Source organism: Pseudomonas sp. LS1212 (assembly GCF_024741815.1).
Taxonomy (GTDB): domain Bacteria; phylum Pseudomonadota; class Gammaproteobacteria; order Pseudomonadales; family Pseudomonadaceae; genus Aquipseudomonas.
The window spans coordinates 4,044,375-4,102,045 of sequence record NZ_CP102951.1; the positions used below are offsets into that span (position 1 = coordinate 4,044,375).

A 57,671-nucleotide genomic window follows, 5' to 3' on the forward strand; every position below is an offset into this window, starting at 1 on the left:
TGTACTCTTTGCTGAAAATGTCGCCGTCCACCGCTTCCACCGAAATACGCACGGTGTTGCCGAGGTTGGCCAGATCATTGCGGTGTTCGAGCATTTTCTGGATGAAGGGGTGCTCGAGCGGGATCATCTTTTCGAAACTGGTCGAAGGGCGGATCAGCGTGGCCTGGTAGAACAGGAAGGTGCTGACCAACAGGCAGATGAAAATGACTGCCGGGCGGTTGTTGAAGATCAGGCGCTCAAGAAGGGTCGCCTTGTCCTGGTGCTGGTTATTCATTGGAAACTGCTCCCGCCCTGTCATTGCTGGCTCCTCTCGGCACCGGAGGACTCTGCGATACGCACGCCTCCTTGACCGACCAGGATCAACTCGTCACCGTCTTTTGCCGCAACCCCGGCCAGCGAAATGCGGTCCGCGCGGTTGAATATGCGAAAGCTGCGGCCATCGTCGCTGCTGCGCAGCACGCTGCCGCCGTTGCCGACCAGCACCAACGAACCGTCCTTGAGTAGCGTAGCCCCGGACAGGCCGAATTCGAGCGGGCCACGGGCCCCCTTCAGCTCTACCTTGTCCCAGGTGCCGCCAAAGTCGCTGGAGCGATACAGGTTGCCGCGCAGGCCGAAGGCCAGAAGCGAGGCAGGTTCAGCCGTACCGATCACGCCAAACAGCGAGCCCTCGTAGGGCCCCTCGACGCGTTCCCAGGTCTGGCCCCAATCGGCGGAGCGGAACATGCTGCCCTGCTCGCCGACGATGAACAGGCCGGCATCCTTCACCGCAGCAATGCCGTTGAAGTGATATTGGTCTTCGTTGTCGATGCGGTCGCTGACATCCTCCCAATGCTTGCCGCCATCGGTGGTTTCCAGCAACGCGCCATAGGCGCCCACGGCAAAGCCGTTGTCGCGGTTCTGGAACCAGACATCGAGCAGGGGTGATTCGCGCTTGAGGTCTTCGAATTGCCTGGTCCAGGTGGCGCCGGCATCGGTGCTGACAAGAACTTGCGCGTCGTGCCCGACCGCCCAGCCATGGCTGGCATCGACGAAGTACACCGCAGTGAGCAATTGCCGGGTCGGCACCTTGGCCTGGGTCCAGGTAGTGCCCTGGTCGTCGGAGTAGAGAATGTGGCCTCGGTCGCCGACCGCAACCAGCCGCGCACCCGCTTGCGCCACATCGAGCATCAACCCGCGTGCGGCCTTGGACGATTGAATGGAATAAACGGCATCAGCGCTTTGCGCTGCCTGTACCGGCATGGTTGCTGCGGTGGCCGAAAGCACACCGATCAGCGAGAACGCGGCAGTCAGCAAGGTGCCTCTGTGAAATGCCGATGGGCGCTTTGCCCCCATCCCCATTACGGGCCCAGTGCCAGCCATCACAGGCTCACTCATAGACTTTTCCCCGATTATTGTTATTGGGTCTAGCCGCAGGTTGCGCCTGGATTGCTCCGTCTTCCGCCTGCTTTGGCTGGAAGCGGCAATCTAGAGCCCCTCGGTAATTACCCCAATCCTATCGGGCTTTGGAATTGGAAAACAACGAATACGACGTTATGTTTTGTTAAGACCGGATAGTGGCCTTTTGCCGAAGAGCGCTGGGGAGCCCCTGCGGGGCTCCAGCGCAGCCTGCGAAAGCAGGCGCAAGATCTCAAGATCACCGGGGGGTGTTGCGACCCCAGGTCAAGCGAGACTCTTGCTCACCACCTCGAACACATCGCTGGACAGCTCGCCAGAAGCCAGGATGCGTTCCAGTTCACCCCTCATCAGTGCCTGGCGTGCGCTGTCGTATTTGCGCCAGCGGGTCAACGGCGCCAGTTGCCGCGAGGCAATCTGCGGGTTGAACGCATTCAGCTCGATGACCAGGTCTGCCAGGAAACGGTAGCCCGAACCGTCGGCGGCATGGAAGTTGATCAAGTTCTGCCCGGCAAAGGCACCGATCAAGGCGCGGACCTTGTTCGGATTCTTCAGGTTGAACGCTGGGTGCTTCATCAATTCCTGAACCCGCTGCAGGCCTCCCGGCAAGGTGCTGGCCGCCTGCACGCTGAACCATTGATCCATGACCAGCGGGTTGTCCTGGAAATGATCGGCGAAGCTCGCCAGAGACCTGGCCTTCTCGTCCTCGAAGGGCGAGTTGACCAACACCGCCAGCGCCGTCAGGCGTTCGGTCATGTTGTCACAGGCGTCGAACTGCTCCAGGGTCGCAGGCAGCACCTGCGGCTTGACGCTGAGCATCAGGTAGGACAGCACAATGTTCTGCAGGCTGCGACGGGCGAAATGCTCGGCCTCGGCCACATACTCGGTCTGCTTCGAGACTTCGCGGTTGGTCTGGTAGCGCTTCCACAGTGCGTCGAACAGCGAATCGGCCAGTTGCCTGCGAGCAAACTCGCGGGCAGCGTGAATCGCGTCGACATCGACCACTTCGCTGATTTCGGTAAGGTAGGCTTCGCTCGGCAGCGAAAGCATCTCGGCGACCATGGCCTGGTCCAGCGTTTCATTGCCCAATACGCTGGCCAACGCCTTGACCAGACGCTGGTCGAGAACCAGTTCGGCGCCCTGCTGATATTGCCCGATCAGCTCCTGAAGGACCTGCACAGACAGTTGCTGACCCGCCTCCCAGCGATTGAAGCCATCGCTGTCATGCTGCATCAGGAACATCAACTGGTCGCGATCGTACGGAAAACTCAGCTTGACCGGCGCACTGAAGCCACGCAGCAGCGAAGGCAACGGCTTTTCGGCGATATCGACGAAGGTGAAGGTTTGCTCGGCTTCGCTCACCGAAAGCACCCGGGTGGTGCCCGCCGCGGCGGCTTCGCCGGCCAGGCGCAGGGCCAGTTCGTTGCCCTGGCTGTCGAGCAGGCCCAGCTCCACCGGGATCACGAACGGCTTTTTCTCGACCTTGTCCGGGGTGGCCGGGTAGCTCTGGCGGAAGGTCAGGCTGTAGGTTTTTACCGCGTCGTCATAATGCTCGCTGACCGCCAGGCGCGGTGTGCCGGCCTGGCTGTACCAGCGCTTGAACTGAGTCAGGTCGACGCCATTGGCATCTTCCATGGCCTTGATGAAGTCATCGCAGGTCACGGCCTGGCCGTCGTGGCGTTCAAAGTACAGGTCGCTGCCTTTGCGGAAGCCCTCGGCGCCGAGCAAGGTGCGGATCATGCGCACCACTTCCGAACCCTTCTCGTACACGGTCAGGGTGTAGAAGTTTGAAATTTCGATAAAGCTGTCCGGGCGCACCGCGTGGGCCATGGGCCCGGCATCTTCGGCGAACTGGTGGGTACGCAGATAGGCCACGTCTTCGATGCGCTTGACCGTGCGCGAGTTCACGTCGGCGGAGAACTCGGCGTCGCGAAACACCGTGAAGCCTTCCTTGAGCGAGAGCTGGAACCAGTCGCGGCAGGTCACGCGGTTGCCCGACCAGTTGTGGAAATACTCGTGGGCAACCACCGCCTCGACGCGTTGGTGCGCGGCATCGGTAGCGGTCTCGGCGCGGGCCAGCACACAGCTGGAGTTGAAAATGTTGAGCCCCTTGTTCTCCATGGCGCCCATGTTGAAGTCATTGACCGCGACGATCATGAAGATGTCCAGGTCGTATTCGCGGCCATAGACTTCTTCGTCCCAGCGCATGGACTTCTTCAGGCTGTTCATGGCGTGCTGGCACTTGTCGATGTTTTCCGGCTCGACATAAATGCGCAGGGCCACGTTGCGCCGGGACATCGTGGTGAAGGTATCTTCCACGCACCACAGGTCGCCGGCGACCAGGGCGAACAGGTAGGCCGGCTTCATGAACGGGTCTTCCCAGGTCGCCCAGTGCCGGCCGCCTTCGTCCGGACCGCTGGCAATCGGGTTGCCGTTGGAGAGCAGCACCGGGTAGCTGCTCTTGTCCGCGCTGAGGGTGGTGGTGAAGCGGCTCATCACATCGGGGCGATCGAGGTAATAGGTGATCTTGCGAAAACCTTCGGCTTCGCACTGGGTGCAGAACATACCGCTGGACTTGTACAGGCCTTCGAGCGCGGTGTTGGTTTCCGGGTGAATACGCACGCTGCTGTCGACGGTGAACTGCGCAGCCCTGGGCTGCACGGTCAGGTGATCATCGGACAGTTGATAGTCGCCAGCCTCGAGAAGTTGGTCATCGAGCGCGAGCGAAAGCAGCTCCAGCTGTTGCCCGTCGAGTACCAGCGGCGGCAGCCCCGGGCCCCGCACCGGGTTGCGGCGCATGACCAGTTGCGCATGGACCAGGGTATGGTCATCGAACAATTCGAAGGTCAGGTGCGTCTCGTCGATCAGGTACTCGGGCGCCTGATAGTCCTTGAGGTAAATCACTTGCGGCTGTTCTGTACGCATGCTGAAGTCCTTCTACTGATGCACGGCGAGCTGGTAGGCCGTGTACTTGCGAATATTGATCACACCGGTGTCGAAGATCAGGTACTGGCCCTTGATCCCCAACAAGGTGCCCTCGGCCACCGGGTTCTTGTCCAGGTTGAAACTGACGATCTTGCTCGGATACGCCTCGACCGGATAACGGATCTCGATCGGCTCGACGTCATGCAGTGGTTGAATCGCCTGCAGGCCAAAACGCGCCTGCAGCTCGCTCAGGCCTTCGGCGCAGGTCGAGAACAGCTGTTCACGCACCGCTGGCAGGTCCACCGCTTCGGCATCGCCCTTGAGCAATGCGCGCCAGTTGGTGCGATCGGCAACCTGGGACCGAAACAGGTCTTCGACCAGCCCCGACTGCTGACGGGTTGCCACCCGCATGATCGGCAAGGCCTGGCTGGCGCCCTGGTCGAGCCAGCGGGTCGGCAACTGCGTGGCGCGGGTGATGCCTACCTTGATTCCCGACGAGTTGGCCAGGTACACCACATGGTCGGTCATGCAGAACTGCTCGCCCCATGCCGGATCGCGACAGGTGCCGGCGTCGTAGTGACACTTTTCCGGGCTCATGATGCAGACATCGCACTGGGCCAGCCTGGTCATGCATGGGTAGCAGTAGCCCTGGCTGAAACTGGTCTTGGTCTTGCGCCCGCAGTGGATGCAGTGAATCGCCCCCAGGTATTCCAGGCGCAGGGTCTTGCCGATCAGCGGATTGACCGGCACCTCGCTGTCGCCCAGGCGAAATGCGTACTGCACCACCGGCGTCTCGAGGCGAGCCGACATTTTACTGATGGAACCGCGGCCAATCTCGATCAATGGACGGCATCCGACTTGAACAGAATGTTCGGGATCGGTGCCGACTTGGAGCTGCACTCCTGCGGGCCCATGTAACCGGTGCGCTGATCCTCGGGCAGGTTCTGGATCTCCCAGGCGATCACTGCCTGCAGCGACAACTCGCGCTGTTCGGCGGTGAGCTTGCGGCCATCGGACCATTTGCCGATTTCTACCGCCAGCTTCAGGCTTGCGTAGATATCAGGGGTGATGTTTTCGATCATTTCAGCAAAAGAGGACATAACTTCTCCAAATTAGGCGGTCAGTTTACGCCGCGCCAGTGCCCCACCCAAGAGGCCTGTCACACAACCGACCAACAACCCGCCGACATGCGCGGCGTTGGCGATTGCACCAAAGCCCAGCATGCTGACCAGACCGGACATGCACAGCACCAACCAGACCAGCATCATCACCAGTACCCCGCGCGGCATCTGGTAAACCGGATTGGGCGCCAGCCACTGATAGATCCAGATATGCCCGAGCAGGCCGTAAAGCACGCCGGACAGACCGCCGAACAGGCTCGGCCCGCCGAACAGGTACTGGGCGCAATTGGATACCAGGCTGAACAGCAGGCTCAGGCCGAGCATCGACCAGAGCCCCTGACGCAACTCGATGCGCCGTCCCAGCTCCCAGTACCACATGGCATTCATGGCCAGGTGGAGGATGCCGAAGTGCACCAGCATCGGTGACACCAGCCGCCACCATTGGCCGGCAGCCAGGCTCTCGGCCAGCGGGGTGAAATAGACGTAGTCACCCTGCACGCGGAAATCGAGGAAGGTCAGCCAGCGCAAGGTCTCGAAGTTGCTGCCAAGCCAGGTCAGCCCTGCTACCAACAGGCAGAGCAAGAGCACGCCCGCGGTGATCGGGCTGTTGCGCAATTGCGAAACGAAGCCGGGACGGCTGCGCTGCTCGCTTGGGGTCAGTTCCGCCAGTTCGTTGCCGGTATCACCCTGTGGATAACGTTCATAGAGCTGACGGACGTCTTCGGCCAATCGTTCATCGGGTACCCAGAGCACCTGGTCACCGCCCTCCTCGCTGACCCGGTGTGGCACCTGCAGCGTTCGCAACAGGGTGACGAAGCCGCTCAGGTCGATGCTCAAGGGCAGGCGAAGCACTGCAACCGGACTCATTTCAGCACCTGCGGGCGCTCGACATCGACCCAGACGAACTTGCTCGGATCGATCTGCGTTTCATCATCAAGCCGATAGGCGACCAGTTTTCCGTAAAGCACCGCACTGTAATCCAGGCAGGCCAGGTTGGGCCGGATCGGTGCCGGCTTGCCGCTGCGCCAGTAATGGCCGACGAACAGCATCGGCTCGTCGACGCCATAGCGCAGCAGCGCGTTTTTCTGGCTGGTGCTCAACGGCGTGCTGGCCACGCGCTCGGGCAAGGCATCAGGCTGGAACACGATATCTCCATAGGTTTGCGGGTCTTCTTCCCAGAACTTGGTGCGGAAGAAAGCGCGGGTCAGGCCATCGCCGCCGGTCAACGTCAGGCCATCAGGCAGGCGCATGTCGGTACCCCGCAACAGCCGGTCGAATACCGTGCAGGCAAAACTGCCCGGTATGGCAGCGGCCTGCAGGAAGTGCTCGTCGAAGCAGCCGTTGGGATGATGCGCACGCAGTTGCCCGATCAGGCTGGCATCCCAGCAGGCATGCACCAGGCGGAAGCGACCGGCATCGAGGAACAGCGGCAGCTCGTAAAACCATCCGAGAAAGTCATTCCAGTCGCCTGGATGCTGGGCGAACTGGGTCAGTGTTGCCTCGATCAGGCGAGCATGCCGCGGCGTGTGCTCGCGCACATATTGCTTGCCGCTTTCAGGGGGCGCCGGAGTGCTCCAGCCCAGGGCATTGAATTCATGATTGCCCATGATGCAACGGGCCTGGCCGGCCTCGACCATGTCATGGACGATATGCAGGGCTTCGCGAATCCGTGGGCCGCGATCGATGATATCGCCCAGAAACAGCGCCATGCGCTGCGGGTGGCGCCAGACGCCGCCCAGCCTGCGATAACCGAGCATGTCGAGCAAGTGCTCAAGGGTATGAGCGCAACCATGCACGTCACCGATCAGGTCGTAGCTACGCGCGGGATCGAGCATCAGTCGCCTCCACCACCCAGCCGGCTGCCCCAGCCGAGTTTGGTGCGGCAGACCTCATAGTAATTGTGGTCCAGCGGATGAATCAGGCGCAGCTTCTGCGACTTTTTGGCGATCGTGATGGTGTCGCCCGGCGCACAGGTGAAATGGTTCTGGCCATCGCAGGAAACCTGCGGATAGATCTGCATGTCCTTGGCGACGACGATCTTCAGTTCGCTGTTGCCGTCGACCACGATCGGCCGGCCGGACAAGGTATGCGGGTACATCGGCACAATTACGATGGCATCGAGCTTGGGATGCATGATCGGCCCGCCGGCCGATAGCGCATAGGCGGTGGAACCGGTCGGCGTGGCGACGATCAGGCCGTCGGCCTTCTGGCTGCAGACGAACTGGCCGTCGATGTACAGCTCGAATTCGATCATCCGCGTCGACTTGCCGGGGTGCAGCACCACATCGTTGAGCGCATCGCCCTGGCCGATGGCCTCGCCGTGGCGGCGCACTTCTGCCTGGAGCAGGAAGCGGTTTTCCACCAGGTAATGGCCGTCGAGCACCTCGGCGACCTTGACCTCCAATTCGTCGGGACGAATATCGGTCAGGAAGCCCAGGCTGCCCCGGTTGATGCCCAGCACCGGGGTATTGTGCCTGGCCAGTGCGCGGGCAGCACCGAGCAGGCTGCCGTCGCCGCCGACGACGATGACCATGTCGCAAACCTCGCCGAGCATTTTCCGTGAAGAGGTCTGCAGGCCGTGTCCGGGCAGGACTTCGGCAATGGTGTCTTCGAGGATCACGTGCAGGTGCCGTTCCAGCAGGAACCTTTTCAGACGGCGAATGGTGTCGAGCACCTGAGAGCTGCCGAGACGACCAATGATACCGATATTGCGAAATTGCTCCATAGGGCTCCTGCTGGGGTCTGGAACGGTCGAAAAGGCGAGGTGGACGAGGCGCTGGGACCGATACCAGCCAAAGAAGTCAATTATGGGCGAAACCGCCGGGTAGCGGCAAACTCGGGACAAAATGCTGATTGCCCCGGCGCAAGGGGCTATGCTCGCAGGATGAGCCCGTTCCCAAGCCTTGCCGACCTGCCCCGCCAACTCCGCCAACCCCAGGTGCGCGACCTGGCGTGGGTGATTCTTGCCCCGCCAATGCTCAGCGTTACCCCCTGGGCCCAGCGCCATCCCCTGAGCGGCAGCGACTGGGTCGAGAAACCGGCGCTGCTGGCGCAGTGGCTGTTACAACTGGATCAGGACAGCAGTGACTTGCAGAGCTGGCTGTCACAAGGCGCGACCCGGCGCCTGGGTCTGTATTACGAACGGCTATGGCAATTCGCCCTGAAACAGGCGCCGGGAGTGGAACTGATCGCCGCCAACCTGCCGATCCGCAAGGAAGGGCATACCCTCGGCGAACTGGACATCCTGCTGCGCGACCGCGACGGCGTGCATCACCTGGAGCTGGCGATCAAGCTCTACCTGGGGCCCCAGAACGGCGACGGCCTGGACCCGGCGCACTGGCTCGGCCCCGGCTGCCACGACCGGCTGGACCGAAAGCTGGCGCACCTTGCCGAGCATCAACTGCCGATTTCGGGCCGAACCGAAAGCCGCGAGGTGTTGGCGGCACTGGACATCGGCCAGCTCAGCGCGCAGTTGTGGCTGGGCGGCTATCTGCTGTACCCCTGGCCGGGCCATGCCGATTCTCCCGAGGGCGCCAACCCGCACCATCTCAAGGGACGCTGGTTGCACCAGCGCGATTGGCCGGCCTTCAGCGCCCAAAGCCCGCCGGGGCGCTGGCAACCCCTGCCGCGGCATGCCTGGCTGGCGCCGGCGCACTACCCGCTGGAGCAGACCTGGACGCCGGAGCGCCTGCAGGACTGGCTGCAAGCCCTTGATCCCCAGGCACCCGCGCAATTGCTGGTGCGCTTGAGCGAAAACGCCGAGGGTGACTGGGAGGAAGCCGAGCGGTTATTCCTGGTCGCCGACCTGTGGCCGAACGTTCCCGGCACACTCTGAGCGAATCAGTACGGTCGCCGCTTTTCAACGCCCCATCAGCGCCCGACGACCCTGCAACCCGCCGGTGTGGATAAAAATCAATCGCGTACCCACCTTGAATGCCCCCGCCTCCACCCGCTCACGCAACGCCAACAATGCCTTGCCGGTATACAACGGCTCCAACGGTACCCCCGACTCCTCTTCACTGGCCTGGATAAACGCCAACAACGCCGCATCGACCTTGGCAAAGCCACCCCGGCTGGCATCGATCAACTCATAGGCGGCATTCCTCGAGGTCACCAGCGCCTCGACATTGCGTTCAACTCCATGATCAATCGGCACGGCCATGGCACCATAAACCCTGTGCGCGCCCTGCTCGGCCAGCACCAGCCCGGCCAGGGTCGTTCCGGTACCGGCTGCCAACCACCAACCGTCATATCCAACCCAGCCCAGCGTTGCCAATTGGTTGCGCACCTGCTCGACGATCAATGCGCAACCCCGGGCCCCTGACTCCCCGCCACCACCTTCAGGCACGCCGAGCCAGCCAGGGTATCGTTCGAGCCAGGGTTGCCAGAAGCCAGGTTGATGCCGCTCTCGGTAACCACCGTACCCGAGCCAGTGCAACTGCATGCCGAAGGCATGCAGGTCACGTACGGTCGGCGTGTCCTGGGCATGACCACGCAACAGGCCTGCGGTGGCGAAGCCAAAGCGCCGGCCTGCCGCCGCCAGGGCATGCAAATGATTTGAATGAGCGCCACCGAGGCTGATGATGCCGCCGGCGCCAGTGCGCTGGGCAACTCGCAGGTGTTCGAGGAGTTTGAACCACTTGTTGCCGCTGATCAGTGGATCGATTTCATCCAGGCGCAGCACCGCCACTTCGACGCCGGCCCGCTCCAGCCAGCTCAACGAGAGTCGCTGCAAGGGGGCGCATGGAAGACAGTCAAAAGACGCGATCAGTGAGAAAGACATTGGAACAGGGGCTTTGCGCGAACAGGGAGACGCAGTCTAACAGTGCAGCGACGCCCGGATGCAGGCGCCGCCACACATTGCCTCTTACAGCTGCGCGGCCAGGCGCGAGCCCTGGTTGATGGCGCGCTTGGCATCCAGTTCGGCCGCGACATCCGCACCGCCGATCAGATGAACCGACTGGCCGGCCGCCAGCAAGCCATCCTGCAATTCACGCAGCGGGTCCTGGCCTGCGCAGATGATGATGTTATCCACAGGCAGAACCTGCGGCTCGCCTTCGCCAATGCGGATATGAAGCCCGCTATCGTCGATTTTCAGGTACTCGACACTGTTGAGCATCTGCACGCGCTTGTTCTTCAGGCCCGCACGGTGAATCCAGCCAGTCGTCTTGCCCAGGCCATCGCCAACCTTGGACTTCTTGCGTTGCAGCAGGAACACCTGCCGCGCCGGGGCGTGGGGCTCTGGCGTAACGCCAGCGACACCGCCGCGCGCCTCCAATCGAGTATCGATGCCCCACTCCTTCCAGAACGCCTCGCGGTCCTGGCTGGCCGCCACGCCCTGATGCACGAGGAACTCGGAGACGTCGAAACCGATCCCGCCGGCGCCGATCACGGCCACCTTCTGCCCGACCGATTTGCGCTCCAGCAGTACATCGAGGTAGCCCAGCACCTTGTCATGCTCGATGCCGGGAATGGCTGGCAGGCGCGGGGCTATGCCGGTGGCCAGGATGATTTCGTCATAGCCACCCTTGACCAGATGTTCGACGTCCACGCGTGTGTTCAGGCACAGCTCGACGTTGCTGGTCTGCAGCTTGCGCTTGAAGTAGCGCAGGGTCTCGTAGAACTCTTCCTTGCCCGGCACGCGCTTGGCCACGTTGAACTGGCCGCCGATCTCGCTGGCGGAATCGAACAGGGTTACCTCGTGGCCGCGTTCAGCCGCCACCGTGGCCGCCGAGAGCCCGGCAGGGCCGGCACCGACCACGGCGATCTTCTTGATCTGCTGCACCGGCAGGTAGTTGAGCTCGGTTTCATGGCACGCACGCGGGTTGACCAGGCAGGTGGTCAGCTTGCCGCCGAAGGTATGGTCCAGGCAGGCCTGGTTGCAGCCGATGCAGGTGTTGATCTCATCGCCGCGCCCGGCGGCCGCCTTGTTGACGAACTCAGGGTCGGCCAGGAAAGGCCGCGCCATCGAGACCATGTCGGCGTCCCCTTCGGCCAGGATCTGCTCGGCGACTTCCGGGGTGTTGATGCGGTTGGTGGTGATCAGCGGGATGTTCACCGAGCCGCGCAGCTTTGCCGTGACCTTGGCGAACGCAGCGCGCGGCACCTTGGTGGCGATGGTCGGAATCCGTGCCTCGTGCCAGCCGATGCCGGTGTTGATCAAGGTCGCGCCGGCCTGCTCCACGGCCTGGGCCAACAGCACGATCTCTTCCCAGGTGCTGCCACCCTCGACCAGGTCGAGCATGGACAGACGGAAGATGATGATGAAATTCGGCCCGACCGCCTCCCGCACCCGGCGCACGATCTCTACCGGCAGGCGCATGCGGTTTTCGTAGCTGCCACCCCAGCGGTCGGTGCGATGGTTGGTGTGCGCTGCGAGGAACTGGTTGATGAAGTAGCCTTCGGAACCCATGATCTCGACGCCGTCATATTCGGCGACCTGGGCCAGTACCGAACAATTGACGAAGTCCTGGATCTGCTTCTCGATGCCTTCCTCGTCCAGCTCCCTGGGCTTGAACGGGTTGATCGGCGCCTGAATGGCGCTCGGCGCGACCTGCTTGGGGCTATAGGCATAGCGACCGGCGTGGAGGATCTGCATGCAGATCTTGCCACCGGCCTCGTGCACGGCACGGGTGACGATGCTGTGTTTCTGCGCTTCTTCGGCCGTCGTCAGTTTGGCCGCGCCGGAATACACCCCGCCCTCTTCGTTGGGGCCGATGCCGCCGGTCACCATCAGGCCGACACCGCCACGGGCGCGTTCGGCGAAGTAGGCCGCCATACGTTCGAAACCACCGGGCTTTTCTTCAAGGCCCGTGTGCATGGAGCCCATCAGGGTACGGTTGCGCAGGGTAGTGAAGCCCAGGTCCAGCGGGGACAACAGGTGCGGGTAGTGAGCAGCGGCCATAACAGACTCCACAACAAGCATTATCACGGTATGCGGGCGCCTCGAATGCAGCGGCGGGGCCCGTCGGTTATCTGGAGCTGACATTAAAGAGCTATGCCAACACACTCAATGACCGAAAATGACAAGTTATTGATCCTGACGCGCAGCACGACTTGACCTTATCCTCGACCATCATGTTGCTAAACCCGCAGCCTATTCATCCAGCGTGCCGGCGGACCCCGTGCAGGACAGTTGCGCCGCCGCGGCATAGAGCAGATCGAGCAGCGGATTCAGATGCAGGCTCGCGGGCTTCTGCGCCGCAATCATCCGCAGCCGCGACATGCCAGGCGAACGATTGGGCGAATCAGCGCTGACCGTTTGCCACAGCATTTGCAGCGTGCTTTCGAGGAAACCGCGGTTGGCGTCCGCATCGATCAGCAATACCACCCGCGTCAACGGCACAGTGTTCAGCAACTGGCCGATCTCGTAACGGCAGCCCTGGTTAGTGGCTGAGAAACTGCGCAGATCCATCAGCACTACGTCGGCAGACGCTGCCAGGCGCTGCATGGCCGGCTGCCAAGTGTCTGCATGGCAGAAGAACTCATTGACCCGATGGCGGCCGTCCGAGTCCGCCCCGAGGGCACGGGCACGGAAGCGGCACTCCAGGTCGGCGGCGTCATGCACAAACTGGCGCGACAGCCGACCGCCGACGAAATCGAGAAACTCGTGCGGCTCCACCGTTGTGGTTGCCAGGTCCGGGCCAGCGATCAAGCTGATGTCGCCGCTGCGTAACCAGCGCTTGGCAAGCCCATCGAACAGCTGCTCGCTACGCGCGCCGAGCGCGAACACCCGCAACAGCAGCAGGGACGGCGGGTGCCCCGCCGCCTTGTCGAGCCGAGCGATGGCGAAGCCGATCCGTGTCACCGCCTTGTAGGCGGCAAAGGCGACCGGCCCGGTGAACACCCAGAGCCAACCCTCGAAGGACAGCGTGATCGACTGTACGACGCCGAACAGCAGCCACATCGCATCCAGTGTCAGCCCCTGATCGTTACTGCGCCGCGCCAGATGGCGGCGGCCAAGCCATTTCAACCAGAACCAGCCCAGCACCCCGGCGAGCACGGCGCCGAGTGCCATCGTGGCGAAGAACAAGCCATGCCCACCAAGGCCGACCCGCTGTCCGATGTCCACCAAGGTCCGCATCGCGGCCTCGCTGCTACCCAGCGCGGACACGGCCAGCTGCGAGCCGGTGACCGCAACGACCATGAAGGCCAGTACCAGTGGGCCGACCGCTCGAACCCGGCGATGCAGGAAGACGAGCAACAGAAGCGTCGCCGGCAAGTTGGTATAGAGCCAGAAGAACGCCAGCTGCCCCACCGCCAGCTCGGCATTGCGGTACAAGCCGTAGCTCACCACCGCCATCAGCATAACGAAATAGGCCACCGCCACCGCCATGCGCTGGCGACCGTTGACCGCCACCAGTAGGCCCACCGCCATCGCGACCGGCCAGACGTAACAGGATAGCAGCCAGAGGAAGCGCGCCAACACAAAGCCGTCGTTGCGGGTGAAGTACAACCAGGCGCCGCTGAGCACCAGTGCATAAACGAGGCCTGCAGCAACGTAGATGGCAGTGGCGATCCACAGGGATCGCCGCGCCTCACGCCGCGCGGCGGTAGCAGGCACGAAAGCGGGATCGACGAGCTCGATCTGCAGCGGGAACTGCGGCGGGCTCGCTGCAGCAGGTTGTGGCGGCCGCAATGTCTCATTCGCCGTCCTTGCCATTGAAGCGAGGATGGCGCGGCGATAGAGGGCAAGCAGAGCCAGCGATACCGGCGCAGTCAGGCCAGCACTGACCAGCACCAGGAAGGGCAACATGCCGGTGGTGATTAGCGTAGCCGGTGTAGACACGACTGAATCCCTCGGTTTCGGGCATTTCAGTATAGGCAAGCATCACAGTCATACCGGCCGGGCGCCTTCCCCTCTCCCCACGAGGTCGCTGGCGCAATACAGGCGTGCCTGCAGGCCCGACAGATGGCACTGTAAAGTTTCTTGCAAATGGGCTGCGGCCTGCTACGCCTTAATTGGACATACTGAACGGCGGATCGCCCTTGGGTGCGATGCGCTTTGCGGACTGACAGTACGCCTTCCTGCATCTCTTCTCTCGTGGAGTGCAGTCGATGACCCAAACGTTGTCAACAGCAGTGCTTCGGCGGCTTCTCGCCGTGTCTTATTGTCGGTCCGACCGCAAGGAGGTCGCCCAATGAAGCGTGCGCTGCTCGTTGCCATTCCCTTCGTGGTGTCTCTCCTCATTGCCATCCCGCTGACCGCGGACACGCCGTCGCCTGCGGTCGCGCAGGCGACGGCCGAAACACGCAGCGTGCACGCGCAGGATGCGCCCTATTTTGCGGCTTGCGCACGCGAAGGGCTCAACGAATCGGAATGCGCCGGCCGTCTGATCTGGTTCAAGGCCACGGCGGGCAACGACCGTTTTCATACCTCCGTCTTCCAGCAGCGCGTCGGCGTACTGATCGACTGGTACCGCGTACTGCGCAGCGACCAGCGCGGCGACCGCTTCCGCGCCTGGGGCATCATCAACGATCCGGACTGCTGCACGCCGGGCTCGCCGGACTGCCCGGCGAAGAGCCTGGATGAGACCTACGGCATGGACTGGTGCCCGGGCGACGAGCAGATGCTCGGCTACGTCGGACGCAGCGGCTATACCGATCCGGCCTGCGACTTCCGCGACGCGCTGCTGAAGGAAGGCGACGTGCATGGGCCAACCGACCAGCGCCAATCGGCCTGCGATCTGAAATTCGGCACCTCCACCGGCGCGCTCGGCATCCGCAAGTTTCCCAACCCGCGCTTCGACAAGGCGGTCTGGCAGCGGCTCAACGGCAACCCCGGCAGCTGGGAAGGCTACAACCGGCCGATTGCAGCCGCCGGCCCAGGCGAGGCGGCGCGCTCGCACCTGCAGGATGGCGCCATCGAGCCGCCCTTCCTCATAGGCACCGCCTGCGGCTCCTGCCACATCGCCTTCGATCCGCTCAATCCACCCGCCGACCCGGCGAACCCCAAGTGGGAAAACATCAAGGGCCTGATCGGTAACCAGTACTCCCGCATCTCCGAAATCATGGTCTCGGGCATGCCCTCAAACACGCTGGAATGGCAGATGTTCGCCCATGCGCGGCCCGGCTCCAGCGACACCTCGGCGATTCCGACCGACCAGCTGAACAATCCGGGCACGATCAATGCCCTGATCAACATCGCCAAACGGCCGACCTTCGCCGACGAGCAGGTGCTGAAATGGCGCAAGGTGGCCTCCTGCGTCGACGACCCGGACGAAACCCGCTGCTGGTGCGAACCGGGACGCGACGGCAAGTGCTGGCGCAAGTCGCTCGTGAAGGACACCGTGCACCACATTCTGAAGGGTGGCGAAGACTCGATCGGCGCGCTCGAGGCGATCCAGCGCGTGTATTTCAACATCGGCTCGTGCTCGGAACAGTGCTGGATGAACCACCTGTCCGACCTGCGCCAGATCGATCCTCAACAGCGCGGCTTCGGCCAGACACCGTTCAACATCGGCCAGTGCCGGCGCGACTGTCCCAATTTCCGCGCCATCGAGGACCGACTGCCGAACATCCTCGATTTCTTCATGTCGGCCGAAGCGCACGTCACCGATCTGCGTGCCGCGCGCGAAAACCAGCTGCGCGCCACGACACCGGACGCCCGCTATACCGAGCATGACCTGATTGACGCCCTTGAGCGCGAATTCGGCGACAACGCAGTGGCGCGTGGCAGCCAGATCTTCGCCAACACCTGCGCGCGCTGCCATTCCAGCCAGCCGGAAGCGGCGGCCGGGCAGTTCGCCAGCCTCGACTTCCACAAGATCGACCTCGGCAGCGGCATGCGCGAGGAATGGCTGGGCAACGACCGCAGCACCCCGGTCTCCGAAGTCGGCACCTTCCGTTGCCGCGCCCTGCACTCCAACCACATGGCCGGCCACATCTGGCAGGAATACGGCTCCGAGACCCTGCGCGCGCAGCCGCCCGACCCCAATGTCAGAGAACCCGGAGACGGCGGGCGCGGCCACTATCGCAGCATCTCGCTGCTCAACCTGTGGGCGCACGCCCCCTTCCTGCACAACAACGCGCTCGGCCCCGAGCTGTGCGGCAAGCCGCAGCACGCCGCGAACGACTTCTACGCGATGCGCCCGCGCTACGTGGACGGCAGCAGCGTGAAGCTTCTGCCCGCCGAGCAGCAACCGGCCTGCTTCGAATACGACCCCAGCGTCGAAGGCCGCTACCGGCTGTACAAGATGTCGATGCAGGAGCTGCTGAACCCGGCGCAGCGTATCCCGAAAGTAACCTTGCTGAGCGAGGATGTCACCCTGCGCATCGGCCCACGCCTGTGGGACGGCACCGCGAAGGAAAAGCTGCTCGGCTTCGAACTCACCATCCCGAGCGAAATCGACGGCCGCGGTGTCACCGCCGGCACCATTGGTAACTTCCAGCACAAGCGGTTCATCGTCGATCTGGTGCGCTCCAAGACCGCGCCGCAGGAGCTGGAGACGAGTCTGGCCCAGCGTTTCGGCGAGGACACCGGCGGCAAGGTGCTTGCCGACCTGAAGGCGATCACCGGCGAACTGGTCGGCAAGCCGAATGCGTTGGTGGCGGCACTGAAGGCGCGCGCCCATCTGATCAAGCAGATCTACAGCAGCTGCGCCGCCGAGATCGAAAACGAAGGTCACCGCTTCGGCGAGGATCTGTCCGAGGCCGACAAGAAGGCGCTGATCGCCTTTCTTGCCACCTTGTAAGTGCAAGGGGAGCCGCCATGAGGATCGCCACCTTCGCCATCTGTGCCGCCATCGCCCTCGGCGGATCCGGCTGCGGGTTCTTCAACCTCGACAAGAAGCCCCCAAACATCACCTTCGCCCCCTATGGCGAGGGCTATGCCGAGAAACCGGATTTCGCCCAGCTCGAATACCAGCACCCGCTGTCGCCGGAGGATCTCTACAAAATCACGCCGAAGAACCTGTCTTTCCTCGATCAGGAGCAGGTCGACCAGATCTATGCCCGGCTGTCAGCCGGGCCGATTCCGGACGGGCCTTTCGAAGGCGATCTGTTCTTTGCGCGCGGCAGCAGCGGCAAGCTGCGTCTGTCGGAAATCGCCGGCGGCGGGCTGCGGGGGCTGTTGGTGAATGTGGCTGGCCACAAGCTCGACCTGGTCGGTGAAACCCTGTGGAAGGGCAAGGTGTTCTATCGCGACGAGCGCCTGCTGCGCAATCGCATCGAGGATCTCGGTACGCTGAAAAAGCTCGGTCTGGTCGAGGAAAGCGCCGACCGACCGCTGCAGACCATCGAGGTTAACGGCAAGGATCAATGGCTGCTGTTCCCGGCCAAGCTGCACTGCGGACAAAGCCTGCTCGACAGCCGGCGCGAGTCGATCATCATCGACTACGCCTTCACCGACGAGCTGCCCGGCTACCGCCGTCTGCCGGACATGATGGCCGGGCGCGACGGCTTCGCAATCCGCGACGAGATCCGCATGGTGTACCCCGGTTTCTACCTCGGCCGCGCCTACATGGACCGCAGCTTCGTGGTGAATTTCGTGCTGTACAACGAGGAGATCGCCGAGCGCGGCCGCGGTGCCTTCATGGAAAGCGGCGAGGTACAGGAGGATTGCTGGACTGGCACGCAGGTCGCTCGCGCTCCGGGCGGCCAGTAACCCAAAGCGTCGTTCCCGCGAAATGAGAGAAGCAGCGAGTTTTGCGGCAGCCTTGATGGCTACGCCCAGGGCGCGTTTCAGCCGACTGCGACGAATCCAGGCCCGCCCCGGATCGACAGGAAGCAGCACTGGGCATGGTGGGAGCAGCGGAGGATGGTCCGAACGGCATGGCAGATGACGGCGCTGGCGCTGCTCGGTTGGCTGGCCACGCTGTCGGCCATGGCTGGCGAAACGCCGGCCGCCACGCCGCCGGCGGCGGTCGAAGCGCCGGGCGAACTCCTGCCGCTCGCCGGGCGCTCGCTGTTCGATATCCTGCTCGGTCCGCCCGGGCCGACGGGGGAGGCAGTGGTGCCCTTTCCGTTCGCGGCCCTGCTCGGGCGCATCCGTGCCGAGTTGGATGCGAACCAGGCTTCGGGAGGATTGACCGTGGTGCTGATTCCGCTTGGCCGATCGTTGCAGCGCCCCGCCGTAGCGGACACACAGGCGTTTCGTCAGCCGCGCGTAGTCGCCGCCGTCACGGGCGAGCCGCCGGCTGCTGCAGCGGCCGGCCACCTCTACCTCAAGGACCGCCTGTATATCGGCTACCACGAAGGCGCCGCTGCGCTAGAGGTGATCAGCTACAATGAAACCGCCGGCCGCTTCGAGTTCCAGGTCGTGCGCAACTACCGCGCTGACGCTCGCCCCACGCTGGGCTACGCAAACCGCGAGCTGTGCCTGGCCTGTCATCAGAATGCCGCGCCGATCTTCTCGCGCGCCTCCTGGGACGAAACCGCCGCCAGCCCGCCGGTGGCCGCGCGCCTCGCGGCCACCGGCCAACCCTACTACGGCATCGCCTGGCGCCACGGCGTGGACCTGCCGGATGCGATCGACGCCGCGACGGCTCGCGCCAACCAGTTCACCCTCGCCCAGCGCCTGTGGCGCGAGGGCTGTGCCGCGGCGACGCGTGCGGTGGCCATCGCCTGCCGCGCCGAGGCTCTACGCGTGGCGCTGCGCTACCGACTCGGCGGCGGCCGCGCGATGACGCTCGACACGCCGACCGCCCGGAGCGATCTGCTCGAACCCCTGCTGAGCCATTGGCGTGCACGCTGGCCGTCCGGCCTGCCCTTGCCCGACCCGCAACTGCCCAACCGTCAGCCGTTCTCCGCCATCGACCTCACCGGCGTCGTCACCGCTGCGCTACCGAGCGGCCTGGCCGCCCGCCGCATCGCCGACATCGGCGCCGCGTTCGACCCGTTGGCGCTGCGCCCGCCATTGGCAATCTGGCGCGGGCAAGATAGCGCCGACGTCGCCCGCTTCGTTCACGCCCTGTCGCTGTTCTTCTCGCAAACCGATATCCGCCTGCTGGACCGGCAACTCGCCGCCGCGCCCGCCGCATCGCTAAGCAGTGTCACCTTTATCTGTCGCGAACGCGTGGGCACTGCCCGGCTCGATTTCGACTGCGACGGTGCCGAGAGCAGCCGCCTGCTGGCACGGCTCAGCCTGCACGGTGGACTCATCGCCACAGGCAGCATCGACCGCCTGAGCCTGCCAGGTGCTGACCATAGCGGCCCGATCACACTTGACCACGGCACGCCCGGCGACGCCGCGGGCATCAGCTTCACCCTCGGCGAGCACGCCGGCGGTGTGCGCAGCGCCCGTGGCGAAAGCATCCGCAGGCTGTGGCTGACGCGCGGGCGCGGCGACACGCCGGCGACCGCCAGGCTTGAACTCGTGGCGGATCTCGCCCCGCTGGACGCCGCCATCGACGCGCTGGCGCAGACCACGCTGGCTGGTCACAGCGATGCCTTCGACGCTCGCGCGTTGCGCCGGGACGCGCTGCTGGCACCCATATTTGCCCGGCTCGGCGTTCCGCTACCGGTAGGCGAACGGCCCCCGCTGCCGCCGGCGCGGCTGGCCGATGACGCGTCCGTTCGCGACATGACGGCGGCAGCAGACCTGCTGCCTTTTGTCCAGCAGTGCGGTTTATGCCACGGCGCAGCGAGCAGATTTCCGCCGGGTTTCCTGCACGGCGACGACAGCCGTGTGCGCGCCAACCTGGCCGAATGCGCTGAACGCATCCTGTACCGCCTGCAGATGAACCGCCTGACGCCCGCCGCGCAGCTGAAAACGCCGATGCCGCCGCCGGCCGCCGCCCATGCTCCCGGCTTCGCCCAGTCCGCCGATCTGCCGGCGATGCTGAGCGCACTGGAAACCCTGACGCGCGCGCGCGGGGGCCTCGGCGGCGGCGCTGTGCTCAAGCGCCCCTACCCCAGCCTGGCACCTTGCGTCCCGCCCATTGACCCGGATCGAGGAGAACGCAGGTGACCGACCCATCCCGCCACCCGGCCCTGCTGCGCTGGTCAGGCCGAGCGCTCCTGCTGCTGCCCTGGATTCTACTCGTGCTCGGCGGCCTCTACGCCGTAGTGCGCTTCCTGCCTGATGCTCCGGTGCAGTACAGCGACCCGGTGGAGCACTTCAAATACGGCTCCACTGGCGGCGAGCGCGAATCCGGCTTTCCCTATTGGATCTGGCAGGCCCTGCCTCAGGTCTGCGCCGACGATCTGCCTGGCGGCTACGCCTCACTCGGCCTGATCTACGAACCCGGCCGCGACCTGCCGGTCGGCGTGTCGAAGCGACGCAATCTCGGGCTGGACCGCGTGTTCCTGAACTGCGCGGTGTGCCACACCAGCACGGTGCGCGATGCAGTCGACGCCGAACCGCGACTGATCGTCGGCATGCCAGCTCACCGCTTCGACATCCGCGCCTTCGAAACCTTCTTCTTCAACTGCGCCGCCGGGCCGAAGTTCTCCAGGGAATTCATCGTGCCGGAGATCGACCGCCTCGCCGGCGGCCTCAATCCTCTCGACCGCTACCTGGTCTATCCGGTGGCAATCGCGCTGATGCGCGAGCGCCTGCTGATGCTGCGCGGGCGCTTCGAGTTCGTCTTCGGCCAACCCGAATGGGGTCCGGGCCGGGTCGATACCTTCAACTCGGCGAAGGTGCTGTTCAACTTCCCGATGACGCAGTTGCCGCCGCAGGAACTGCTCGGTGCGTCCGACTTTCCGTCGATCTGGAACCAGCGCAAGCGCATGACGCGCGACGACGGCGAGCGCATGGCGCTGCACTGGGACGGCAACAACACCCATACTGAGGAACGCAACAAAAGCGCTGCCTTCGGCACAGGCACCACGCCGCCGACGATCGACCTCGCCGCCATCGGGCGGGTGGAAGACTGGCTGTTGGATCTGGCGCCGCCGCCCTACCCCTACCCGATCGACCATGCGCTGGCGGCACGCGGTGCGCCGCTCTACGCGCAGTACTGCGCCGGCTGCCACGGAGCTGGCGGGCAGGACTTCAAGGGCGCGAAGGTCGGCCACGTGACTGCGCTCGCACAGATCGGCACCGACCGCGCGCGGCTCGATTCCTACACCCGCGATCTTGCCGTCAACCAGGCCACGCTGTACGCCGGCTATCCGCACCGCTTCCGTTATTTCCGCAAGACCTGGGGCTACGCCAACATGCCGCTAGACGGCGTCTGGCTGCGCGCGCCCTACCTGCACAACGGCTCGGTGCCGACCCTGCGCGACCTGCTCGAGCCGTCTGCCGAGCGGCCGATCACCTTCACGCGTGGCAACAATGTGTACGAGCCGCAGCGGGTGGGCTTCGTCGCCGACCTTCCGGCGGCCGCCCCGTCGGCACGCGCGTTGGCCGATGGCCCACGCCTGCTCCTGTTCGACACCCGTCAACCCGGTAACAGCAATGCCGGCCACGAGGGACGGGACTACGGCACAGAACTGCCGGCGGCCGACAAGGACGCCCTGATCGAGCACCTGAAGACCTTCTGAGCGCATAGGAGAACGATCATGAAACCTGCCTTCCGTGCGCGTGACCCGGGCCGCCACGGCGGTCCCGACTTCGCGCGCAACCTCGGCCGCAGCCTGCTCGCCGCGCTCGTCGTGCTGCTGGTACTGGGTGCCGGCGGCGCGGCCTTCACCTGGTACAAGTTCTTCCGCGAGGAGCCGCAACCCGAATGGATCACCAAAGATCCGGACATGCGCTTCAAGTACGGCTCGATCGGCGCGGAGCGCGACGCCGGCATCCCCTACTGGATCTTCTACGTGCTGCCGCGCATGTTCCCCGACAAGCTGCCTGGCCCCGGCGGCTATGCGTCGTTCGGCGTGGTGTGGGAGGATGGCCAGGAATTGCCGGTGGGCTTCTCGAAGAAGGTGGTCGGTTTTCCGCGTGTCGCCAACAACTGCGCCGCCTGCCACACCGCCAGCTATCGGACTGATGCCGATTCCGCGCCGGTCTTCGTGCCAGCCGGGCCGAACCATACGCTGGACCTGTGGGCCTTCTTCCGCTTCCTGGTCGACTGCGCTAAGGACTCGCGCTTCAACGCCGACAACCTGATGGCCGAGATCCGCCTGGTCACCGATCTGTCCTTCATCGACCGCGCGATCTACCGCTTCCTGCTCATCCCGATCACGAAAAAGACCCTGCTTGAGCGTGAGGAGCAGTTCGCCTGGCTCTACCGCGAAGACTTTCCGCCCTGGGGGCGCGGGCGCGACGACGCCATGAACCTGACCAAGTACTTCATGATTCGCTGGCCAATGGACGACAGCCTCGGTCCCACCGACATGCCCTCGCTGTGGAACCTGAAGAAGTATCGGCCGGAACAGGGCATGCGCATGAACTTCGCCGGAGACAGCCACGATGCGTACTCGGTGATCATCGACTCGGCGCTGGGGCTGCTCGGCGCCGCACCGAAGGACAACGACGAGTTTCTCGCCCAGGTGCGCTGGCTGCAGGACTACGTCTCGAACAAGCCGGCACCGAAATATCCTTTCCCTGTGGACGCAGCGAAGGCCGGGCGCGGCAAGGCGGTGTTCGACAGCACCTGCGCCGCCTGCCACGCCTCGGCCCGTACCGGCACCGTAGTGCCGCTGGCAGAGGTCGGCACCAGCCGCGACCGCCTCGACACCTGGAGCGAGAAGGCCGCCATCGAAGCCAACAGGGTGGTGACGGAGATGGGCATCGAGCGCCCCGGCCTAGTCGAGGAGCCGCTGCGCGGTTACATCGCCGCTTTCCTTGACGGCATCTGGCTGCGCGCGCCCTACCTGCACAACGGCTCCGTGCCGACGCTGCGCGACCTGCTCGAGCCGCCGGCGCAACGCCCCGCCGTGTTCTGGCGCGGCTATGACGTCTACGATCCGATCCGCGCAGGCTTCGAAACCCAGAGCCCGGAAGCCAAACGCATCGGCACCCGCCACGAGGTCAGTGCGAAGGGCGGCGGCAACCAGGGCCACACGTTCGGCACCGAGCTTGCGGCGCAAGACAAGGACGCCCTGGTGGAATACCTGAAAACATTATAAGGCAGACGGGAGCAGCAGCATGACGAACACTTTGCGCAAAATCGCCGGCGGCCTGCTGATCGGCCTGCTCGCCATCAACGTTGCACTGGCCGAGACTTCGGACGGCCCCTCTATCCCGCCGAGCGGCGGTAGCGGTAGCGATGGAGGTGGTGGTGGTGGTGGTGGTGGTGGTGGTGGTGGTGGTGGTGGTGGCGGCGGTGGCGGCGGTGGCGTCGGCATCAGCATCGATATCAATTCGGCGATTGAATCGCTGGGTAAATTGCTGGGCAATCGCACCAAGCCCGAAGCGGTGGCGCTGGCTCGCGAGGGGCCACGGCTGCCCAAAGACTATGCCTTTGCCAGCCTCAGCTTTCCGGCCGTGCTGAAGGGCGGCTGGCCGGTGGTGGTGGTCTACGATATCGCCCCCGGTGCATTCGTCGAACTCGAATTCACTACCGACGGCGCCGGAGCGACGCGTTATCGGCTACCCCCTCCGTCGGCCGCAGGCAAAGCGCGCCAGCGGCTGCTGCTCACGCTGGAACTGCCGGGGCGCCTGGGCAAGGTGCTCACCGTCGGTACAGTGAGCGTGCGTGTCAGCGGAACAGGCGATGGCAGCGCGCCGGTGCTGCGGCTGTACGGGCTCGGCGCCGGACCGCTGGCGGTGGGCTCGGTGGCGATCGACGAAGTGGTGTTCGAGCCCGAGCGCCTGCGCCTGGCCGCCGGCGAGCGCGCTTACTACGGTTTCCATTCGAAATCGGACTTCAACAAGGCCAGCGTCGACATCGCCCGGCTCGATGGCCGCGACGGCGGCGCGCGTCTGGTGCACGTGCACAGCGAGCCGGTGCGGCAGTCGGTGGCGCGCAACGCCTGGGTGGGGCGCGAGCCGCCGCTGTACTGGAACGGACGGAATAAGGACGGCAAGGCTTCCAGCGGCGCGCATCTGCTGTACGTACGCGCCTGGGCGCCGGACCCGGGCGACTGGGTGATCGCATGGTCGCCGCGCGCGGTCGAAGTGCGACCCTGAATCGGCACGGAGGCTGAGGCGATGCGACAAGGGGAAGCGTCCACCTTGCGCGGCTCGGGCCCGTATCTGGTGCGGGCGGTGTGGATTGCGTTGATTCTCGCCGCGCTCGCGGGCCATGTCTGGTTGGCGCGTCTGCCATTTCCGCTCGATGTGGGCCGTGCGCCGCCGTTTGCCGCGGCCCCGGGCGAGCGCCTGGTGCTGATTGTCCCTTCCAGCGCGACGCCGCTGATCCGTTACGAGGGTCGGCCCGGCGAGGCGGTGGACGTACGCTTCGAGCGCGCCCGCCTGAAGCCGGAAACGCTGGCGCTGCTGCGCAGCGCCGGGCTCGATCCGCCCAGTGGTGAAGAAGCACTTGAGTGGCTGAGCGAAGATGCGGGCAACGCCCGCACCTTCCTGACGGTGAATCTGCTGCCGCCGGCGGCCGGCAAGGAAGCCCGCGTCGAGCTCTTCCAGCTGCCGGAGGCGGAGCGCGGGCGGCCGTACTTCGAACTGCGCGCACAAGGCGCCGACCTGTCGCTGACAATGGCGGCGCCCGACGCCGATCCCTTCGCCGCCGCAGCACCGATGCGTCACCTGACCGCTGGCGGACGCAGCTGGGCGCTGCCGGCGGCGCTGCCGCTCCACCTGCTGGTTACCGACGGCCAGAGTCTGCGCGTGCGAGTGGTGTCGCGCGCTGCTGCCGCGGCGTCGGCCAGCCCAGCGGGGCGCTTCGTGTTCGGTGCCGGTGATGGCAGCGGCGCACTCCCGCTGCGGGCGGCCGGCGTCAGTTCAGGCGGCGGCGCCAACGCCTCCCTGCGCCAGTTCGCCTGCTCTGCACCGCCACAAGGCCCCTACTGGCCCGGCGCCGGCCGGCTCGCAGAGGGCATCTGCGATCGCGGGCCGAGCGTGCCGGCGCTGACGGCGACGCAGCTCGAGGTTTCACCCGACGCACTGGCGATGACGCTGCGCGGCACGGCATGGATTGCGCGCGAAGGCGTTGAGATCAATGCGCCGCTCATCAACCGAGTGCGCGCCGAGCCGACGCTCGTCGCCGCCATCGTCGCGGCCGATCTGGCGCTGGCGCTGGGCGCCGGGCTGCCGCTGTACCGCGCCCTGCGCCGGCGCCGTGGCGAACACGCGCCCGGCATCTTCATCAGCTACCGCCGGGTGGACAGCATCGCCTACGCCCGCCTGATTGCCGACGGCCTGGCCGAGTACTTCGGCGCCGAGCGTGTGTTCATCGATCTTGAAGACATCCAGCCCGGCGAGCGCTTCCTGCAGCGCATCACCGACACCCTTGCCCGCTGCCGCGCGGTCGTCGTGCTGATCGGCCCCGGCTGGCTGACTGCCGCGCGCGACGGTCAGCGCCGCCTCGACGATCCGAAGGACATCGTCCGTCACGAAATCGTGCAGGCACTGACCCTGCAGCTCGACGTCGTACCGGTGCTGGTCGGCGGTACCACCCTGCCCCGCCCGCAGGATCTGCCCGCCGAGCTGGCCAGCCTGCTGGAACACAGCGCCCTGGAAATATCGGATGTGCGGCTGAAGGAGGACATCGCGTGCCTCGCAAAGGCGCTGCAGTCGATCGTCAACCCAGCGGAGCAGGACGAGGAATGACGGACAGGAACCGGTTCGCAGAGGTAAATCCTTTCGCTAACCCATTGATCTGGCGTAGCCTAAATCCAAATCCGCATGTAAGATCACGGCTCCATGCGCAGAATCCTGATTTCCCTCGTCGCGCTCCTGGCCATTGCTGCCCTGTGCAGTTATGCGCTGTGGACTGCGCATCGGCCCACCGGCCATTACCTGTCCGATCTGCGCATCCAGGTCGCCCTCGACGAAGGCGTACCCGCAGACCGGGGCAACCTGCTGGGCATCGAACCGGAACTGTTTCCCGGCGATTACCAGAGCCTGACGCGCTTGCATCGCAAACTCGCGGCCTACTTCGAACAAGCGCGCACCAAGGGCTTGCTCAACGCCAAGACCATCGTGGTACTTCCCGAGCACGTCGGCACCTGGCTGTGGGCCAGCGGCGAGAAAGATGAGCTGTACCGCGCCACGCAGCGCGAAGAGGCCATGCACTGGCTGGCCTTGAGCAACCCCGTGCAATTTCTCACCGCCCTGCTCGGTGCCAAGGGCGATGACCGCCTTGAGGATGCCCGCCTGCGCATGAAAGCCCGGCATATGGCCGAGGACTATCAACAGCTTTTCGGCGGGCTGGCCAAAGAGTTCGGGGTGACGCTGGTCGCCGGCACCATCGTCCTGCCCGAGCCGCGCCTGGACAACGGCACCCTGCGGGTCGGCGGCGGCGCGCTGTACAACAGCAGCGTGGTCTTCGGCAGCGACGGCACGCCACTCGGGCAGCCGCAACGCCAGCTTTATCCCGGCAAGAACGAGCGCCGCTATATCCACGCCAGCGGCGAGCCGATCCTGCAGGTGGTCGATACGCCAGCCGGGCGCCTGGGCGTGTTGATCGGCAGCGACAGCTGGCACCCCGCCAACTACCGCCAGCTCAACACCCAGGCCGCGCAATTGATTGCGGTCCCGGCGTTCGTCAGCGGCAAGGGGCTCTGGTCGCGGCCCTGGCGCGGTTATACCAGCCGCACGGCTCCCGCCCAGAGCCGCCTCAAGCCTGGCGAAGTCAGTGAAGGCGAAGCCTGGCATCGCCTGACCCTGACCGGCCAGCCCCCGGCCAGCACGGCCATCGCCGGCATGAGCGTGTTCATGCGCGGGCAATTCTGGGACCAGGCCAATGAAGGGCAAAGCTTCGGCAGCCGGCACGGGCTGACCAGCAGCGGCAACGACGGGCCCGGCGCGCGCCTGATCAACCTCTGGTTATAAGACATGAATCAGCCACGGGTGCGTCTGGGTGACTTGTCGGTAGGCTTTATCCAAAGCCTGGCGCAGGCTGTGCGCAACCTGGAACACGACCCTGGGGCGTTGCTGGAACAGTACGGCCTGGACTCGGCACGCCTGTCCGAGCCGGGCGCGCGCCTGTCGATACCGCGTTATATGCGCCTGGGGCATGCGGCGATCCAGCTGACCGACAACCCCGCACTGGGCCTGCACATGGGCCAGTGCAGCCGCCTGGGCGAGGCCGGCCTGGCCGGCGTCACTGCCGCCCAGGCACCCACCGTGCGCGAGGCGGCTCGGACGCTGATCCGTTTCGAACCCCTGTACGCCTCCAACTACCGCGGCCAATCGAGCTTTCACGAGGACAGCCAGGGTGCCTGGCTGCGCTTCTATTCGATCAGCCCGTATAACGCCTACAACCGCTTCGTGGTCGACTCGATACTTTCCGGCTGGCTGGCGCAATTGTCGAACCTGGCAGGCACCACACTACTGGCCGAACGGGTCGAGATCGAGTTCGAGGCACCGGTCTACGCCAGTCAGTATCAAGCCCTGAGCCACGCACCTATCGTCTTTGAGGCCCAAAGCAATCAGCTGCGCCTGAGCCATGCCAGCCTGAATCTGCGTAACCAAGCGCATTGCCCAAGTACCTGGCGGCACCTGCTGCAATTGTGTGAAAAGGAATTGGAGCAACTGACCCGGACCCGCAGCCTGCGTGAACGCATCACTCAGCTGCTGGGGCCGTTGCTCAATGGTGGGCGCGAGCCGGACCTGGAAGAAGTGGCGGCACGCCTGAAGCTGCCGACCTGGACCCTGCGACGCAAACTGGCCGATGAGGGCACGCAGTTTCGCGCCATTCTCAACGACACCCGCCGCGACCTGGCCATGGCCTATATCCGCGATACGGAACTGGTATTCGGCGAGATCGCTTACCTGCTCGGCTTCGCCTCGGCCGAAGCCTTTCAGCGTGCCTTCAAGCGCTGGAGCAATCAGACGCCCGGGGAATTTCGTCGCAGCCAGCGGCAGACGGCCCGAGTACCTACAGCTCGGTAGCGTCTTCGGCCGGCTCCGGCGGATCCAGCTCGAATGCCTGAAACTCGAGCAACTCTTCTTGATAATCGTCCATAACTTACCTCCAGGATCATGTTTGGATCGTTCACTCAAACGACCCTGGACATCACCCTAAAGCCTCCCCATGAAGCAAATATGACGGTGATGCCCTCCTGAAACTAAACGTAGCAGGCCCCGGCAGATTTATCACCCGGTGTACGCGTTACGGTTTCGTTTCGGTCACCGTCGGCGCCGACCCCGCGGGCGACTCGACCGGCACTTGCTCCACGGCCTCCGCTGCGGGTGCCTGGGGCGTGATTGGTTCCGCCTCTGGCACAGGCGCTACTGTCTGGGACATCGAGCCCGTATCGACAACAGGGGCGGCTTCAGGCGCAGGCGCAGGCTCTGAGACCGGCGCACTCTGCTCTGCGGGTGCAGGCGCTGGCGTCTCGGTCGCCGCTGGCGCCAGTGGCGCTGCGACAGGTGCAGCTGCAGTTTCAGGCATCCCCAGGTCACGCTTGGGTTTGTCGGGAATCTGCGCGGCCTTCTTCGCATCGGCAGGCAAGAAGCTCTCCACCAATGCGAAATAACGCTCGTAGAATTTTGACGAGATAACTGTTTCGCTGGCGACCTTGACCATCGAATCATCGGTCGAACCAATCGGCATCGACAGCGAGCCCAGTACACCGACACCGAGACTGGCCGAGTTATTCACCTTCTTGAGGGCATAACGGTCCTGCACGGCATTGGCGAACATGGTGGAATGCCCCTCGTCGCTGCCATCGGCAGCGCAGACCACGTTGAAGCTGATTTGCAGGTGTGACTCGCCGGTCTGCTGAAAGCTTTTGTGCCCGCTGACAATCTTTGCATCGCTGCTGGTGATGATGTAGCCCTGGCTGAGCAAGGCACGCCGTGCCGCTTCGCAGGACCTCGCCTCGCCGACCGGAAAGGTTCGCGAGAAGGTCCCCGAGTCATCGAAGTTTTCGTGCTCGTAGATGGCAGTTTTCTGCGAGGAGCAGCCTGAGGCTCCTGCCAGCACGAGTGCCAGCCCAAGCGCACCGAAGCCGATTGACTTAAACATTGCAAATCCTGAGGGAAACGGTCCGCACCAATTGTGCAACACATCGAAGGATCAAAGTGTGAAATCGTCTCAATTGCTTTACAACTGAGCCACACACCGATTGTGCAGGAAAAAGCGCCGCAGGGGCAAAAACAAAAAAAGCGACCCGAAGGTCGCTTTTTTTGTTGCCTCAAGGAGTTCAAGGGCCTTGAGGCTGATATGGCGCAGCGGACGGGACTCGAACCCGCGACCCCCGGCGTGACAGGCCGGTATTCTAACCGACTGAACTACCGCTGCGTATCGCTCGGACTTGCATCCGATTGAAACTGGGATCTGGCATGAAGATTCTAAACCTTCAAACCTCAAACCGGAGGTTAATCCGATCTGGAGAAAAATGGCGCAGCGGACGGGACTCGAACCCGCGACCCCCGGCGTGACAGGCCGGTATTCTAACCGACTGAACTACCGCTGCGCGACTGTGGACTTGCGTCCGGTTCCTCTCAATTGGCGCTCTCTTTCGAAAGTGCCTGGGTCAGGAACTTCTCAGGAAGTGGTGGGTGATGACGGGATCGAACCGCCGACCCTCTGCTTGTAAGGCAGATGCTCTCCCGGCTGAGCTAATCACCCTTTGCTTCGCTGAGGCCGCGAAATTTACGCAGGTATCAGACCTAAGTCAATAGCCCGTATGAAGTTTTTTTAAAAGCAGCTTCAAGCTATAAGTTTCAAGCTGCAAGCTAGAAGCTGATGATCAACTCCGTACCTCTTGCAGCTTGCAGCTTGCAGCTTGCAGCTCGATCACAACACGGCCAACCCACGAGCCAGGTCCGCCTGCAAGTCGGCAACGTCTTCCAGACCGACCGCCACCCGGATCAGGCTGTCACGAATCCCGGCCGCTTCACGCTCCTGCGGGGTGAGACGACCGTGGGAGGTGGTGCCCGGATGAGTAATGGTGGTCTTGCTGTCGCCCAGGTTGGCGGTGATCGAGATCAGCCGGGTAGCGTCGATGAAGCGCCAGGCGCCCTCCTTGCCTCCCTTGACTTCGAAACTCACCACCGCCCCGAAGCCACGCATCTGGCGCTTGGCCAGTTCGTGCTGCGGATGGCTCTGAAGCCCGGCGTAGTGGACCTTCTCGATGCCGTCCTGCTGCTCCAGCCATTCGGCCAGCAACTGGGCATTGGCACAATGGGCCCGCATGCGCAGGTTCAGGGTTTCCAGCCCCTTGAGAAAAATCCAGGCATTGAAGGGGCTGAGGGACGGCCCGGCGGTGCGCAGGAAACCGACCACTTCCTTCATTTGCTCGCTGCGACCGGCCACGACCCCGCCCATGCAGCGGCCCTGGCCGTCGATGAACTTGGTCGCCGAGTGCACGACGATGTCGGCACCGAGCTTGAGCGGCTGCTGCAAGGCCGGCGTACAGAAGCAGTTGTCGACGACCAGCAGTGCGCCCCTGGCATGCGCCACTTCAGCCAATGCGGCGATGTCCACCAGCTCGGCCAACGGATTGGACGGCGACTCGACAAACAACAAGCGGGTATTGGCCTTGATTGCCTTTTCCCAGCCCGACAGCTCTGCCAGCGGCACGTAGTCGACCTGAACGCCAAAGCGCTTGAAGTACTTCTCGAACAGGCTGATGGTCGAACCGAACACGCTTTGCGACACCAGCACATGGTCGCCGGCACTGCACAGGCTCATCACCGTGGACAGAATTGCCGACATGCCCGTGGAGGTCGCCACCGCCTGCTCGGCCCCTTCCAGGGCGGCAATGCGCTCTTCGAACGCGCGCACGGTCGGGTTGGTGTAGCGCGAATAGACGTTGCCCGGCACTTCGCCAGCAAACCGCGCGGCGGCATCGGCCGCCGTACGGAATACATAGCTGGAGGTGAAGAACAGCGGATCACCGTGTTCACCTTCCGGCGTGCGGTGCTGGCCGGCACGAACGGCGAGTGTGTCGAAAGCGACCCCTTCGAGGTCGCTGTCCAGTCGCCCGGCATCCCATTCCTGTGTCATGCCGCCTGCTCCTTTAGTTGTTGTACAAGTCGATGATTGCACTGACCGCCTGGGTCTTGACCTTGGAGGCGTCGTTGCGCGCCTGCTCGATCTTGTCCAGATACGCCTCGTCGACGTCGCCGGTCACGTACTTGCCGTCGAACACCGCGCAGTCGAAGTGTTCGATCTTGATCTTGCCACCGCCGACCGCCTCGATCAGGTCCGGCAGGTCCTGGTAGACCAGCCAGTCGGCACCGATCAGGTCGGCAACGTCCTGGGTGCTGCGGTTGTGGGCGATCAGTTCGTGAGCGCTCGGCATGTCGATGCCGTAGACGTTCGGGTAACGCACCGCCGGTGCGGCCGAGCAGAAGTAGACGTTCTTGGCGCCGGCTTCGCGGGCCATCTGGATGATCTGCTTGCAGGTGGTGCCACGCACGATGGAGTCATCCACCAGCATCACGTTCTTGCCGCGGAATTCCAGCTCGATCGCGTTGAGCTTCTGGCGTACCGATTTCTTGCGGGCAGCCTGGCCCGGCATGATGAAGGTCCGGCCAATGTAGCGGTTCTTGACGAAGCCTTCGCGGAACTTCACGCCAAGGTGATTGGCCAGCTCCAGTGCCGCGGTACGGCTGGTGTCGGGAATCGGGATGACCACATCGATGTCGTGATCCGGACGCTCGCGCAGGATCTTCTCGGCCAGCTTCTCGCCCATGCGCAGACGCGCCTTGTACACCGAGACGCCGTCGATGATCGAATCCGGACGCGCCAGGTAGACGTGTTCGAAGATGCAAGGCGTCATCTGTGGATTGGTCGCGCACTGACGGGTGTGCAGCTGGCCGTCTTCGGTGATGTAGACCGCTTCGCCCGGCGCCAGGTCGCGAATCAGGGTGAAGCCCAGTACGTCCAGCGAGACGCTTTCGGAGGCGATCATGTACTCGACGCCTTCGTCGGTATGACGCTGGCCGAACACGATCGGACGAATGGCGTTGGGGTCGCGGAAGCCGACGATACCGTAACCGGTGATCATCGCAACCACGGCGTAGCCACCACGGCAGCGGTTGTGCACGTCGGTGACGGCCGCGAAAACGTCTTCTTCGGTGGGCTGCAGCTTGCCGCGCACCGCCAGTTCATGGGCGAAAACGTTGAGCAATACTTCCGAGTCGGAGCTGGTGTTGACGTGGCGCAGGTCGGATTCGTAAATCTCCTTGGCCAGTTGCTCGACGTTGGTCAGGTTGCCGTTGTGCGCCAGGGTGATGCCATAAGGCGAGTTGACGTAGAACGGCTGGGCTTCGGCCGAAGTCGAGCTGCCCGCGGTTGGATAACGGACATGACCGATGCCCATGTGCCCGACCAGGCGCTGCATATGGCGCTGCTGGAACACGTCACGCACCAGGCCGTTGTCCTTGCGCAGGAATAACCGGCCATCATGGCTGGTCACAATACCGGCAGCGTCCTGGCCGCGGTGCTGGAGGACGGTTAGCGCGTCATACAGCGCCTGATTGACGTTCGACTTACCGACGATACCGACGATGCCACACATGCGACACAACCCCTACTTGATTAAATCTGTACTGAGCACCACTCAAGGCGTTTTGGGCCCAAGGAGGTGCTCTTTGAACGGAAGATCAGCCGGTGCGCTGATTCCGCTGGCGAGCCACTGACTGCTCAACCCCAAAATGAGGTTTTTCGACCAGTCTGCAACCAATAGAAATTGTGGCAGGAGCCTGGACTCCTGCCACCAAGGATCCTGTTGTACCGGCCCCAGGCTCAACAACCCGACGCCGACGACCACCAGCAAGGCGCCACGCGCCGCGCCAAAGGCCATGCCGAGGAATCGATCGGTCCCGGACAGGCCGGTGACGCGAATCAGTTCGCCGATAAGAAAATTGATCATCGCGCCGACCAGCAGCGTGGCGACGAACAGGATGGCACAGCCCGCGATCACGCGAGCCGACGGTGTTTCAATATAGCTTCCAAGGTATTGCGACAATGCGCCGCCGAACATCCAGGCGACCGCGCCGGCGACGATCCAGGTGATCAGCGACAAGGCTTCCTTGACGAAACCTCGACTCAAACTGATCAAAGCGGAAATGGCGATTATCGCGATGATCGCCCAGTCAACCCAGGTAAATGCCACAGTGCAGCCTACAGACGGATAAGGCGGCGCATTTTAGCAGAGCCCATGCCCGCCGGTAAGCAGCGATTGTCAGTACCGTTCGGTTTGTCCCGAACGGCTTCAGCCACGTTCAGGCTGAAAACGCACGACAAAGCCCTTGAGCTTCTGCTGACGGCCCAACAGATCACGCAGACGTTCGGCCTCGGCGCGCTCGATCAGCGGCCCGACGAACACGCGGTTCATGCCATCGGCGGAGCGAATATAGGCATTGTACCCCTGGCTGCGCAGGGTTTTCTGCAAGTTATCGGCGCTGGCACGATTGGACAGGCTGGCCAACTGCACCGACCAACTGACCGGCAGGCCATTGGCATCGACCCGTTTCAAAGCCTCTGGCTTGGCCGGTGCGGCCACCACTGCCTGCGCAGGCGCTGGCTTGGCTGCTGGCGCAGGTGCTGGTGCCGGAGTCGCCGGCTTGGTCGCCGCAACGGCTGGAGCGGCCTGCGCAGGCGCTGGCGCGGGAGTTGGCACAGTGGTCGGCGCCGGGGCGATTGGCATGCTCGGAGGCTGTTGCACCCCCTCGGCATCGGCCGTCGCCGGCTCGTCGGGCAGCACCTGGGGCTCAGGCACCTGTACCGGCTCCACCTGCAATTGTGGCATTACCGGTGTAGCCGGCACCGCTGGCGCCTCGACCTGAACCCGACGCAATTCGTCCTCACGGGAAAACAGCATCGGCAAGAAGATCACCGCCAGCGCGACCAGCACCAGCGCGCCCACCATGCGCTGCTTGACTACGTTATCCAGCAATGCCATTTGCCACATCCTCCTTGGCGTGACGGGCCAACCATTCCAGGGCCTCACCGACACAGTAAAATGATCCGAACAGCAGAATCTCATCCTCGGCCGTCGCCTTGGCACACTGCGCCTCAAGCGCAGCCTGCACACTGGCATAAGATGCCACCGATGCACCAAGATTCTCCAGAGCCACCTGCAATTGGGCGGACGGACGGGTACGCGGGGTCGGCAATGGCGCTACAGCCCAGTCCTGCACCTGTGCGCACAATGGCGCCAGCACGCCGTCCAGATCCTTGTCCGCCAACAGACCGAAGACGGCCAGGCGCCTGCCCTTCGGCGCGCGCAACGCCAGGCGCCGGGCCAGGTAATCGGCTGCATGGGGGTTGTGACCGACGTCGAGCAGCAGCGTCAGGGACTTGCCCTGCCAGGTGAAACTGCGTCGGTCGAGACGACCGACCACGCGCGTACCCTGCAATGCCGCAGCAATCTGGCCGGCATCCCATGGCAGATCCAGCAGCAAATAGGCCTGGAGCGCCAATGCCGCGTTCTCCATGGGCAGGTCCAGCAGCGGCAGGCCGGACAATTCGACGCTCTGGCCCTTGCCGTTCAGCCCACGCCAATGCCAGTCCCGGTCAGTGATGCCCAGATCATAGTCACGTCCACGCAGGAAAAACGGACAGGCAAGCTTTGCCGCCTGATCCAGCAGCGACTGCGGCGGATCGAGATCCCCGCACAGCGCCGGCCGCCCCGAACGGAAGATCCCGGCCTTTTCGAACGCAACCGAATCGCGGCTGTCGCCGAGCCAGTCGGAGTGATCGATACCGATGCTGGTCACCAGCGCCAGGTCGGCATCGATCAGATTGACCGCATCCAGCCGCCCGCCGAGACCGACTTCCAGCACCACGGCATCCAGGCCGGAACGCTGGAACAGCCAGAAAGCCGCCAGGGTGCCCATCTCGAAATAGGTCAGGGAGATTTCGCCACGCCCGGCCTCGACGGCTTCGAAAGCCTGGCAGAGCGCCTCATCGCTGGCTTCGGCACCCTCGATCTGCACCCGCTCGTTGTAACGCAGCAGGTGCGGCGAGCTGTAGACGCCGACTTTCAAGCCCTGAGCCCGCAACAAGGACGCGACGAAGGCGCACGTCGAGCCCTTGCCGTTGGTCCCGGTAACAGTCACCACCCGTGGCGCTGGCTTGCCCAGCCCAAGCCGGGTTGCCACCTCTTGCGAACGCTCCAGGCCCATGTCGATGGCCGAGGGGTGCAACTGCTCGAGATAGGCGAGCCAGTCGCCAAGGGTACGTTGCGTCATACCGTGGCAGGCGCCGGCGGAACCACCATCGGCTCGATCGGCGTGGCAACGAATTTCGGTGTCGGCAGCCCCATGAACTGGGCGAGCAGGCTAGCCAGGCGCGGGCGCAGCTCGTGACGCGCGATGATCAAGTCGATGGCACCGTGCTCGATCAGGAATTCGCTGCGCTGGAAGCCTTCGGGCAGCTTTTCGCGAACGGTCTGCTCGATCACGCGTGGGCCGGCGAAGCCGACCAGCGCCTTGGGTTCTGCGACAATCACGTCACCGAGCATCGCCAGGCTCGCGGAAACACCACCGTAGACCGGGTCGGTCAGCACGGAGATGAACGGCAGGCCTTCTTCGCGCAGACGTGCCAGCACCGCAGAAGTCTTGGCCATCTGCATCAGGGAGATCAATGCCTCCTGCATGCGCGCACCACCGGAGGCCGAGAAGCAGACCAGCGGGCAGCGGTTTTCCAGGGCGTAGTTGGCAGCGCGCACGAAACGCTCGCCGACGATAGCCCCCATCGACCCCCCCATGAAGGAGAATTCGAAGGCACAGGCTGCCACAGGCATGCCCAGCAGCTTACCGCTCATGGCGATCAGGGCATCCTTTTCACCGGTCTGCTTTTGCGCGCCGGTCAGGCGGTCCTTGTACTTCTTGCCATCGCGGAACTTGAGGCGGTCTACCGGCTCAAGCTCGGCACCCAGCTCGGCACGGCCGTCGGCATCGAGAAAGATGTCCAGGCGTGCACGCGCACCGATGCGCATGTGATGGTTGCACTTGGGGCAGACGTCCAGGGTCTTTTCCAGCTCCGGACGATAGAGTACGGCCTCACAGGACGGGCACTTGTGCCACAAGCCCTCGGGAACCGAGCTTTTCTTCACCTCGGAACGCATGATCGAAGGGATCAGTTTGTCTACCAACCAGTTGCTCATGCTTTCTTTCTCCAGTACCGGCGACCCGAACGCAACAGCGTTGCAAAGTCCCGCGTATGCCCTTGAGCCAAATTCATGTGTGAAGCGATGAGGTTGCAGCCCGGCGACCCGCGTACAGCGTATAACCGCCCTGACCCACACCCTCCTCAACCTTTTGAGTGACGGGCCTTGCGGCCGCCACTGATCAATTTCGACCGATCTTGCGACCTGGCCCGGCAGCATAGGGCTGCGGTGTTATGGACGGTGGCAGACTGCCAACCGTCACATCGGCGCATCAGTACATTTTCATGCCTTGCGCACCGCCTGCATGAATGCCTCGATTCGCCGGTGATCCTTGATGCCCTTGCTCTGCTCTACACCGCCGCTGACATCGACTGCGTAAGGACGAACCTGGGCGATGGCCTGCGCCACGTTGTCGGCCGACAGGCCACCGGCCAGGATGATCGGCTTGCTCAGCTTTGCCGGTATCAGCGACCAGTCAAAGGCCTCGCCGGTTCCGCCGGGCACGCCGGCAACGTAGGTATCGAGCAGAATGCCGCTGGCCTTGGCGTAGGCCTTGCAACTGGCCTCCAGGTCATCGCCCGGACGCACCCGCAGCGCCTTGATCCACGGGCGATGGTAACCGTCGCAGTCGGCCGGCGTTTCATCGCCATGGAACTGCAGCAGATCCAGTGGCACGGCTTCGAGAATCTCGTTCAGCTCGCAGCGGGTTGCGTTGACGAACAACCCGACCGTGGTGATGAACGGCGGCAACGCGGCAATGATCGCCCTCGCCTGCTCCACAGTCACGGCTCGCGGGCTTTTGGCATAGAACACCAGGCCAATCGCGTCGGCACCCGCCTCGACAGCGGCCAGCGCATCCTCTATGCGGGTAATCCCACAAATTTTGCTGCGAACGGCTGACATATGGTGTGAACCTCAAGAGGATCCGAAAGCCTCGGATGTTAGCAAATGAGTTGCGGGTCGTCAGCCGCCAGTGCATCAAAGCCGGTAAGGAAGTGTGGGCCGATGTAACGCTCGGGCAACGGGAACTCATCGCGGTACTCCACCTGGACCAGGTACAGCCCGAACGGATGAGCGGTCACCCCGCCGGTACGACGCACTCGGCTTTCAAGCACATCCCTGGCCCACTCCGGCGGACGCTCGCCGGCGCCGATGGTCATCAGCACGCCGGCGATGTTGCGCACCATATGATGCAGGAAGGCGTTGGCGCGGATATCCAGCACGATCATCTTGCCGTGCCGGGTCACACGCAGATGATGGACCTGCTTGATCGGTGACTTGGCCTGGCACTGCCCGGCACGGAAGGCACTGAAGTCATGGGTACCGACCAGGTAGGCGGCGGCGGCCGCCATGCGCTCGACATCCAGCGGCCTATGGTTCCAGGTGATTTCCTCACCCATATGGGCCGGACGGATCTGATCGTTGTAGATCACGTAGCGATAACGCCGGGCGATGGCCTTGAAGCGCGCGTGAAAGTTCGCGGGCATGACCCGCGCCCAACTGACACTGATGTCGTGGGGCAAATTGATATTGGCGCCCATCACCCAGGCTTTGAGGGTACGAACCGCCTGGGTATCGAAGTGCACCACCTGACCACAGGCATGAACACCGGCGTCGGTGCGACCGGCACACATCAAGGACACCGGTGAATCAGCCACTTTCGACAGGGCCTTTTCAAGGGTTTCCTGGACAGTCGGCACACCGGAGGCCTGACGCTGCCAGCCGCGGTAGCGCGAGCCCTTGTACTCCACACCCAGTGCGATTCTGAAAAAGCCGTCGACTGCCACTTCGGCAGCCGCGTTATCTATGATTTCCAAGGAGGTTACAGCCTGTCGGTTTGCGCAATGGCGGCATTATAACGACAACGGCAGCCACCAGGGCTGCCGTCGGGACCAGGGCGTGTCAGGCCAATCGCGAGATCATGTCCTTTGCTTCGCTGCGCTGGCCTGCATCACCTTCCTTGAGGACTTCGTCGAGAATATCGCGGGCCCCTTCGCTGTCGCCCATGTCGATATAGGCACGCGCCAGGTCAAGCTTGGTCGCGGCTTCATCGGTGCCCGAGAGGTAATCGAACTCAAGCTCATCATCGGTTGCGGCGGCATCTTCGGCCGTGAAGGTCGGCGTGGCCAGCGGTGGCTGTTCCAGATCCTGGGACAGCCGCTCGAGCTCGGCATTCACTTCGTCCAGCTCTGTAGAGAACGTGTCGGAGGGCGCTTCGGTACCTTCGTCCAGGGACAGCGACAAGTCGAAGTCTTCCGGCAACTGCAAGTCTTCGGCCGTCAGCGACTCGATCGCGTCATCTTCCAGGCTCAGCGAATCATCGAATGCAGCCAATTGCGCCTCGACATCCACCTCGTCGACCTCGGCAACAGCAGGCTGGTCATTGGGGATGTCCAGATCGAAATCCGCCAGATTGTCACTCGAGTCCTGGCTGACTTCGGACTGCTGTTGCAATACCGATTCGAAGCTCGGGTCTTCATCGGCAACCTTGGATGCATCGAGAATCGGATCGTCGAAATCGATCGTTTCCAGCTGCTCTTCGCGGGCACGTTCGGCCGGCGAAACCGCTTCGACGTCATCCAGGCTCAAATCGAAGGTCGAATCGAACTCGTCTTGCGCCGTATCACTGAGCAGCGGCTCATCGAGCAGTGGCTCATCGAGCAGTGGTTCATCGAGCAGCAGGTCCTTGACGTACTGCGCATCCTGTTCGGCGGCCAGCGCCGCCGCACTGATGCCGGCCGCCGCTACCGCCAACATGGCCGGGAAACGCCGCTTGAGTTCTTCGACATCCGCGTGATTCTTGCCGGTTGCGATCAGTTGGCGCTCCTGGCCGGTGAACGCATCGCGATCACCCTGGTGGGCATAGGCTTCCATCAGTTTCAGGCGCAGGTCACTGCGTTGCGGCTCTTTCGCGATCGCCGCCTCCAACAGCTCGGTGGCGTGGTTAAATCGACCATTGGCGATACTCTGGTCGGCTTCTGCCAACACAGCGTCGGTCACCACTGGGGCAATTGGCGTCGATGCAGGGGCCGGGGCGGGAGCAACGGGAGCAGATTCAGGAGACGGTGACAAGGCGACAAACACCGGCCCTGGCTCGGCGTCCGGCGCCCTGACTGGCGCTGCTTGCGCGGGCGCAGGACTCTCCGCCGCCGTTGCAGCCGCCGCCGAAGCCGCAACGAAAGCGGGCGCCAGCCTGACGTTCGGTGCTGGCACTTCCAGCCCTTCGAAGCTGCTTTGCGGCAGATCGAGGTCATTGCTCAATTCGGACTCTTCGGCCAGCGCACGCGCCATGCGCATGTGCTTCTCGGCTTCCTGCTGAGCCTTGCGCCGACGTGCCAGCAGCAACAGCAAGAGCGAGACCACCAGCGCACCACCGCCGACCAGCCCAAGTAGAGCCGGGCTGGCCAACAGATCGTTCAAGCCCTTGTTCGGTGCATCAGTGGTCGGCGCCTGTGCCTGAGCCGGCTCCTGGGCAGGCGCAGGCGTAGCGACGGCCGCATCGGGAGCCGGTGCAGCGGGGGTTTCGGCTGGAGCCGGAGCCACTTGCGTTTGCCCCGCCAACTCCGCCGAGAGTGACGCTGCAGCCGGAGTCTCGGCAGGCTGGCTGGTGTCCCCCGCAGCGCCCTGGGCTTCAAGCTTGGCCAATTGGTCACTCTTCAACTGGATCAGACGCTGAAGCTTGTCCATCTGGCTTTGCAGGTCGGTCATCCGGCTTGTCAACTCGGCATTGTCGCGCCGGGTCGAGTCGAGGCTTTCCTGGGTCACTGCCAATTTGTCGTTCAAGGCCTTGCTATCGGAGCCCGCGCCCTTGCCGGCCGACTTGCCATCGGCAGACACCAGGCTGAGCTTGTCCGTGCTTTGGACTTGTACCGGCGCCCCCTGATTGCCACTGCGACGGGTAGCGTCGATTTGCCGTGCCCGCGGCCCGAGGCGGCGGCCCTGGCGCCAGGCGGTATTCTGCTCGGCCACTTCGGCGATCGCCTGGGCCTGCGGCAGGCTGGCGACCTGCTGCTGATCGGGCAGGCGCAATACCTGCCCGGTCTTGAGAAGGTTGATATTGCCGTCGATGAAGGCATCAGGGTTGAGTGCCTGAATCGCCAGCATGGTCTGCTGAATCGATCCCCCCTGACGCGCCTTGGCGGCGATTTCCCAGAGGGTGTCACGCTTGCTGGTGGTGTATTGCGTCGGCGCAGTAACGGCAGGCGTGGCGCCATCGACGGCAGCCTCCTGCCCTTGCGGGGAGAATTTCGACGGATCGAGCAATACGCTGTAATCGCGCATCAGCCGACCGCTGGGCCACATCACCTGCACCAGGAACTTCACGAAAGGCTCGGGCAGCGGCTTGCTCGAGGTGATGCGCACGACACTCTTGCCGTTGGCATTGATCACCGGCGTGAACGTCAGGTCATCGAGAAACGCCTGACGATCCACGCCCGCCTTGGCGAACTCCTCGACCGGCGCCAGGCTGGGCACCACTTCAGCGACCGTGAGATCGCGAACATCGAGCAGTTCGATTTCAGCCACGAGCGGCTGGTTCAGAGTCGACTTCAGGGTCAATTCCCCGAGCCCAAGGGCATGCGCCATACCGGAGGACAGCGCCGACGCAGCGGCTATTGCTAACACCAGTTTGCGAACTTGAACCATGACCTAATCCTATGTGTGAACGTTCCTCGACAAGCGACGTCCAGCGAATATCTTTAAGCAAATTGTTGCCAAGTATCTTTTACAGAAGGTCTTTTATCAACAATTGCCCCAGCTGCACAGCATTGAGCGCCGCGCCTTTGCGCACGTTATCGGTGGTCAGCCACAGATTCAGTTGCTCAGGGTCATCGATTCCACCACGCACCCGGCCGACATATACCACGTCCTGGCCGACAGCATCGCCCACTGGCGTCGGGTAATCGCCGGCCTCGACCAGCTCGACACCCGCCGCGCCGTCAAGTGCAGCGTTGACCGCCGGCAGGTCGACCGGCGTAGCGCTGCGCACCGACACACTGAAGCTATCGCCAAAAAAGACCGGGACTTGAAGGCAGGTGACGGAAATCTTCAGCGAAGGCAGCCCGAGCAATTCGCGCAACTCCTGAACCAGGCGACGTTCCAGCAAGGCATGGCCCTGCTCGTCTGGCGTGCCGACCTGGGCCAACACATTGAACGCTACCTGGCGGTCGAAAAAGCGCGGCTCAAGCGGGCGCACATTGAGCAGCTCGGTTGTCTGACGCGCCAGTTCGCTGACCGCTTCGTGGCCCTGGGTGGACATTGCCAGGCAGGCGGTGACGTTGACGTGCTGCAGGTCGAGCAGCCCGCGCAACGGGGCCAGCGCCACCGCCAGCGCTACCGCCGACGCACTCGGGCTACTGACCTGGACCGGCGCGACCAGCGTCGCCAACACCTGGGCATTGGCCTCGGGCACGACCGCAGGCGCCTGCCCGGCCGGCAAACCGCCAGACAGGTCGATCAGCATGCAGCCGGCGGCGCTCGCGCGAGGGGCAAAACTGCGGGTTACTGCAGGCCCCGCGGCAAAGAACGCCAGTTTCACCAGGCTGAAATCGAACTGATCGACTTCACGCACCCGGACATTCTTGCCCCGAAACGGCACCGAATGCCCGGCCGATTCGCTGCTGGCCAGCAAATGCAGGGTGCCGACAGGGAAATCGCATTCTTCGAGGATCTGGACAAGGGTCTCGCCCACGGTACCGGTGGCGCCGATCACGGCGATATCGAAAGACTGGCTCATGCATAGACCTCAGGTAGAACGGGGGGAGCGGAACTTTACTCGGATTGGGGCCAGACCTGAAGCATTGTGGTGAGGCCTTCGCTGGCAAGCCAGCTCCCACAAGGGTTCAGCGCTCCGCATGCCAATTGTGTGAACACCACAAAATCTGTGGGAGCTGGCTTGCCAGCGATGAGGCCCTCATAGCAGAAACAAAAAACCCGCATCTCATGCAAGACGCGGGTTTTCAGTTCAAGCCCTCAAGCGATCAACGCTCGAGCAGAATCCGCAGCATGCGGCGCAGCGGCTCGGCCGCGCCCCACAACAGCTGGTCGCCCACGGTGAAGGCACCGAGGTATTGCGAGCCCATGTTCAGTTTGCGCAGACGGCCAACCGGGATATTCAACGTGCCGGTCACCTGAGTCGGGCTCAGCTCCTGCATGCTGATCTCGCGCTGGTTGGGCACCAGTTTCACCCAAGGGTTGTGCTGGCTGATCATGCCTTCGATATCGGCCAGCGGCACATCCTTGTTCAGCTTGATGGTCAGCGCCTGGCTGTGGCAACGCATGGCGCCGATGCGCACGCAGATGCCGTCGACCGGGATCGGGCTCTTGAAGCGACCCAGAATCTTGTTGGTCTCGGCTTGTGCCTTCCACTCTTCGCGGCTCTGGCCGTTCGGCAGTTCCTTGTCGATCCACGGGATCAGGCTGCCCGCCAGTGGCACGCCGAAGTTCTCGGTCGGGTAGGCTTCGCTGCGCATGGCTTCGGCCACTTTGCGGTCGATGTCGAGGATGGCGGCGGCCGGGTTGGCCAGCTCATCGGCAACGGCGGCATGGGTCGCGCCCATCTGCTTGATCAGTTCACGCATGTTCTGCGCACCGGCACCGGAGGCCGCCTGATAGGTCATGGCGCTCATCCACTCGACCAGACCGGCCTCGAACAAGCCGCCCAGGCCCATCAGCATCAAGCTGACGGTGCAGTTGCCGCCGATGTAGTTCCTGGTCCCGGCATCGAGCTGCTGGTCGATCACCTTGCGGTTGACCGGATCGAGCACGATGACCGCGTCGTCCTGCATGCGCAGGCTCGAGGCCGCGTCGATCCAGTAGCCCTGCCAGCCGGCTTCACGCAGTTTCGGGAAGACCTCGTTGGTGTAGTCGCCACCCTGGCAGGTCAGAATCACATCGAGGGTCTTGAGCTCTTCAATGCTGTAAGCATCCTTGAGCGGAGCAATATCCTTGCCCACTGCCGGACCCTGACCACCCACATTGGAGGTGGTGAAGAACACCGGCTCAATAAGATCGAAATCCTGCTCTTCCAGCATCCGCTGCATGAGCACGGAACCGACCATACCGCGCCAACCGATCAGACCTACACGTTTCATCGCAACTACACCTTTGACAAAAAAGTGGGCGCTGGCTCCAAAAGAAGACAGCGGGCCCGAGAGATTACAGATTCCGCAGTGCTGCGACTACCGCGTCGCCCATTTCCTGCGTACCCACCTTGGCACAACCAACCGACCAGATGTCGCCGGTGCGCAAACCTTGATCCAACACCAGGCTCACGGCTTTTTCAATGGCATCGGCCGCCGCGATCTGGTTGAAGCTGTAACGCAACATCATCGACACCGACAAAATGGTTGCCAGTGGGTTGGCAATGCCCTGGCCTGCGATGTCCGGTGCCGAGCCATGGCAAGGCTCGTACATGCCCTTGTTGTTGGCGTCCAGGGAAGCCGAAGGCAGCATGCCGATAGAACCGGTGAGCATGGAAGCCTCATCCGACAGAATGTCGCCAAACATGTTGTCCGTGACCATCACGTCGAACTGTTTGGGCGCACGCACCAGCTGCATCGCGGCATTATCGACGTACATGTGGCTCAGCTCGACGTCCGGATAGTCCTTGGCCACTTCCTCGACCACTTCACGCCACAGTTGGCTCGACGCCAGGACGTTGGCCTTGTCCACCGAACAGAGCCTCTTGCCACGCACGCGAGCCATGTCAAAGCCGACCCGGGCGATGCGGCGGATTTCGCTCTCGCTGTACGGCAGCGTGTCATAGGCCTGGCGCTCGCCGCCTTCGAGCTCGCGATTACCCCGCGGTGCACCGAAGTAGATGCCGCCGGTCAGCTCACGGACGATCAGGATGTCCAGGCCGGAAACGATCTCAGGCTTGAGCGACGAAGCGTCGGCCAGTTGCGGGTAGAGGATCGCCGGTCGCAGGTTGCCGAAAAGGCCCAGTTGCGAACGAATCTTCAGCAGGCCGCGCTCGGGGCGAATGTCACGCTCGAGCTTGTCCCACTTCGGCCCACCCACGGCGCCGAGCAGTACTGCATCGGCAACACGAGCGCGCGCGAGGGTTTCATCGGCCAGCGGCACGCCATGCTTGTCGATCGCCGCACCACCGATGACATCGTGCTCCAGGGCGAACCCGAGCTGGAACTTGTCGTTGGCCAGCTCCAGTACCTTGACCGCTTCGGCCATGATTTCCGGACCAATGCCATCACCTGGAAGAATCAGAATCTGCTTGCTCATGCTTTCCTCTATTCAATTGAAACGGCGCGCCGTGAGAGGCCGCCCGGTCAAGACTATCGCTGGGCCCAGAGCACCAGGACATCGGTACTGAAGGAGCCATCATCGCTGATTTCGTAATACTGACGCACTTCTGCGCCCATGGCTTGCTGCAAATTGAGGATGGCGGCGCGCATCACTTCAGGGGTGCGCATCCGTTCGACCCAGGAACTGTATTCCAGGCGCAGGCGCTGACGACTGTGGCTGCGGGTCTGCAGGCCGGCCTCGCTGACTTGGCGCAACCATTCGCCCGCCGAGTAATCGCGGACATGGCTGGTGTCGCGCAGCACTTCGACGCTTTGCAGGTAAGTGTCGAGCAATGGGCTGCCAGGGGACATCACATCGATGAACGCCGCTACGCCGCCAGGCTTGAGCACCCGCCGCACTTCGCGCAGGGCCAGGCCCAGGTCGCTCCAGTGGTGCGCCGAATAGCGACTGAAGACGAAATCGAATTCGCCGTCGGCGAATGGCAGACGCTCCGCCGCCCCCAGCTGGGTAACCACATTGCCCAGCCCGCGTTCGCTGGCGGCAGCCGCTACCACATCGAGCATTTGCTGCGACAGATCATAGGCCACCACCTCGGCGACCAATGGCGCCACATGGAAACTGACATGACCGGCGCCGCAGCCCAGGTCCAGCACCCGAGCGGCGCCCTGCCCGGCCAGCTCGGCCTGGAGCAAGGCGAATTCGGTGCCCTGTGCGTGAACTGCGCTGCTCAGGTAGGCGGCGGCCTGTTCGCCGAATTGGCGCTGAACGACATCGGTGTGGGCGGTGTTGCTGGTCATCTTGGTGTCCCTTTATTTTTTGGCTTGGCCTTGAGGGCCTCATCGCCGGCAAGCCGGCTCCCACAGAGGCCAGTGTTGCAGATTCCTCTGTGGGAGCTGGCTTGCCAGCGATGGCGTCAGCACGATCAACCACTAATCACGCGTCGCGAAACAACCACGGCTGACTGGCACGATGCTTGGCTTCGAATGCGGCGATCGCGTCACCGTCCTGCAAGGTCAAACCGATATCGTCCAGGCCGTTGAGCAGGCAGTGCTTGCGGAACGCGTCGATCTCGAAGCTCAGGACCTTGCCATCCGGGCGGGTCACCGTCTGCGCCGCCAGGTCGATGGTCAGCTGGTAGCCAGGGTCGGCTTCAACCTGCTTGAACAGTTCGTCGACTTCAGCAAAGCTCAAGATGATCGGCAGCAGGCCATTCTTGAAGCTGTTGTTGAAGAAAATATCGGCGTAGCTCGGTGCGATGATGCTGCGAAAGCCATACTCCTCGAGCGCCCATGGGGCGTGCTCGCGGCTCGAACCGCAACCGAAGTTTTCCCGCGCCAGCAACACGCTGGCCCCCTGGTAACGCTCTTCATTGAGCACGAAGTCCGGATTCAGCGGGCGCCTGGAGTTGTCCTGGTAGGGCTGGCCAACGTCCAGGTAACGCCATTCGTCGAACAGGTTGGGGCCGAAACCGGTACGCTTGATCGACTTGAGAAATTGCTTGGGAATGATCTGGTCGGTGTCCACGTTGGCACGATCCAACGGCGCGACAAGACCGGTATGCTGGGTAAAGGCTTTCATGCTGCGCTCCCTTGAATCAACTCGCGAACATCGACAAAACGACCCGTCACCGCCGCCGCGGCAGCCATGGCCGGGCTGACCAGGTGGGTGCGGCCACCGGCGCCCTGGCGACCCTCGAAGTTACGGTTGGAGGTCGAGGCACAGTGCTCGCCCGACTCCAGGCGGTCCGGGTTCATCGCCAGGCACATCGAGCAGCCAGGCTCACGCCACTCGAAACCGGCCTCGAGGAAAATCTTGTCCAGGCCTTCCTGTTCGGCTTGCGCCTTGACCAGGCCCGAGCCTGGCACGACGAGGGCCTGCTTGATGGTCGAAGCCACCTTGCGGCCCTTGGCAATAGCAGCAGCAGCGCGCAAGTCTTCAATCCGCGAGTTGGTGCACGAACCGATGAATACGCGGTCGAGCTGAATGTCGGTGATCGCCTGGTTGGCATGCAGGCCCATGTACTTCAGGGCGCGCTCGATGGAACCGCGCTTGACCAGATCAGCTTCCTGCGCGGGATCCGGCACGTTCTGATCAACGGCCAGGACCATTTCCGGGGAAGTGCCCCAGCTGACTTGCGGCTTGATCTGGCTGGCGTCGAGCTCGACCACGGTGTCGAACGTCGCATCGGCATCGGAAACCAGGTCTTTCCAGGCCTCGACGGCCATCTCCCACTCGGCGCCCTTGGGCGCGAACGGACGGCCCTTGACGTATTCGACGGTCTTTTCATCGGCAGCGACCAGGCCCACCCGCGCGCCGGCCTCGATGGCCATGTTGCAGATGGTCATGCGCCCTTCGACGGACAGGTCGCGGATCGCGCTACCGGCGAATTCGATGGCATGGCCGTTGCCGCCGGCAGTGCCGATCTTGCCGATCACAGCCAGGACGATGTCCTTGGCGGTTACGCCGAAGGGCAACTGGCCCTCCACGCGCACCAGCATGTTTTTCATTTTCTTGGCGACCAGGCACTGGGTGGCAAGCACGTGCTCGACCTCGGAAGTGCCGATCCCGTGCGCCAGGGCGCCGAAAGCGCCGTGGGTCGAGGTGTGCGAGTCACCGCAGACCACGGTCATGCCCGGCAAGGTCGCGCCCTGCTCCGGGCCAATGACGTGGACGATGCCCTGGCGCACGTCATTCATCTTGAACTCGGTGATGCCATACTCATCGCAGTTATCGTCCAGCGTCTGGACCTGCAGGCGCGACACCTGATCGACGATGGCGTCGATGCCACCCTTGCGTTCCGGGGTGGTGGGCACGTTGTGGTCGGGCGTTGCGATGTTGGCATCGATGCGCCAGGGCTTACGACCAGCCAGGCGCAGGCCTTCGAAGGCCTGCGGCGACGTCACTTCGTGAATGATGTGACGATCGATATAGATAAGCGCCGACCCATCGTCGCGCTGCTTGACCAAATGCGAATCCCAGAGCTTGTCGTAGAGCGTTTTGCCGGCCATCAGACTGTTCCTCATCAGCGTCTTTCTATGCCAATAACCCCTTGGCTTGTGCGGTCGATCCTAGGGGGTTACATTCAATAACTCAAATTCATAATTTTTATGCTTTGGATAACCAACAGGAATCCGAATCCATGGACCTCGCCAACCTCAATGCCTTTATTGCCATTGCCGAGACAGGCAGCTTCTCCGGGGCCGGCGAGCGCCTCCATTTGACCCAGCCTGCCATCAGCAAACGCATCGCCGGCCTGGAGCAACAACTCGACGTGCGCCTGTTCGACCGGCTGGGCCGCGAAGTCAGCCTGACCGAAGCCGGCCGGGCCCTGCTGCCCAGGGCCTATCAGATTATCAATGTACTGGATGACACCCGGAGGGCCCTGACCAATCTCAGCGGCGAAGTCAGCGGGCGGCTGACGCTGGCCACCAGCCACCATATCGGCCTGCACCGGTTGCCGCCGCTGTTGCGCGAATTCACCCGTCGCTATCCGGCCGTCGCCCTGGACATCCAGTTTCTCGACTCGGAAGTGGCCTATGAAGAAATCCTCCATGGCCGCGCCGAACTGGCCGTGATCACCCTCGCCCCCGACCCGCACGCGCTGATCAAGGCCGTACCCGTCTGGGAAGACCCCCTGGATTTCGTCGCCGCCCCCGAACACAGCCTGGCGTTGCAGGGCGCCGTGAGCCTGGCCGACATCGCTCATCATCCGGCCGTGTTTCCGGGTGGCAACACCTTCACCCACCATATCGTCCGGCGTCTGTTCGAGGCCCAGGGGCTGACGCCCAACATCGCCATGAGCACCAACTACCTGGAGACCATCAAGATGATGGTTTCCATCGGACTAGCCTGGAGTGTGCTACCACGTACTATGCTCGATGAACAGGTGGCACGCATTTCGTTGCCGGGCATTCAGCTCTCGCGCCAGCTAGGCTACATCCTGCACACCGAACGAACACTCTCCAATGCTGCGCGTGCTTTTATGTCATTGCTGGATATGCACAGAAACCTGTCCTGAAGCGACACCCTGAAACACCCGTATCGATCGATCGAAGGAAGTTGCATACGCCAAAGGTCTGGTATCCATGCCCAAATCAGCTAGACGCTTTCCGCACTTGCCGCGTATCCATGCGGCTGATCCTCAGGAGTCGGAGCAAACATGGGAGAGCGCTCCCCAATTGCTGGCCGCGCTGAATGGCGCGCACCTGGGCGCCTGGTTCTGGGACTTCGAGAGTGGACAGATCAGCTGGTCGCGGGCCACCCAGGCGCTGTTTGGCTATGACCCGCAGCAACCGCTGCCCAATGACATCGACTATATCGACCTGTTGCCGCTGGAGGATCGGGCCCGGACTATCCAGGCTTTTCACGCGGTGTTGTGTGGCGAGCCGGTAGAACAGGCCATGCGGCATCGGATCCGCTGGCCGGACGGCAGCCTTCATTGGCTGGAAATCAATGGCAGCCTGGTCAAAAGCAAGACCGGCGCCCCCCAGATGGTGGGTGTGATTCGTGAGATCACCCGCCAGCGCGAGCGGGAAACGGCCCTGATCAACTCCGAAAAGCGCTTCGCCACCCTGTTTCACCTGAGCCCCAATGTTGTCCTCCTGACCCGACGCGCCGACGGCCTGATCTACGAGGTCAACCAGCACTTCGAGAAGATCCTCGGCTGGGCCGGGCACCAGATCGTCAACAAGACCACGCTCGAGCTGGGCCTGTGGGTCAACCCGGAGCAGCGCCACCAGGTGCTGGAGGCGACCCGTGGCAATAGCGAACCGATCAACCTGGAAGTACAACTGCGTGCCAGCAGCGGCCAGATCCATGACGGCATACTCTGCGCCCAGAACATCGAAATGGAGGGTGTCGCCTACCTGTTGAGCACCTTTATCGACACCAGCGAGCACAAACGCGCCGAACAGGCGCTCAAGGACAGCCAGGAACGCCTCGACCTGGCGCTGGACTCGGCGCAGTTGGGCACCTGGGACTGGCATATTCCCAGCGGCATGCTCTATGGCTCGGCACGTGCAGCCCAGTTGCATGGCTTGGCGCCCATGCCCTTCCATGAATCCTTTGAAGCGTTCTTCGAGGGTGTGCCCGACGAGGAACGCAATACCATGCGCCAGGCCTACCGCAGCCTGCGCGAAGGCCCGGCCGGCAATTACCAGGTCACCTACCGCATTGCGCTGGAAAACGGCGCCTCACGCTACATCGAAAGCCGCGCCCGCCTGTATCGCGACGAACAGGGTAACCCACTGCGCATGGCCGGCACCCTGCTCGACATTACCGACCAGGTCGAGCGCGAACAACGCCTGACCAGCTCTGAAGAGAAATTTGCCAGCCTGTTCCAGGCCAGCCCCGACCCGATCTGCGTCACTCGCCAGGAAACCGGCCAGTTCATCGAAATAAACCCGGCTTTTACCCAGACCTTCGGCTGGACCGCCGAAGAAGTGATCAATCACAGTGCCGAGGAGATCGGCTTCTGGGCTGGCTCGGCCAAGCGCTTGCAACGGATCGAACAGGTGATCCGCGACCAGGCCTTGAACAACGTCGCCGTCACCGTCAACCACAAGAATGGCAATAGCCTCACCTGCGTGATCTCGAGACGGCTGATCACGGTCGAAAACCAGCCGTGCAGTGTCATTACCCTGCGCGACATCACCCAGCAACAGCGCGCCGAGGCAGCACTCAAGGCCAGCGAAGAGAAGTTCGCCAAGGCGTTTCACTCCAGCCCCGACGCCATCACCCTCACCGACCGCGAAACCGGCCGCTACCTGGAGGTCAACGACGGCTTCTGCCGCCTGACCGGCTACCGTGCCGATGAGGTCATCGGACGTACGGTCCACGAAATCGGCATCTGGGCCGACGAAAAGCAGCGCACCTTTCTCCTCCACGACCTGCAAGAAAATGGACGCGTTCACCACCGCGAAATGATCGGCCGCAACAAGCGAGGCGAGATCCTCACTGTCGAGGTTTCGGTAGAGCCGCTGACCGTCAACGAATCGCCCTGCCTGCTGATGACTGCCCGCGACGTCAGCCAACTGAAGAATGCCCAGGCGCAAATCCGCCACCTGGCCTATCACGACCCCCTGACCAACCTGCCCAACCGCGCATTGCTGATGGACCGGCTGAGCCAGCAGATCGCCCTTCTCAAGCGCCACAATCTGCGCGGCGCACTGTTGTTCCTCGACCTGGATCACTTCAAGCACATCAATGATTCGCTCGGCCACCCGGTGGGCGACACCGTGCTGAAGATCATCACCGCCCGTCTGGAAGCCAGCGTGCGCATGGAAGATACCGTCGCCCGCCTGGGGGGCGACGAATTCGTCGTGCTGCTCAGCGGCCTCGAAGGTTCGCGCAGCCAGGTGGCCCAGCAAGTGCGCACCCTGGCCGACACCTTGCGCGAATTGCTGGCCGAACCCATGTCGCTGGACGGTCAGCGGCTGCAGGTCACGCCCAGCATCGGCGTGGCGCTGATCCCCGACCACGGTTCGACACCGGCCGACCTGCTCAAGCGCGCCGATATCGCCCTCTACAAGGCCAAGGACTCGGGCCGCAACACCACGCAGATGTTCCATAGCACCATGCAGAAGGCCGCCAGCGAACGCCTGCAGATGGAGAGCGACCTGCGCCAGGCGATGACCCGCGGCGAATTGAACTTGCACTTCCAACCGCAGGTCGATGCCCGTGACAGCCGCATCGTCGGGGCCGAGGTACTGCTGCGCTGGTATCACCCGCAACTGGGCCAACAGGCCCCGGCGCAATTCATCCGGGTGCTGGAAGAAAGCGGCCTGATTCTGGAGGTTGGCTCCTGGATACTCGAAGAAGCGTGCGGCGCTTGTGCTCAGCTACTGAACGAGGGCCTGATCGACGCCAGCCATTTCAGCCTGTGCGTGAACATCAGCCCGCGCCAGTTCCGCCAGAATGACTTCGCCGAACGGGTCGAACGCAGCCTGAAGGCTTATCACCTGCCCTGCACCATACTCAGGCTGGAGATTACCGAGGGCATCGTGATCCAGAACCTGGATGACACGATCAACAAGATGCGCGCCCTGAAGAAGCTCGGCGTGAGCTTTGCCATGGACGATTTCGGCACCGGTTACTCATCGCTGACCTACCTCAAGCGCCTGCCAGTGGATGCACTCAAGATCGACCAGTCATTCATCCGCGACGCCACCCAGGACCCCAACGACGCCGAGATCGTTCGCGCGATCGTGGCCATGGCCCGCAGCCTGGACCTGGCGGTCATCGCCGAAGGTGTGGAACTGTCCGAGCAACTGGAGTTTCTCCAACAGCTTGGCTGCCACTTGTATCAGGGGTACCTGCACAGCCGCCCACTGCCATTGATCGAGTTCCGCAAGCTGCTGCTTGAACAGTAAAACCGAACCCATCTGAAAAAATCTTCAGGCAGCGATGCTTTGCTCAACCCCGATCAGCCGGCTGATCTGTGCGCAATCGCTCTCGCGGCGCAAGGCGGTGAACAACTCCACGGCCTCGGGGTAACTGCGCGTCAGCATGGCCACCCATTGCTTCAACCGACCCGGTGCGCTACGCGGGGTAAGTTTGCCGACGGCCTGGCACCAGAAGTCCTGGATCAGCGGCATCAGCTCGTCCCAGTGCATGGCCGGCAGCTCGATGCCCGCGCGCGCTGCAGCGATCTGCCGCGCCAGGTCGGGCCGCGAGACCAGCCCGCGGCCGAGCATGATGTCCTCCACGCCACTGACCTCGCGGCAGCGCCGCCAGTCTTCGACCGTCCAGACTTCACCATTGGCGAAAACCGGCACCTTGACCACTTCCTGCACCCGCGCCACCCACTCCCAATGGGCCGGCGGCTTGTAGCCATCGACCTTGGTCCGCGCATGGACGACGATCTGTTCGGCACCGCCTTCAGCCAGGGCGATGGCGCACTCCATGGCGCCGTCGGGGCTGTCGAAGCCCAGGCGCATCTTGGCCGTCACCGGAATTGCAGCCGGAACCGCCCGCCGCACATGGGCAAGAATGCTGTGCAGCAGCTCCGGCTCCTTGAGCAGCACGGCGCCACCGCGGGACTTGTTCACGGTTTTGGCCGGGCAACCGAAGTTCAGGTCGATCACTGGCGCACCCAGTTCGCAGGCCAATGCGGCGTTTTCGGCCAGGCACACGGGGTCGGACCCGAGCAACTGCACCCGCAACGGAACGCCCGCCGCAGTCGCAGCGCCCTGCTGCAGCTCCGGCGCCAGCTTGTGGAATTGGCTGGGCGGCAGCAGCATGTCATTCACCCGGATGAACTCGGTGACACACCAGTCGATACCGCCGACCTGGGTCAGCACGTCACGCAGGATGTTGTCGACCAACCCCTCCATCGGCGCCAGGGCAATTTGCATGGGAACGTCTCGAGCGTAAAAGGCGCGCAGTGTAGCAAAAACAGCGCACCAGGACTGGTGCGCCACTGCGACAGCCTGGCGGCAGCTGCTACAAAAGGGCGGCAGCTGCCGAAGGCTGCGTCCCGCCGAGGAGCGCGGCCCCATAGCCCTCGATAAACTCCGCCGGCATGCGCTTTGGCCGTCCGGTGGAGAGTTCGATGCAGACAAAGGTGGTTTGCGCGCGCAGCAGCGTGGTGCCGTCGCTCGGGCGCTTGAGTTGAAAGCGCCGGGTCATTTTCAGGCGCTGGTCCCAATCGACGATCCAGGTCGCCAATTGAAGCTCATCGCCCTCATAGGCACTGGCCAGGTAGTCGATCTCGTGGCGCACCACTGCCATCGCCCGGTCCAGGCGGCGGTACTCGGTCAGGTCCAGGCCCAGGCGCTGCGAATGCCGCCATGCACAGCGCTCGAGCCAGGTGACGTACACCGCGTTATTGGCATGCCCGAGCTCGTCGATATCCTCGGCACCCACACAAAGATCAATGATAAACGGCGTTGCCAGATCCCAACTCATGCCTGCTCCCAGTCACATTGATGCGGCCAGCCACATTGATTCGGCCAGGCGCCAGTGTAGCCGATGCTCAGGCCGATTGGCGCGCCTGGTGACCGCTTCGTTCGAGCAGGGCAAGCACAGCGTCGATCAAACGCGGATCGGCCAGCACCCGTCGATGCCCACCTTCGGGCAATACCAGCAGCCGGCTGTCGAACCAGGCTTCATGAATCACCTGAGCTTCACTGGCCGGCACCAGCGGATCATCTTCGGCATGCACGATCAGGCCGGGCATTTTCAACTGGTAGTGACTGACATCCAGCCGTGAAGCCTGCACACCCACATCACGTTCAACCTGGTGGATAAACGCCGCCCGCGCCCGCGGTGGCAGCCCGACCCGCCGGGCAAAGCCGCGCAGCACGCCAATGACCCGGGCGGGTGCGGCAATGCTCACCACCACCTCCGCACGCAGGCCCATTTGCGTGGCCAGCAATACGCTGGAGCCGCCCATGGAATGGCCGATCACGGCCCGCAAGGGTGGCAATTCGGCGGCAGCCTCCAGCAGCGCCCGAGCGAACAATCCCACATGGGCTTCACGACCTGGCGAGCGCCCGTGCCCCGGCCCATCGAGCGCAACGGCCGTGTAGCCGGCCGCCACCAGGGCATTGACCAGGCTGGCAAACTGGGTCGGCCGCCCTTCCCAGCCATGCATCAGCAGCACGGTCGGGCCTTGCCCCCAGCGCAGCGTCGAGAGCCCGAAACGCAAGGCGATGCGTTCGGCCTTGGCCAGCAGCGGCAACTCCCACTCTCGGGGTGGCAAGTTGCGCGGCCGCATGAACGCGAGTCGCATTTTACTGGCAACCATGTTCGGTGCCAGCCAGCCCAAGGTGCCATTGACGCCACGAATCCAGCTCATAGTGCTCATCGATTTTCTCCTCAGGGACATCGCTCGATCAGATAACTGCCGACTTGGCGGCACGCAGGACTCGATCAGACAAGGGGCAGGCGCCCAAGGCCCGCGCCAGGGCCAGGCCACCCACCATCAGCGCCAGGTCGGCGAGTACCTTGTCGGCCTCTTCGGGGCTGCTGGAAAGTTGCGCCGTCATCAGTTCCAGATGCTCGCCGAGCACCTGGCGAAAAGCCTCGGGCAGGCTTGCCATTTCGCCCAGTGAGCTCGGCAACGGACAGGCTTGCTCGGTGGCATCACGGTGCTTGCGCGACAGGTAGAACGCGGCAGCCAGGGCCCGGCGCTCTTCCCCGCTCAATGTGGGATCGACTTCAGCAAGCAAGGCGCGGCGCTGGCCAAGCAATTGGCTGAAGGCCTCCAGCATCAGCGCATCCTTGCTCTCGAAGTGGGCATAGAAGCCACCTACCGTGAGCCCTGCCGCGCCCATGACGTCACTGACGCTGGGCTCGGCCGGGCCGTGCTGGATCAACGCATGACTGGCCGCCTGCAGAATGCGTTCACGGGTTTTCGCCTTTTTGTCGCTCATGAGCGCCTCCAAATATTATTGAGATAATATTATACGCATAATATTTTTTGGCAAGCACAAGACAACACCGTTCGTCTGCACGAACCGCGCACTTTGAAATAAAGGAGGAATGAAGATGCCGAAAAGATTATTACGGCAGAAAAACAAAAGGCTCATTCAATAATCGAATGAGCCTTGAAATCCCGCATAGCGGGTAAAAGTGGCGTCCCCTAGGGGACTCGAACCCCTGTTACCGCCGTGAAAGGGCGGTGTCCTAGGCCACTAGACGAAGGGGACGCATAACCTTCGAGCAGATCCGTTTTCACGAATCCTGGCAAATTGGTGGAGCTAGACGGGATCGAACCGTCGACCTCTTGCATGCCATGCAAGCGCTCTCCCAGCTGAGCTATAGCCCCGGATTTTTCGCCTCGCGGCGCAGCGACCTCTTACGACATCGCTTGTGTAAAACTGGCGTCCCCTAGGGGACTCGAACCCCTGTTACCGCCGTGAAAGGGCGGTGTCCTAGGCCACTAGACGAAGGGGACGCAACCCTTCTACCAATTGATCAGGCTGGAATCTGATCTATCCGAAGTCAATACAACCAACTCCGGATCTGGAATTTGGTGGAGCTAAGCGGGATCGAACCGCTGACCTCTTGCATGCCATGCAAGCGCTCTCCCAGCTGAGCTATAGCCCCACAATGTCGCTTTGAACTGAACCGCTTGGCTGGGTGCTTCGCGTTTCGTTGCGTTCATCGCTGTGGACGGGGCGCATATTAAGAGCGGATCACAGACCTGTCAAACTTATTTTCAACAAAATCTGAATTTTTTTTCCGCGATAACAAACACTTACCGGTCTTTCTCTGTGCAGCCCCCGGAAAAACGGGGGTTTGGGGCCGCTTTGCGGCCCCAGCTACTCAGGCAATACTGCCCAGCAGCTTTTCCCATTCTTTGTTTTCTTTCTTCGAAACACCACCGAGCAGGTCCAGAGCCTGACGCAGGCGGTAGCGCGTCAGGTCCGGCCCGAGGATTTCCATGGCATCGAGTACGGAAACCGAGCTCGCCTGCCCTGTAATGGCGGCAAACATCAGCGGCATGGCATCACGCAGCTTCAGCTCCAGCGAATCAACCACCGCCTGGATGCAACCGGTGATCGGGTCCTTTTCCCACTGACGCAGCGACTCGAGTTTCCACAGGATCAACTGCATCAACTGCCGCACCTGATCACCGGAAAGTTTCTTGTGCTCGAACAGCTTGGCATCCAGCTGCAAGCCACCGGCGAAGAAGAATGCACCCAGCGGTGCGATCTGACTGAAGGTTTCCACCCTGCCTTGCACGTGCGGTGCGATTTTCATCATGTAGTCGGCGTTGAAAGCCCACTTCTGCACCCGCGCGGCGAACTCTTCCACCGGCAGGTCGCGCAGCCACTGGCCGTTGAGCCAGGACAGTTTCTCGATATCGAAGATCGGCCCACCCAGGGAAACCCGCGACAGGTCGAAATGCTCGACCATTTCCTGCAGGGAGAACTTCTCGCGCTCGTCCGGCATGGACCAGCCCATGCGGCCCAGGTAGTTGAGCATGGCTTCAGGCATGAAGCCCATGCGCTCGTAGAAGGTCACCGAGGTCGGGTTCTTGCGTTTGGACAGCTTGCTCTTGTCCGGGTTGCGCAGCAGTGGCATGTAGCACAGCTGCGGCTGTTCCCAGCCGAAGTATTCGTAGAGCAGCATCAACTTGGGCGCCGACGGCAGCCACTCCTCGCCACGCAGGACGTGGGTGATGCCCATGAGGTGGTCGTCGACCACGTTGGCAAGGAAATAGGTCGGCAGACCGTCGGTCTTCATCAACACTTGCATGTCCATGCGATCCCACGGGATCTCGACGTCACCGCGCAGCATGTCCGGCACCACGCAGACGCCTTCGCTCGGCACCTTCATGCGGATGACATGGGGCTCGCCGGCGGCCAGGCGCCGCTGCACCTCTTCAGGCGACAGCAGCAGAGCGCGGCCATCGTAGCGTGGAGTTTCGCCACGTGCAGTCTGCTCGGCGCGCATCTGGTCCAGCTCTTCGGCCGTGCAGAAGCACGGGAAGGCGTGCCCCAGGTCGACCAGTTGCTGGGCATATTGCTTGTAGATATCGCCCCGCTCGCTCTGCCGGTACGGGCCATGCGGGCCACCGACGTCCGGGCCTTCGCTCCACTCGATGCCCAGCCAGCGCAAGGCGTCGAAAATCTGCTGCTCGGACTCACGGGTCGAGCGCAACTGATCGGTATCTTCAATACGCAGGATGAACTCGCCGCCGTGCTGCTTGGCAAAGCAATAGTTGAACAAGGCGATATAAGCCGTGCCGACGTGGGGATCCCCGGTGGGCGATGGCGCGATACGAGTACGAACGGTGGTCATTGAGGGTCTCGAACTAGAGATAAAACAAAGCGTGGATATTAGCAGGGCAGACCGGGCAGTCTCCAGTAAAGCGCCATGTTCCGGGGAAAAGGCCTGGCAGTGAGGCTGCGGCGCTGGGAAAACTCAGTAGACCGCGATGAACGATTACACGGTCAACAGCCGTTCGCGCAACTTGGTAATCTCATCACGCGTCTGCGC

45 protein-coding genes and 7 tRNA genes (2 of these 52 cut by a window edge) are annotated in these 57,671 nt (G+C 63.2%); 12 read left to right on the forward strand and 40 right to left on the reverse strand.

Annotated features, from left to right (window positions below):
• The 8 genes from NVV94_RS18745 to NVV94_RS18780 form a co-directional block, all read right to left on the reverse strand.
• Positions 1–274, reverse strand: partial view of an RND family transporter gene (locus NVV94_RS18745; protein WP_258443882.1) — the beginning only. It extends 2,102 nt beyond the left edge of the window; only the first 274 of its 2,376 coding nucleotides appear in the window; it begins with the start codon at positions 272–274; the stop codon falls past the left edge of the window.
• A gap of 20 nt (positions 275–294) precedes the next feature.
• Positions 295–1,338 carry a YCF48-related protein gene (locus tag NVV94_RS18750; protein WP_258447750.1) on the reverse strand — a complete coding sequence of 348 codons (1,044 nt, stop codon included), beginning with the start codon at positions 1,336–1,338 and terminating at the stop codon, positions 295–297.
• Between the two features lie 321 nt (positions 1,339–1,659).
• Positions 1,660–4,317, reverse strand: coding sequence for an aminopeptidase N (gene pepN / locus NVV94_RS18755; RefSeq protein ID WP_258443883.1), 2,658 nt, complete (start codon positions 4,315–4,317; stop codon positions 1,660–1,662).
• A 12-nt stretch (positions 4,318–4,329) separates the two neighbouring features.
• Positions 4,330–5,160, reverse strand: coding sequence for a DUF2797 domain-containing protein (locus NVV94_RS18760; protein ID WP_258443884.1), 831 nt, complete (start codon positions 5,158–5,160; stop codon positions 4,330–4,332).
• On the reverse strand, positions 5,157–5,417 hold the full coding sequence (locus NVV94_RS18765) for a YeaC family protein (protein WP_258443885.1): 261 nt from the start codon (positions 5,415–5,417) through the stop codon (positions 5,157–5,159). The genes NVV94_RS18760 and NVV94_RS18765 overlap by 4 nt, the downstream gene beginning before the upstream one ends.
• Positions 5,418–5,429: 12 nt before the next feature.
• Complete coding sequence (locus NVV94_RS18770) at positions 5,430–6,305, reverse strand: rhomboid family intramembrane serine protease (protein ID WP_258443886.1); 876 nt, start codon at positions 6,303–6,305, stop codon at positions 5,430–5,432.
• Positions 6,302–7,273, reverse strand: coding sequence for a metallophosphoesterase (locus NVV94_RS18775; protein WP_258443887.1), 972 nt, complete (start codon positions 7,271–7,273; stop codon positions 6,302–6,304). Before NVV94_RS18775 ends, NVV94_RS18770 begins: the two co-directional genes overlap by 4 nt.
• Positions 7,273–8,163 carry an NAD(+) kinase gene (locus NVV94_RS18780; RefSeq protein WP_258443888.1) on the reverse strand — a complete coding sequence of 297 codons (891 nt, stop codon included), beginning with the start codon at positions 8,161–8,163 and terminating at the stop codon, positions 7,273–7,275. The genes NVV94_RS18775 and NVV94_RS18780 overlap by 1 nt, the downstream gene beginning before the upstream one ends.
• A gap of 159 nt (positions 8,164–8,322) precedes the next feature.
• Here NVV94_RS18780 and NVV94_RS18785 point away from each other — a divergent pair, with 159 nt between their 5' ends.
• Entirely contained in the window at positions 8,323–9,273 is a 951-nt protein-coding gene (locus NVV94_RS18785; protein ID WP_258443889.1) for a DUF1853 family protein, read from the forward strand.
• Positions 9,274–9,297: 24 nt separating this feature from the next.
• On the opposite strand, the gene NVV94_RS18790 is transcribed toward NVV94_RS18785, so the two are convergent.
• The 3 genes from NVV94_RS18790 to NVV94_RS18800 form a co-directional block, all read right to left on the reverse strand.
• Positions 9,298–10,221: a 1-aminocyclopropane-1-carboxylate deaminase/D-cysteine desulfhydrase gene (locus NVV94_RS18790; RefSeq protein WP_258443891.1), complete on the reverse strand. Its 924-nt coding sequence runs from the start codon at positions 10,219–10,221 to the stop codon at positions 9,298–9,300.
• Between the two features lie 84 nt (positions 10,222–10,305).
• Positions 10,306–12,342 (reverse strand): NADPH-dependent 2,4-dienoyl-CoA reductase, encoded by a 2,037-nt coding sequence (locus NVV94_RS18795; protein WP_258443892.1) that lies wholly within the window; start codon positions 12,340–12,342, stop codon positions 10,306–10,308.
• Between the two features lie 192 nt (positions 12,343–12,534).
• A complete protein-coding gene (locus tag NVV94_RS18800) occupies positions 12,535–14,226 on the reverse strand; it encodes a hypothetical protein (protein ID WP_258443893.1) in 1,692 nt (563 codons plus the stop codon).
• A gap of 352 nt (positions 14,227–14,578) precedes the next feature.
• On the opposite strand from NVV94_RS18800, the gene NVV94_RS18805 reads away from it, so the two are divergent.
• The 9 genes from NVV94_RS18805 to NVV94_RS18845 all read left to right on the forward strand — a co-directional run bounded on the left by NVV94_RS18805 (position 14,579) and on the right by NVV94_RS18845 (position 28,278).
• The gene (locus tag NVV94_RS18805; protein WP_258443894.1) at positions 14,579–17,131 is read left to right on the forward strand and encodes a hypothetical protein; all 2,553 of its coding nucleotides are present in this window, start codon (positions 14,579–14,581) and stop codon (positions 17,129–17,131) included.
• A gap of 17 nt (positions 17,132–17,148) precedes the next feature.
• Complete coding sequence (locus NVV94_RS18810; protein WP_258443895.1) at positions 17,149–18,042, forward strand: hypothetical protein; 894 nt, start codon at positions 17,149–17,151, stop codon at positions 18,040–18,042.
• A gap of 174 nt (positions 18,043–18,216) precedes the next feature.
• Entirely contained in the window at positions 18,217–20,346 is a 2,130-nt protein-coding gene (locus NVV94_RS18815) for a hypothetical protein (RefSeq protein WP_258443896.1), read from the forward strand.
• Positions 20,343–21,866 carry a c-type cytochrome gene (locus tag NVV94_RS18820; RefSeq protein WP_258443897.1) on the forward strand — a complete coding sequence of 508 codons (1,524 nt, stop codon included), beginning with the start codon at positions 20,343–20,345 and terminating at the stop codon, positions 21,864–21,866. Before NVV94_RS18815 ends, NVV94_RS18820 begins: the two co-directional genes overlap by 4 nt.
• Positions 21,867–21,884: 18 nt before the next feature.
• Positions 21,885–23,393, forward strand: coding sequence for a hypothetical protein (locus NVV94_RS26735; protein ID WP_309304258.1), 1,509 nt, complete (start codon positions 21,885–21,887; stop codon positions 23,391–23,393).
• A gap of 19 nt (positions 23,394–23,412) precedes the next feature.
• The gene (locus tag NVV94_RS26740; RefSeq protein ID WP_309304259.1) at positions 23,413–24,396 is read left to right on the forward strand and encodes a hypothetical protein; all 984 of its coding nucleotides are present in this window, start codon (positions 23,413–23,415) and stop codon (positions 24,394–24,396) included.
• A gap of 21 nt (positions 24,397–24,417) precedes the next feature.
• A complete protein-coding gene (locus tag NVV94_RS18835; protein WP_258443899.1) occupies positions 24,418–25,992 on the forward strand; it encodes a toll/interleukin-1 receptor domain-containing protein in 1,575 nt (524 codons plus the stop codon).
• A gap of 93 nt (positions 25,993–26,085) precedes the next feature.
• Complete coding sequence (locus NVV94_RS18840; protein WP_258443900.1) at positions 26,086–27,216, forward strand: carbon-nitrogen hydrolase family protein; 1,131 nt, start codon at positions 26,086–26,088, stop codon at positions 27,214–27,216.
• 3 nt (positions 27,217–27,219) lie between these two features.
• Entirely contained in the window at positions 27,220–28,278 is a 1,059-nt protein-coding gene (locus NVV94_RS18845) for an AraC family transcriptional regulator (protein ID WP_258443901.1), read from the forward strand.
• Positions 28,279–28,498: 220 nt separating this feature from the next.
• Here the strand turns inward: NVV94_RS18845 and NVV94_RS18850 are convergent, their stop codons facing one another.
• From NVV94_RS18850 to leuC, 19 genes are all read right to left on the reverse strand, one after another.
• The gene (locus tag NVV94_RS18850; RefSeq protein WP_258443902.1) at positions 28,499–29,356 is read right to left on the reverse strand and encodes a DUF2242 domain-containing protein; all 858 of its coding nucleotides are present in this window, start codon (positions 29,354–29,356) and stop codon (positions 28,499–28,501) included.
• A 199-nt stretch (positions 29,357–29,555) separates the two neighbouring features.
• A tRNA-Asp gene (locus tag NVV94_RS18855) sits at positions 29,556–29,632 on the reverse strand.
• A gap of 98 nt (positions 29,633–29,730) precedes the next feature.
• Positions 29,731–29,807: transfer RNA gene (locus NVV94_RS18860), tRNA-Asp, on the reverse strand.
• Between the two features lie 79 nt (positions 29,808–29,886).
• Positions 29,887–29,962 (reverse strand) — tRNA-Val (locus NVV94_RS18865).
• Positions 29,963–30,130: 168 nt separating this feature from the next.
• Positions 30,131–31,342: an O-succinylhomoserine sulfhydrylase gene (locus tag NVV94_RS18870; RefSeq protein WP_258443903.1), complete on the reverse strand. Its 1,212-nt coding sequence runs from the start codon at positions 31,340–31,342 to the stop codon at positions 30,131–30,133.
• A 13-nt stretch (positions 31,343–31,355) separates the two neighbouring features.
• Positions 31,356–32,861, reverse strand: a complete 1,506-nt coding sequence (purF, locus tag NVV94_RS18875) for an amidophosphoribosyltransferase (protein WP_258443904.1) — start codon at positions 32,859–32,861, stop codon at positions 31,356–31,358.
• 42 nt (positions 32,862–32,903) lie between these two features.
• Positions 32,904–33,458: a CvpA family protein gene (locus NVV94_RS18880; RefSeq protein WP_258443905.1), complete on the reverse strand. Its 555-nt coding sequence runs from the start codon at positions 33,456–33,458 to the stop codon at positions 32,904–32,906.
• Positions 33,459–33,557: 99 nt separating this feature from the next.
• A complete protein-coding gene (locus NVV94_RS18885; protein WP_258443906.1) occupies positions 33,558–34,247 on the reverse strand; it encodes an SPOR domain-containing protein in 690 nt (229 codons plus the stop codon).
• The gene (folC, locus tag NVV94_RS18890) at positions 34,231–35,538 is read right to left on the reverse strand and encodes a bifunctional tetrahydrofolate synthase/dihydrofolate synthase (RefSeq protein WP_258443907.1); all 1,308 of its coding nucleotides are present in this window, start codon (positions 35,536–35,538) and stop codon (positions 34,231–34,233) included. Before folC ends, NVV94_RS18885 begins: the two co-directional genes overlap by 17 nt.
• A complete protein-coding gene (accD, locus tag NVV94_RS18895) occupies positions 35,535–36,455 on the reverse strand; it encodes an acetyl-CoA carboxylase, carboxyltransferase subunit beta (protein WP_258443908.1) in 921 nt (306 codons plus the stop codon). Before accD ends, folC begins: the two co-directional genes overlap by 4 nt.
• 285 nt (positions 36,456–36,740) lie before the next feature.
• Positions 36,741–37,361 carry a phosphoribosylanthranilate isomerase gene (locus tag NVV94_RS18900; RefSeq protein WP_258443909.1) on the reverse strand — a complete coding sequence of 207 codons (621 nt, stop codon included), beginning with the start codon at positions 37,359–37,361 and terminating at the stop codon, positions 36,741–36,743.
• Positions 37,362–37,399: 38 nt separating this feature from the next.
• Positions 37,400–38,245, reverse strand: coding sequence for a tRNA pseudouridine(38-40) synthase TruA (truA, locus tag NVV94_RS18905; RefSeq protein ID WP_258447751.1), 846 nt, complete (start codon positions 38,243–38,245; stop codon positions 37,400–37,402).
• A 115-nt stretch (positions 38,246–38,360) separates the two neighbouring features.
• The gene (locus NVV94_RS18910; protein WP_258443910.1) at positions 38,361–41,102 is read right to left on the reverse strand and encodes a FimV/HubP family polar landmark protein; all 2,742 of its coding nucleotides are present in this window, start codon (positions 41,100–41,102) and stop codon (positions 38,361–38,363) included.
• A gap of 79 nt (positions 41,103–41,181) precedes the next feature.
• Complete coding sequence (locus tag NVV94_RS18915) at positions 41,182–42,192, reverse strand: aspartate-semialdehyde dehydrogenase (protein ID WP_258443911.1); 1,011 nt, start codon at positions 42,190–42,192, stop codon at positions 41,182–41,184.
• A gap of 244 nt (positions 42,193–42,436) precedes the next feature.
• Complete coding sequence (gene asd, locus NVV94_RS18920) at positions 42,437–43,549, reverse strand: aspartate-semialdehyde dehydrogenase (protein WP_258443912.1); 1,113 nt, start codon at positions 43,547–43,549, stop codon at positions 42,437–42,439.
• A gap of 64 nt (positions 43,550–43,613) precedes the next feature.
• A complete protein-coding gene (gene leuB, locus NVV94_RS18925; protein ID WP_258443914.1) occupies positions 43,614–44,696 on the reverse strand; it encodes a 3-isopropylmalate dehydrogenase in 1,083 nt (360 codons plus the stop codon).
• A 53-nt stretch (positions 44,697–44,749) separates the two neighbouring features.
• Positions 44,750–45,517, reverse strand: coding sequence for a class I SAM-dependent methyltransferase (locus NVV94_RS18930; RefSeq protein WP_258443915.1), 768 nt, complete (start codon positions 45,515–45,517; stop codon positions 44,750–44,752).
• 136 nt (positions 45,518–45,653) lie between these two features.
• The gene (gene leuD, locus NVV94_RS18935; RefSeq protein WP_258443916.1) at positions 45,654–46,298 is read right to left on the reverse strand and encodes a 3-isopropylmalate dehydratase small subunit; all 645 of its coding nucleotides are present in this window, start codon (positions 46,296–46,298) and stop codon (positions 45,654–45,656) included.
• A complete protein-coding gene (leuC, locus tag NVV94_RS18940; RefSeq protein WP_258443917.1) occupies positions 46,295–47,728 on the reverse strand; it encodes a 3-isopropylmalate dehydratase large subunit in 1,434 nt (477 codons plus the stop codon). The genes leuD and leuC overlap by 4 nt, the downstream gene beginning before the upstream one ends.
• 131 nt (positions 47,729–47,859) lie before the next feature.
• Between leuC and NVV94_RS18945 the strand changes: the two genes are divergently transcribed.
• The gene (locus NVV94_RS18945) at positions 47,860–48,738 is read left to right on the forward strand and encodes a LysR family transcriptional regulator (RefSeq protein ID WP_258443918.1); all 879 of its coding nucleotides are present in this window, start codon (positions 47,860–47,862) and stop codon (positions 48,736–48,738) included.
• Positions 48,739–48,805: 67 nt separating this feature from the next.
• The gene (locus tag NVV94_RS18950) at positions 48,806–52,090 is read left to right on the forward strand and encodes a PAS domain S-box protein (RefSeq protein WP_258443919.1); all 3,285 of its coding nucleotides are present in this window, start codon (positions 48,806–48,808) and stop codon (positions 52,088–52,090) included.
• Positions 52,091–52,114: 24 nt separating this feature from the next.
• Here NVV94_RS18950 and NVV94_RS18955 read toward each other — a convergent pair whose 3' ends face one another.
• From NVV94_RS18955 to uvrB, 10 genes are all read right to left on the reverse strand, one after another.
• Positions 52,115–53,074: a tRNA-dihydrouridine synthase gene (locus NVV94_RS18955; RefSeq protein ID WP_258443920.1), complete on the reverse strand. Its 960-nt coding sequence runs from the start codon at positions 53,072–53,074 to the stop codon at positions 52,115–52,117.
• A gap of 88 nt (positions 53,075–53,162) precedes the next feature.
• On the reverse strand, positions 53,163–53,627 hold the full coding sequence (locus NVV94_RS18960) for a thioesterase family protein (protein ID WP_258443921.1): 465 nt from the start codon (positions 53,625–53,627) through the stop codon (positions 53,163–53,165).
• A gap of 67 nt (positions 53,628–53,694) precedes the next feature.
• Entirely contained in the window at positions 53,695–54,528 is an 834-nt protein-coding gene (locus NVV94_RS18965; RefSeq protein ID WP_258443922.1) for an alpha/beta fold hydrolase, read from the reverse strand.
• A gap of 28 nt (positions 54,529–54,556) precedes the next feature.
• The gene (locus NVV94_RS18970; protein WP_258443923.1) at positions 54,557–55,096 is read right to left on the reverse strand and encodes a TetR/AcrR family transcriptional regulator; all 540 of its coding nucleotides are present in this window, start codon (positions 55,094–55,096) and stop codon (positions 54,557–54,559) included.
• Between the two features lie 200 nt (positions 55,097–55,296).
• A tRNA-Glu gene (locus tag NVV94_RS18975) sits at positions 55,297–55,372 on the reverse strand.
• 43 nt (positions 55,373–55,415) lie between these two features.
• Positions 55,416–55,491: transfer RNA gene (locus NVV94_RS18980), tRNA-Ala, on the reverse strand.
• Between the two features lie 53 nt (positions 55,492–55,544).
• A tRNA-Glu gene (locus NVV94_RS18985) sits at positions 55,545–55,620 on the reverse strand.
• Positions 55,621–55,696: 76 nt separating this feature from the next.
• A tRNA-Ala gene (locus NVV94_RS18990) sits at positions 55,697–55,772 on the reverse strand.
• 219 nt (positions 55,773–55,991) lie between these two features.
• Positions 55,992–57,473, reverse strand: a complete 1,482-nt coding sequence (gltX, locus tag NVV94_RS18995; RefSeq protein ID WP_258443924.1) for a glutamate--tRNA ligase — start codon at positions 57,471–57,473, stop codon at positions 55,992–55,994.
• A gap of 144 nt (positions 57,474–57,617) precedes the next feature.
• Positions 57,618–57,671, reverse strand: the end of a protein-coding gene (uvrB, locus tag NVV94_RS19000; RefSeq protein WP_258443925.1) for an excinuclease ABC subunit UvrB. 1,962 nt of this gene lie beyond the right edge of the window; 54 of the gene's 2,016 nt are visible here — the last part of the coding sequence; its start codon lies beyond the right edge, outside the window; it ends in the stop codon at positions 57,618–57,620.

Coding starts and splice junctions, on each gene's coding strand:
- NVV94_RS18915 (WP_258443911.1), bottom strand. CDS start 42,192: ATGAGCCAGTCTTTCGATATCGCCGTGATCGGCGCCACCGGTACCGTG.
- leuC (WP_258443917.1), bottom strand. CDS start 47,728: ATGGCCGGCAAAACGCTCTACGACAAGCTCTGGGATTCGCATTTGGTC.
- leuD (WP_258443916.1), bottom strand. CDS start 46,298: ATGAAAGCCTTTACCCAGCATACCGGTCTTGTCGCGCCGTTGGATCGT.
- NVV94_RS26735 (WP_309304258.1), top strand. CDS start 21,885: ATGAAACCTGCCTTCCGTGCGCGTGACCCGGGCCGCCACGGCGGTCCC.
- NVV94_RS18785 (WP_258443889.1), top strand. CDS start 8,323: ATGAGCCCGTTCCCAAGCCTTGCCGACCTGCCCCGCCAACTCCGCCAA.
- NVV94_RS18950 (WP_258443919.1), top strand. CDS start 48,806: ATGCCCAAATCAGCTAGACGCTTTCCGCACTTGCCGCGTATCCATGCG.
- asd (WP_258443912.1), bottom strand. CDS start 43,549: ATGAAACGTGTAGGTCTGATCGGTTGGCGCGGTATGGTCGGTTCCGTG.
- NVV94_RS18805 (WP_258443894.1), top strand. CDS start 14,579: ATGAAGCGTGCGCTGCTCGTTGCCATTCCCTTCGTGGTGTCTCTCCTC.
- NVV94_RS18795 (WP_258443892.1), bottom strand. CDS start 12,342: ATGGCCGCTGCTCACTACCCGCACCTGTTGTCCCCGCTGGACCTGGGC.
- pepN (WP_258443883.1), bottom strand. CDS start 4,317: ATGCGTACAGAACAGCCGCAAGTGATTTACCTCAAGGACTATCAGGCG.
- NVV94_RS18835 (WP_258443899.1), top strand. CDS start 24,418: ATGCGACAAGGGGAAGCGTCCACCTTGCGCGGCTCGGGCCCGTATCTG.
- NVV94_RS18965 (WP_258443922.1), bottom strand. CDS start 54,528: ATGAGCACTATGAGCTGGATTCGTGGCGTCAATGGCACCTTGGGCTGG.
- NVV94_RS18960 (WP_258443921.1), bottom strand. CDS start 53,627: ATGAGTTGGGATCTGGCAACGCCGTTTATCATTGATCTTTGTGTGGGT.
- NVV94_RS18970 (WP_258443923.1), bottom strand. CDS start 55,096: ATGAGCGACAAAAAGGCGAAAACCCGTGAACGCATTCTGCAGGCGGCC.
- accD (WP_258443908.1), bottom strand. CDS start 36,455: ATGAGCAACTGGTTGGTAGACAAACTGATCCCTTCGATCATGCGTTCC.
- NVV94_RS18815 (WP_258443896.1), top strand. CDS start 18,217: ATGACGGCGCTGGCGCTGCTCGGTTGGCTGGCCACGCTGTCGGCCATG.
- NVV94_RS18790 (WP_258443891.1), bottom strand. CDS start 10,221: ATGTCTTTCTCACTGATCGCGTCTTTTGACTGTCTTCCATGCGCCCCC.
- NVV94_RS18955 (WP_258443920.1), bottom strand. CDS start 53,074: ATGCAAATTGCCCTGGCGCCGATGGAGGGGTTGGTCGACAACATCCTG.
- NVV94_RS26740 (WP_309304259.1), top strand. CDS start 23,413: ATGACGAACACTTTGCGCAAAATCGCCGGCGGCCTGCTGATCGGCCTG.
- NVV94_RS18885 (WP_258443906.1), bottom strand. CDS start 34,247: ATGGCATTGCTGGATAACGTAGTCAAGCAGCGCATGGTGGGCGCGCTG.
- folC (WP_258443907.1), bottom strand. CDS start 35,538: ATGACGCAACGTACCCTTGGCGACTGGCTCGCCTATCTCGAGCAGTTG.
- NVV94_RS18840 (WP_258443900.1), top strand. CDS start 26,086: ATGCGCAGAATCCTGATTTCCCTCGTCGCGCTCCTGGCCATTGCTGCC.
- NVV94_RS18850 (WP_258443902.1), bottom strand. CDS start 29,356: ATGTTTAAGTCAATCGGCTTCGGTGCGCTTGGGCTGGCACTCGTGCTG.
- NVV94_RS18750 (WP_258447750.1), bottom strand. CDS start 1,338: ATGGGGATGGGGGCAAAGCGCCCATCGGCATTTCACAGAGGCACCTTG.
- leuB (WP_258443914.1), bottom strand. CDS start 44,696: ATGAGCAAGCAGATTCTGATTCTTCCAGGTGATGGCATTGGTCCGGAA.
- purF (WP_258443904.1), bottom strand. CDS start 32,861: ATGTGTGGCATCGTCGGTATCGTCGGTAAGTCGAACGTCAATCAGGCG.
- gltX (WP_258443924.1), bottom strand. CDS start 57,473: ATGACCACCGTTCGTACTCGTATCGCGCCATCGCCCACCGGGGATCCC.
- NVV94_RS18910 (WP_258443910.1), bottom strand. CDS start 41,102: ATGGTTCAAGTTCGCAAACTGGTGTTAGCAATAGCCGCTGCGTCGGCG.
- NVV94_RS18945 (WP_258443918.1), top strand. CDS start 47,860: ATGGACCTCGCCAACCTCAATGCCTTTATTGCCATTGCCGAGACAGGC.
- NVV94_RS18810 (WP_258443895.1), top strand. CDS start 17,149: ATGAGGATCGCCACCTTCGCCATCTGTGCCGCCATCGCCCTCGGCGGA.
- NVV94_RS18770 (WP_258443886.1), bottom strand. CDS start 6,305: ATGAGTCCGGTTGCAGTGCTTCGCCTGCCCTTGAGCATCGACCTGAGC.
- NVV94_RS18780 (WP_258443888.1), bottom strand. CDS start 8,163: ATGGAGCAATTTCGCAATATCGGTATCATTGGTCGTCTCGGCAGCTCT.
- NVV94_RS18845 (WP_258443901.1), top strand. CDS start 27,220: ATGAATCAGCCACGGGTGCGTCTGGGTGACTTGTCGGTAGGCTTTATC.
- NVV94_RS18870 (WP_258443903.1), bottom strand. CDS start 31,342: ATGACACAGGAATGGGATGCCGGGCGACTGGACAGCGACCTCGAAGGG.
- NVV94_RS18930 (WP_258443915.1), bottom strand. CDS start 45,517: ATGACCAGCAACACCGCCCACACCGATGTCGTTCAGCGCCAATTCGGC.
- NVV94_RS18900 (WP_258443909.1), bottom strand. CDS start 37,361: ATGTCAGCCGTTCGCAGCAAAATTTGTGGGATTACCCGCATAGAGGAT.
- NVV94_RS18765 (WP_258443885.1), bottom strand. CDS start 5,417: ATGTCCTCTTTTGCTGAAATGATCGAAAACATCACCCCTGATATCTAC.
- NVV94_RS18775 (WP_258443887.1), bottom strand. CDS start 7,273: ATGCTCGATCCCGCGCGTAGCTACGACCTGATCGGTGACGTGCATGGT.